General features: G+C 70.1%; 43 protein-coding genes and 1 pseudogene. 22 read left to right on the plus strand and 22 right to left on the minus strand.

Annotated elements, in window-relative coordinates:
- Positions 1-954: 954 nt before the first annotated feature.
- Genes asnB through ENSA5_RS19000 form a run of 5 tightly spaced genes read right to left on the minus strand, consistent with a single transcriptional unit; the run spans position 955 to position 6,155 of the window.
- The gene (gene asnB, locus ENSA5_RS18985) at positions 955-2,931 is read right to left on the minus strand and encodes an asparagine synthase (glutamine-hydrolyzing) (protein ID WP_106393095.1); all 1,977 of its coding nucleotides are present in this window, start codon (positions 2,929-2,931) and stop codon (positions 955-957) included.
- Positions 2,932-2,955: 24 nt separating this feature from the next.
- Positions 2,956-4,041, minus strand: a complete 1,086-nt coding sequence (locus ENSA5_RS18990) for an aspartate/ornithine carbamoyltransferase family protein (RefSeq protein ID WP_106393096.1) — start codon at positions 4,039-4,041, stop codon at positions 2,956-2,958.
- Positions 4,035-4,163: a hypothetical protein gene (locus ENSA5_RS39275; protein WP_258182923.1), complete on the minus strand. Its 129-nt coding sequence runs from the start codon at positions 4,161-4,163 to the stop codon at positions 4,035-4,037. Before ENSA5_RS39275 ends, ENSA5_RS18990 begins: the two co-directional genes overlap by 7 nt.
- On the minus strand, positions 4,160-5,614 hold the full coding sequence (locus ENSA5_RS18995) for a sodium:solute symporter family transporter (protein WP_106393097.1): 1,455 nt from the start codon (positions 5,612-5,614) through the stop codon (positions 4,160-4,162). The genes ENSA5_RS39275 and ENSA5_RS18995 overlap by 4 nt, the downstream gene beginning before the upstream one ends.
- A 7-nt stretch (positions 5,615-5,621) precedes the next feature.
- Positions 5,622-6,155, minus strand: coding sequence for a hypothetical protein (locus ENSA5_RS19000; protein ID WP_181197919.1), 534 nt, complete (start codon positions 6,153-6,155; stop codon positions 5,622-5,624).
- Positions 6,156-6,326: 171 nt separating this feature from the next.
- Here ENSA5_RS19000 and ENSA5_RS19005 point away from each other — a divergent pair, with 171 nt between their 5' ends.
- On the plus strand, positions 6,327-7,586 hold the full coding sequence (locus ENSA5_RS19005) for a Zn-dependent hydrolase (RefSeq protein ID WP_106393099.1): 1,260 nt from the start codon (positions 6,327-6,329) through the stop codon (positions 7,584-7,586).
- Positions 7,587-7,858: 272 nt separating this feature from the next.
- Here the strand turns inward: ENSA5_RS19005 and ENSA5_RS19010 are convergent, their stop codons facing one another.
- Positions 7,859-8,614, minus strand: a complete 756-nt coding sequence (locus tag ENSA5_RS19010) for a tetratricopeptide repeat protein (protein ID WP_106393100.1) — start codon at positions 8,612-8,614, stop codon at positions 7,859-7,861.
- Between the two features lie 159 nt (positions 8,615-8,773).
- On the opposite strand from ENSA5_RS19010, the gene ENSA5_RS19015 reads away from it, so the two are divergent.
- Positions 8,774-9,190 (plus strand): VOC family protein, encoded by a 417-nt coding sequence (locus ENSA5_RS19015; protein WP_219906811.1) that lies wholly within the window; start codon positions 8,774-8,776, stop codon positions 9,188-9,190.
- 44 nt (positions 9,191-9,234) lie between these two features.
- Here ENSA5_RS19015 and ENSA5_RS19020 read toward each other — a convergent pair whose 3' ends face one another.
- A complete protein-coding gene (locus ENSA5_RS19020) occupies positions 9,235-9,627 on the minus strand; it encodes a SpoIIAA family protein (protein ID WP_181197920.1) in 393 nt (130 codons plus the stop codon).
- A gap of 297 nt (positions 9,628-9,924) precedes the next feature.
- Positions 9,925-10,719, minus strand: a complete 795-nt coding sequence (locus ENSA5_RS19025; RefSeq protein WP_181197921.1) for a hypothetical protein — start codon at positions 10,717-10,719, stop codon at positions 9,925-9,927.
- A gap of 127 nt (positions 10,720-10,846) precedes the next feature.
- On the opposite strand from ENSA5_RS19025, the gene ENSA5_RS19030 reads away from it, so the two are divergent.
- The 3 genes from ENSA5_RS19030 to ENSA5_RS19040 all read left to right on the plus strand — a co-directional run bounded on the left by ENSA5_RS19030 (position 10,847) and on the right by ENSA5_RS19040 (position 14,446).
- Positions 10,847-12,073 carry a penicillin-insensitive murein endopeptidase gene (locus tag ENSA5_RS19030; RefSeq protein WP_106393103.1) on the plus strand — a complete coding sequence of 409 codons (1,227 nt, stop codon included), beginning with the start codon at positions 10,847-10,849 and terminating at the stop codon, positions 12,071-12,073.
- 96 nt (positions 12,074-12,169) lie between these two features.
- A complete protein-coding gene (locus tag ENSA5_RS19035) occupies positions 12,170-12,955 on the plus strand; it encodes an NRDE family protein (RefSeq protein ID WP_106393104.1) in 786 nt (261 codons plus the stop codon).
- A gap of 87 nt (positions 12,956-13,042) precedes the next feature.
- Positions 13,043-14,446 (plus strand): NAD(P)/FAD-dependent oxidoreductase, encoded by a 1,404-nt coding sequence (locus ENSA5_RS19040; protein WP_106393105.1) that lies wholly within the window; start codon positions 13,043-13,045, stop codon positions 14,444-14,446.
- Positions 14,447-14,583: 137 nt separating this feature from the next.
- Here the strand turns inward: ENSA5_RS19040 and ENSA5_RS19045 are convergent, their stop codons facing one another.
- Complete coding sequence (locus ENSA5_RS19045; RefSeq protein WP_106393106.1) at positions 14,584-15,021, minus strand: hypothetical protein; 438 nt, start codon at positions 15,019-15,021, stop codon at positions 14,584-14,586.
- Between the two features lie 10 nt (positions 15,022-15,031).
- A complete protein-coding gene (rpoZ, locus tag ENSA5_RS39915; protein ID WP_219906812.1) occupies positions 15,032-15,577 on the minus strand; it encodes a DNA-directed RNA polymerase subunit omega in 546 nt (181 codons plus the stop codon).
- Between the two features lie 205 nt (positions 15,578-15,782).
- On the opposite strand from rpoZ, the gene ENSA5_RS19055 reads away from it, so the two are divergent.
- On the plus strand, positions 15,783-17,321 hold the full coding sequence (locus ENSA5_RS19055) for an alkaline phosphatase family protein (protein ID WP_106393107.1): 1,539 nt from the start codon (positions 15,783-15,785) through the stop codon (positions 17,319-17,321).
- On the opposite strand, the gene ENSA5_RS19060 is transcribed toward ENSA5_RS19055, so the two are convergent.
- Complete coding sequence (locus ENSA5_RS19060) at positions 17,287-18,390, minus strand: hypothetical protein (protein WP_106393108.1); 1,104 nt, start codon at positions 18,388-18,390, stop codon at positions 17,287-17,289. The genes ENSA5_RS19055 and ENSA5_RS19060 overlap by 35 nt on opposite strands.
- A gap of 196 nt (positions 18,391-18,586) precedes the next feature.
- Positions 18,587-19,477 (minus strand): hypothetical protein, encoded by an 891-nt coding sequence (locus ENSA5_RS19065; RefSeq protein WP_106393109.1) that lies wholly within the window; start codon positions 19,475-19,477, stop codon positions 18,587-18,589.
- Positions 19,478-20,145: 668 nt separating this feature from the next.
- Here ENSA5_RS19065 and ENSA5_RS19070 point away from each other — a divergent pair.
- The 3 genes from ENSA5_RS19070 (at position 20,146) to ENSA5_RS19080 (ending at position 23,433) form a co-directional block, all read left to right on the plus strand.
- Positions 20,146-21,966 carry a lysyl oxidase family protein gene (locus ENSA5_RS19070; protein ID WP_146155870.1) on the plus strand — a complete coding sequence of 607 codons (1,821 nt, stop codon included), beginning with the start codon at positions 20,146-20,148 and terminating at the stop codon, positions 21,964-21,966.
- Positions 21,967-22,053: 87 nt separating this feature from the next.
- Positions 22,054-23,082, plus strand: coding sequence for a hypothetical protein (locus ENSA5_RS19075; protein ID WP_106393111.1), 1,029 nt, complete (start codon positions 22,054-22,056; stop codon positions 23,080-23,082).
- Complete coding sequence (locus tag ENSA5_RS19080; protein ID WP_106393112.1) at positions 23,083-23,433, plus strand: hypothetical protein; 351 nt, start codon at positions 23,083-23,085, stop codon at positions 23,431-23,433.
- Positions 23,434-23,477: 44 nt separating this feature from the next.
- Here ENSA5_RS19080 and ENSA5_RS19085 read toward each other — a convergent pair whose 3' ends face one another.
- Together ENSA5_RS19085 and ENSA5_RS19090 are read right to left on the minus strand one after the other, a co-directional pair.
- Positions 23,478-23,909 carry a tellurite resistance TerB family protein gene (locus ENSA5_RS19085; protein WP_106393113.1) on the minus strand — a complete coding sequence of 144 codons (432 nt, stop codon included), beginning with the start codon at positions 23,907-23,909 and terminating at the stop codon, positions 23,478-23,480.
- Between the two features lie 60 nt (positions 23,910-23,969).
- Entirely contained in the window at positions 23,970-25,109 is a 1,140-nt protein-coding gene (locus ENSA5_RS19090; RefSeq protein ID WP_106393114.1) for an OmpA family protein, read from the minus strand.
- A 117-nt stretch (positions 25,110-25,226) separates the two neighbouring features.
- Between ENSA5_RS19090 and ENSA5_RS19095 the strand changes: the two genes are divergently transcribed.
- A complete protein-coding gene (locus ENSA5_RS19095; RefSeq protein ID WP_106393115.1) occupies positions 25,227-26,123 on the plus strand; it encodes a TIGR01777 family oxidoreductase in 897 nt (298 codons plus the stop codon).
- A gap of 283 nt (positions 26,124-26,406) precedes the next feature.
- Here the strand turns inward: ENSA5_RS19095 and add are convergent, their stop codons facing one another.
- Together add and purB are read right to left on the minus strand one after the other, a co-directional pair.
- Positions 26,407-27,531 (minus strand): adenosine deaminase, encoded by a 1,125-nt coding sequence (add, locus tag ENSA5_RS19100; protein WP_106393116.1) that lies wholly within the window; start codon positions 27,529-27,531, stop codon positions 26,407-26,409.
- Positions 27,532-27,623: 92 nt separating this feature from the next.
- Positions 27,624-29,075: an adenylosuccinate lyase gene (gene purB / locus ENSA5_RS19105; protein ID WP_258182924.1), complete on the minus strand. Its 1,452-nt coding sequence runs from the start codon at positions 29,073-29,075 to the stop codon at positions 27,624-27,626.
- A gap of 274 nt (positions 29,076-29,349) precedes the next feature.
- Here purB and ENSA5_RS19110 point away from each other — a divergent pair, with 274 nt between their 5' ends.
- From ENSA5_RS19110 to hflX, 4 genes are all read left to right on the plus strand, one after another.
- The gene (locus ENSA5_RS19110; RefSeq protein WP_258182925.1) at positions 29,350-30,057 is read left to right on the plus strand and encodes a sigma-70 family RNA polymerase sigma factor; all 708 of its coding nucleotides are present in this window, start codon (positions 29,350-29,352) and stop codon (positions 30,055-30,057) included.
- Positions 30,054-31,055 carry an anti-sigma factor family protein gene (locus tag ENSA5_RS19115; RefSeq protein ID WP_146155871.1) on the plus strand — a complete coding sequence of 334 codons (1,002 nt, stop codon included), beginning with the start codon at positions 30,054-30,056 and terminating at the stop codon, positions 31,053-31,055. The genes ENSA5_RS19110 and ENSA5_RS19115 overlap by 4 nt, the downstream gene beginning before the upstream one ends.
- A 481-nt stretch (positions 31,056-31,536) precedes the next feature.
- Positions 31,537-33,513, plus strand: coding sequence for a response regulator (locus tag ENSA5_RS19120; RefSeq protein WP_181197923.1), 1,977 nt, complete (start codon positions 31,537-31,539; stop codon positions 33,511-33,513).
- Positions 33,514-33,603: 90 nt separating this feature from the next.
- Complete coding sequence (gene hflX / locus ENSA5_RS19125; protein WP_106393119.1) at positions 33,604-35,439, plus strand: GTPase HflX; 1,836 nt, start codon at positions 33,604-33,606, stop codon at positions 35,437-35,439.
- On the opposite strand, the gene ENSA5_RS19130 is transcribed toward hflX, so the two are convergent.
- Both ENSA5_RS19130 and ENSA5_RS19135 read right to left on the minus strand, forming a co-directional pair.
- Positions 35,429-35,815: a sirohydrochlorin chelatase gene (locus tag ENSA5_RS19130; RefSeq protein WP_106393120.1), complete on the minus strand. Its 387-nt coding sequence runs from the start codon at positions 35,813-35,815 to the stop codon at positions 35,429-35,431. The genes hflX and ENSA5_RS19130 overlap by 11 nt on opposite strands.
- 5 nt (positions 35,816-35,820) lie before the next feature.
- On the minus strand, positions 35,821-37,026 hold the full coding sequence (locus ENSA5_RS19135; RefSeq protein ID WP_106393121.1) for a phosphoglycerate dehydrogenase: 1,206 nt from the start codon (positions 37,024-37,026) through the stop codon (positions 35,821-35,823).
- 83 nt (positions 37,027-37,109) lie between these two features.
- Here ENSA5_RS19135 and ENSA5_RS19140 point away from each other — a divergent pair, with 83 nt between their 5' ends.
- From ENSA5_RS19140 to ENSA5_RS19150, 3 genes are all read left to right on the plus strand, one after another.
- Positions 37,110-39,341: a hypothetical protein gene (locus tag ENSA5_RS19140; RefSeq protein ID WP_146155872.1), complete on the plus strand. Its 2,232-nt coding sequence runs from the start codon at positions 37,110-37,112 to the stop codon at positions 39,339-39,341.
- A gap of 203 nt (positions 39,342-39,544) precedes the next feature.
- Positions 39,545-39,889, plus strand: a complete 345-nt coding sequence (locus ENSA5_RS19145) for a PilZ domain-containing protein (RefSeq protein ID WP_106393123.1) — start codon at positions 39,545-39,547, stop codon at positions 39,887-39,889.
- An 80-nt stretch (positions 39,890-39,969) separates the two neighbouring features.
- Complete coding sequence (locus ENSA5_RS19150) at positions 39,970-40,731, plus strand: hypothetical protein (RefSeq protein WP_106393124.1); 762 nt, start codon at positions 39,970-39,972, stop codon at positions 40,729-40,731.
- Here the strand turns inward: ENSA5_RS19150 and ENSA5_RS19155 are convergent.
- Entirely contained in the window at positions 40,723-41,826 is a 1,104-nt protein-coding gene (locus ENSA5_RS19155) for a mechanosensitive ion channel family protein (protein WP_106393125.1), read from the minus strand. The two genes, ENSA5_RS19150 and ENSA5_RS19155, sit on opposite strands and share 9 nt — an antisense overlap.
- A gap of 195 nt (positions 41,827-42,021) precedes the next feature.
- Here ENSA5_RS19155 and ENSA5_RS19160 point away from each other — a divergent pair, with 195 nt between their 5' ends.
- On the plus strand, positions 42,022-43,080 hold the full coding sequence (locus ENSA5_RS19160; RefSeq protein WP_106393126.1) for a peptidase MA family metallohydrolase: 1,059 nt from the start codon (positions 42,022-42,024) through the stop codon (positions 43,078-43,080).
- 103 nt (positions 43,081-43,183) lie between these two features.
- Entirely contained in the window at positions 43,184-44,641 is a 1,458-nt protein-coding gene (locus ENSA5_RS19165; protein WP_106393127.1) for a gamma-glutamyltransferase, read from the plus strand.
- 242 nt (positions 44,642-44,883) lie between these two features.
- On the opposite strand, the gene ENSA5_RS37860 is transcribed toward ENSA5_RS19165, so the two are convergent.
- Positions 44,884-45,798 (minus strand): hypothetical protein, encoded by a 915-nt coding sequence (locus tag ENSA5_RS37860; RefSeq protein WP_181197924.1) that lies wholly within the window; start codon positions 45,796-45,798, stop codon positions 44,884-44,886.
- A 79-nt stretch (positions 45,799-45,877) separates the two neighbouring features.
- Between ENSA5_RS37860 and ENSA5_RS19175 the strand changes: the two genes are divergently transcribed.
- Together ENSA5_RS19175 and ENSA5_RS19180 are read left to right on the plus strand one after the other, a co-directional pair.
- Positions 45,878-46,657 carry a crotonase/enoyl-CoA hydratase family protein gene (locus ENSA5_RS19175; RefSeq protein ID WP_106393128.1) on the plus strand — a complete coding sequence of 260 codons (780 nt, stop codon included), beginning with the start codon at positions 45,878-45,880 and terminating at the stop codon, positions 46,655-46,657.
- Positions 46,658-47,141: 484 nt separating this feature from the next.
- Entirely contained in the window at positions 47,142-48,305 is a 1,164-nt protein-coding gene (locus ENSA5_RS19180; protein WP_181197925.1) for a sigma-70 family RNA polymerase sigma factor, read from the plus strand.
- 49 nt (positions 48,306-48,354) lie between these two features.
- On the opposite strand, the gene ENSA5_RS19185 is transcribed toward ENSA5_RS19180, so the two are convergent.
- On the minus strand, positions 48,355-49,353 hold the full coding sequence (locus ENSA5_RS19185; RefSeq protein ID WP_181197926.1) for an alpha/beta hydrolase: 999 nt from the start codon (positions 49,351-49,353) through the stop codon (positions 48,355-48,357).
- A gap of 145 nt (positions 49,354-49,498) precedes the next feature.
- Between ENSA5_RS19185 and ENSA5_RS19190 the strand changes: the two genes are divergently transcribed.
- On the plus strand, positions 49,499-50,176 hold the full coding sequence (locus ENSA5_RS19190) for a redoxin domain-containing protein (protein ID WP_181197927.1): 678 nt from the start codon (positions 49,499-49,501) through the stop codon (positions 50,174-50,176).
- On the opposite strand, the pseudogene ENSA5_RS19195 reads toward ENSA5_RS19190, so the two are convergent.
- A pseudogene (locus ENSA5_RS19195) lies at positions 50,173-50,942 on the minus strand (hypothetical protein); the annotation flags it as partial. The gene ENSA5_RS19190 and the pseudogene ENSA5_RS19195 overlap by 4 nt on opposite strands.

Here is a 50,942-nt window from a genome sequence, read left to right on the forward strand (position 1 = left end):
GGCTGGCTTTGGACGGCGAGGGGGTCGCGAGGTGGGGCTGGTTTTGGGTTGTTGATGGGGCTGAGTCGTGACGTTGGGGTCCGTGCTCTGGGACGGCGAGTGGGTTGGGAGGTCGGGCTGGCTTTGGGTTGTTGATCGGGCTGGGTCGTGACGGTGGAGGTCGAGCGAGTTGTGGTGACCGCGAGCTGGATGTCAGAGGAGCTCGGCGAGAGTCCGGGGACCGTGTCGACGACCGATGAGGCCGGGGGCCGCTTGGCTGCGGGCTTGGCGGTCGGCGAGACCACTCGGGCGACCAGAGCCAATGGCGCTCGCCAGTTCAAAGCGGGGTCGGCCATCGCCAAGAGATGAGCGCACAAAGGACGCAGGAGGTCCGAGCGAGGGCTATCGCCGCCCGAAAAGCACCAGCGAAGGGCATTCGTTCACAACGGGGCAGCAGCACCAAGAGCCTTCTGCACCCCAGATGGAGAGGCGACGGCCCTCGCTCGGACCTCCTGCGGCCCGCGCGGAGGCCTCATCGTCACGACGCCGCCTCATCAACGACTTCGAGGAGCCCAGTCGTCGCTGTCGCGCGAGGCGTAGCGCTCGATCAACGCGTCGACCGCCGCGCGCTTGACCGGGTCGGTGTTGCTCGGCGGAGCCACTCGGGCGACCAGAGCCACTGGCGCTCGCCAGTTCAAAGCGGGGTCGGCCCTCGCCAAGAGATGAGCGCACAAAGGACGCAGGAGGTCCGAGCGAGGGCTATCGCCGCCCGAAAAGCACCAGCGAAGGGCATTCGCTCACAACGGGGGAGCAGCACCAAGAGCCTTCTGCACCCCAGATGGAGAGGCGACGGCCCTCGCTCGGACCTCCTGCGGCCGGCGCGGAGCCTCATCGTCACGACGCCGCCTCATCAACGACGTCGAGGCGCCCGCCTCAGGGCTCGGGCTGCCCGCCTCAGTGCTCGGGCTGCCCGCCTCAGGGCTCGGGCGGGACCCGAGGTTCGTTCGCGACAAACTCCTCGTGGAGGATCTGAAGCCCAAGCACGTGATTGATCAGAATGTCGTCACGCACAGCCTCGGCCCGGTCGTCGCTGTTGCGCGCGAGCAGCTCGGCGACGCGATCGGGATCCAGGATCCCCGCCGCCTCGCACGCATCGCGCGAGGCGTAGCGCTCGACCAACGCGTCGACCGCCGCGCGCTTGACCGGGTCGGTGTTGCTCGGCGGAGCCATGAACGCGAATTTCTCACGCTCGTAGAGCACCTTGGGCAAGATCCCGCGCATGGCCTCACGCAGCACCCACTTCTCGGTCCCGCCGTGGATTCGGTACGAGGGCGGGATCTGGCGGGCGTACTCGGCGAGGTGGTGATCGAGGAAGGCCGGGCGCGACTCCATCGAGTTGGCCATGTCCACGCGGTCGCCACCCCAGGTCAGGATCTGGCCCTCGAGCATGGTCTTGATCCAGCTGTACTGCACGCGGTCGAGCAAGTGCCGACCTTCGAGCTGGCTGCGATCGATGCGCTCGGCGACCGCGGCGATGGGGTCGTAGTCGGCCAGCTCCTCGCGCAGCGCGGGCGCGAGCAGGGGCCGGGCGCGGGCCAGGGTCAGGATCCACGGCTGGATCCACGAGGGCGTGAACCCGATCAGCTCGTTCCAGGCCGGGTGCTCGGCCTGCTGCTCGGCGAGGATCGCCCCCTCGAACACCGCGTTGCTGGCCTGCATCTTGGTTCGCAGGGCCGCGAAGCCCTCGTCGGCGCCGTGCTCGGCGGGCCCGTGGACGAAGAGGTCGCGCTTGAAGAAGGGGTAGCCCGAGAACAGCTCGTCGCTGCCCTCGCCCGTGATCACGCTCTTGTAGCCGGACTCGCGCACGCGCCGGCTCATGTGCCACTTGGCCACGGACAAGGTGTTGTAGAAGGTCCGCTCGGCGTGCCAGACGACGCGCGAGAAGTAGCCGCCGTAGAGCTCGCGGGCGCGCAGGTGCAGGACCTCCTGCTCGGCGCCGGCGGCCCGCGCCATCTCGGCCGCGATCGCGGACTCGTCGTAGTTCGGGTTGTCGAAGCTGATCGTGTAGGCCTTGACCGGCGACTGCTGCATGGTCGAGGCGATGCCGAGGATCGAGCACGAGTCGATGCCGCCGGACAGGTAGCAGCCGACCGGGACGTCGGCCTCGAGCCGGACCCCGACCGCGTCGACGAGGCGATCGCGGACGCCCGTGATCCACTCGCTCGGCCCGCCGTGGCCCTCGCGCTCGGCGGCGCGCGGGAAGTTCATGTCCCAGTAGACGTGGTCCTCGCGCTCGAGCCGACCGTTGGCGCCGCGGCGGAACACCAGCATCTGACCCGGGCGAACGGCCTCGATCTCGGCGAAGGAGGTCGTCCCCGGGACCATGACCTGCATCAGCTGGTTGAGCGCGGCCTTGGGATCGAGGCGACGCGGGACCGTGGGGTGGCGCAGCAGGGCCTTGACCTCCGAGCCCCAGAACAGCTCGCGCTCGCGCTGGTGGATGTACAGCGGCTTGATCCCGAAGCGATCGCGGACCAAAACCAGGCGCTGCTCGACCCCGTCCCACAGCGCGAAGGCGAACTCGCCGCGGAGGTGCTCGACAAAGTCGAGGCCGTGGCGACGGTAGAGGGCCAGGGCGATCTCGGCGTCGCTCTTGCTCGCGAAGCGCTCACCCTCGCAGCTGAGCTTGGCCCGGATCGACTTGAAGTCGTAGAACTCGCTGTTGCTGGTCAGGATGACCTGTCCGTCGGACGTGGTCAGCGGCTGATCGCCCGTGTGCAGATCGATGATCGTCAGCCGGGTGTGGCCCATGGCGAGCCCGAGCTGCGGATCCAGATGCATCCCGCGACCGTCGGGGCCGCGGTGGACGATGAGATCCATCATCGCGTTGAGGTTGGTGCGCGCCTGGTCTTCGAGGCCGTCGAGGCGCCAGTAGCCGACGATTCCACACATGGGGCTGGTCCTTTGGTTGGGCCTTCAGGAGGCCAGGTACTGCACGCCCGCGGGCACGCGATCGATCGCGCCGAGCATGCTGATCAAGAGCGCCTGGCGCAGGTACACGGCCCCGGCCGCCTGGGCGAAGTAGAGGTTGTGGGCCGTGTCGTCGAGGCTGACGTCGAGCTCGGCCTTGCGAGCGAGGGGGTGAAGCACGACGGCGTCCTTGCGAAAGGGGCTGTCGGCGCGGAGGGCGTAGCGTTGATCGAGCTCCTGGTAGCTGCCGCCGAGCAGCGCGATCGAGTTCATGTAGACCGCGTCGAACTCGGGCAGGACCTCGTCGAGGTTGGCGTCGACGAGCTCGAGCGGGACCTCGCTCGCGGCCACGGCCGCTTCGAGGCTGGCGTCGAGCGGCCGCGCGTCCTCGCTGAGCAAGCTGATCTTGGCCACGGCGTGGGGCTGCATCAGCGCGAGCAGCAAGAAGCTCCGGACCGCCCGCATGTTCGCCGGGGTGCCGATGACGCCGAGGTGGAGGCGGCGATCGGGCGCGAGCGCCCCGCTCATGAGCTCGGGCCGCCACTTGAACAGGCAGTACCAGTCGAGCAGCGCCTGCGTCGGGTGCTCGTCGGTGCCGTTGCCGGCGTTGAGCAGCGGCAGGATCAGGTTGCTGCGGATCTCCTCGATCGCGCTGACCCGTGGGTGGCGCATGATCACGATGTCGCCGTAGCTGTTGAACATCTCGCCGATGTCGGCCAGCGACTCACCCTTGGCGACGCCCGTGACCTTGCCGTCGGGCACGCTGAGGACCCGGGCGTCGAGCCGCGCCGCCGCGCTCTCGAACGACAGGCGCGTGCGGGTGCTGGCCTCGAAGAAGGCGGTGATGATCAGCTTGCCGGCCAGCGGGCGATGGCGGGCGATCTGGGTCAGCTCGAGCAGCGCGGCGAACTTGCACACCTGGACGATCGTCTCGTGGTCGAGGTCGCGGATCTGGACCAGGCTCTGCCCGGCGAGGGTCTCGAGCCGGGCAAAGTCGATCTGTTTGTCGCTGGCGCTGAGCAGCTGCCGGGGATCGAGGATCAGGCCCTTGCTGTTGAGCCGAAGCCCGGACGGGGGGAGTGTGTTCACCATGGGTTCCCATTCTTGAGGTCGCGGACCAGCAGCACGATCAAGACCGTGACACCGAGCCCGCTCGCGCCCAGCGCGGCGTAGACCAGCGCCGAGAGCAGCGTGGGGGAGAAGACCCCGCTCATGAGCCTGTCTCCTGCGCGGGCGCGGGCTCGGGCTGCGAGAGCTTGGCCCAGTCGAAGTCGCCCGGGGCCAGGACGCTGCCGAGCACGACCACGAGCATGGACACGGTGGTGCCGACGAGCGCGCCCGTGTACCAGCCCACGAAGACGTAGCAGGCCAGGCCGACCAGGCTGCCGGAGATCATCGCCCACAACACCGCGCGGGAGTTGGCCCGGCGCCAGTAGAGCCCGGCCAGGATCGGCCAGATCGTGCTGCCGACCAGGGGCCCGGCGAAGAACAACACCGTGGCCAGCGTGCCGAGCTTGGGCAGGCACAAGAGCCAGGTCAGGAGGCCGAGGCCGACGAGTGCCCAGGCCGCGTGCCGCCGCTGGCGCTGGTCGTCGCTGCGCCCGCGCAGGAGCATGCCGTGGACGAGATCATGGACGACGAGGTCGCTGGTCGCGGCCAGGAGGCTGTCGATGCTCGACGCCAGCGAGGCGAACACGGCCACGAACACGAGCACCGCGCCGACGCCCCCGAGCAGCTTGGCGGCGAGCAGCGGGCCGACCATGTCGGGGCGGACGATCGGCAGATCCAGGCCCGCCGCGGCCAGGCCCAGGAACCCGGCCAGGATCGGGATCGGCAGCCAGATCAGCGCAGCCAGGGTGTAGGCCCGCTGACCCACGCCCTCGCGCATGGCCAGCGCCCGGCTCCACCACACGTTGCTGTGGAAGATCTCGCCGAGGCCGAACAGGAGGCCGTTGAACACGCCCATGAGCGCGGCCGGGAACAGCACGGTGACCAGCGCCGGGCGCGACGTGGCCAGCGACTCGTGGACGCTGGCGACATCGATCTGGGTGAGGACCGCGATGACCACGACCGCGACGCCGAGGATCACGATCAGGCTCTGGATGAAGTCGGTGCCGATGACCGCGTGGAGCCCCCCGACCACGGTGTAGCCCACGCACACGGCCAGGATCACGCTCATGCCCCAGTGGTAGGGGATGCCCGCGAGCGCCTCGAGCAAGAGCCCGCCAGCCATGCCCATCGAGACCAGCCAGGTCATGGCGTAGAACAGCGAGATGATCAGAAACACGACCCAGGCCGGCCGACCAAAGCGCAGGCGTACGAACTCGGCGCTGGTGTAGCCCGTCGGCATCAGCGCCCGAATGCGCTTGGCCATCGGCGCGAACAAGAGCAGGCCGATCGCGGCCGTCGAGTACGACAGCATGCCCCACACGCCCATCTCGAGGGCCAGCTGCGGGGCGAGCATTGTCGTGTTGGAGGTGACCCAGGTGGCGACCGCGGTCGCGGCCCCGAGCGCCAGCCCGACGTTGCGGTTGGCGAGCATGAAGCCGTCGAGCGAGGCGCCCTTGCGGCCCCACCACAGCCCCAGCGCGAGCCACAGCACCGCGAAGCCGGCGATCAGGATCCAGCCGGTCGTCGGTGAGAGGATGGCGATCTGGCTGTCCATCGCGGCCTCAGCGGGGCGTGCTCGTCGAGCGAGCGGCGAGCAAGACGGTGGCCGCCGTGATCACGAAGACCACCGCGCCGAGGATGAACAGGATCACGGCCAGGCGCAGATCGTGGTGCTCGACGAGCACGGACTGGGCCGCCGACCACTCGGTCCACGGCGCCTCGCCGCCGTCGCTGGCGCCGTTTAGAGGCCGGCTGCGGACGCGAAAATAGCTGCGCCCGTCGAGGCGCCCCGACACGTACCAGCTCGGCAGGGTCCCGCGGTAGCGCGAGCTCGGATCGTCGAAGTTGGCGCTGCTCGACTCTTGCAGCTCGTACTCGAGCTCGCGCTCGGACTCGGCGGGCTCCCACTTCAGCAACACCGCGCCATTGCTCGACTCGAGCTCGGGATCGCCGACCATGGTCGGCGCCGCGGCGCTCGGCGTCGGGCTCGGCTCTGGCGCCGCCCACAGCTCGGGCGCCGCGAACAGCAGCGCAGACGCGAACAGCAGGGCCACCGAGCGGACTCGGCGGCCCCGGACTGGGACCGATGTGGGCATGGAAGAGGGGACGCGCGGCACGAACCGACGAAAGTGGGCGCCACGCACGGCCAGAACCCGGCGGAGCCAGGGCCTTGCACCTCCCATAACATTTCGACGGCGCGCGCTCAAATGTCGGCGAGCACGGTAAAACGCCGTGCGCACGACGAGCGCGGGCTTTAGCATGAGGCTGTGGGTACAGCGAGTCGTTCGACGAGTCTCCTCGACGCACGCGTCAATGCTTCGCGGCTGCGCGCCGATATCGAGGCGCTCTCGGCCATCGGCCGCCAACCCGATCGCAGCATCTCGCGTCTCGCCTTCAGCGAAGCCGACATGGAGGCGCGGGCGTGGCTGCGCGGGCGCATCGAGGACGCAGGCCTGACCGCGCACCAGGACGGGGCCGCCAACCTCCACGCCCGGCTCGGCTGGGACGGCAGCCCGAGCTACATGATCGGCTCGCACATCGACACGGTCCCGAGCGGCGGTCCCCTCGACGGTGCCCTCGGCGTGCTCGTCGGCCTCGAGTGTCTGCGCCGCCTCCACGAGCTCGACCTGCCCCTGCGTCACCCGCTCGAGTGCGTGGCCTTCAGCGACGAGGAGGGGCGCTTCGGCGGCTTGCTGGGCTCTCAGGCGATCGCAGGGCAGCTCAGCCCCGCCGACCTCCACAAGGCTCGGGACCTCGAGGGCGTCAGCCTGATCGACGCCATGGCCAGCCGAGGGCTCGACGCGATGGCGGCCCTCGACGCCCGCCGCAGCGCCGAGTCGCTGCTCGCCTACCTCGAGCTCCACATCGAGCAGGGCCCGGTGCTCGAGGCTCGGGCTGCGACGATCGGCGTGGTCGAGGGCATCACGGGCCTGTTCAAGTGGGAGATCCGAATGATCGGCACGCCCAACCACGCCGGAACCACGCCGATGGATCTTCGCCACGACGCGTTCACCGGCGTGGTCGAGTTCGCCGCCGCGATCCCCCGCCTGCTCGACGAGAACGGCTCGGCCCGGAGCCGCGCGACGATCGGCCGGGTCGAGCTCCAGCCCGGGTCGGCCAACACCGTTCCGGGTCGGGCGATCTGCTCACTCGACGTCCGCGACCCCAACCCCGAGGTCCTCGCCAACCTCGCCGAGGCCATGCGGCGCTCGCTCTCGGCGCTCGCCCGTCGTCACGGCCTGATGTTCGAGTTCGAGATCCTCAGCGAGGTCGAGCCCGTGGCCTGTGACGCGGGCCTGATCGAGCGGATCGATCGGGCCGCCGAGGCGCTCGGCCACGAGCGGATGCGGCTGCCGAGCGGGGCGGTCCACGACGCGCAGGTCATGGCCAAGCTGACCCGGGTCGGCATGATCTTCGTGCCCAGCTTGCAGGGCATGAGCCACTCGGCCGCGGAGTGGACGGCGTGGGAAGACATCGAGGCCGGCGCCAACGTGGCGCTGCGCGTGCTCGGTGAGCTCGTGGGCTAACTTCGCGCCCGAGCAGGTCTCGAGCGCTCTCGAGGGGGGAGCGCCGCGACGACCGAGCGGCCGCTTGCGGCCCTGCGTGGCCGAGTCGCTGACGGCCGCGGGGGTCCTCGCTAGCAGCCCGGGGTGCAATGCCTCGCGCCGCCTCGCTTGGCCTTTTCGCCGAGGGCTTTGTCGCCAAAACTAGCAGTACGCCCGGTACAGCGGCGTTTTGGCTTCGCGCCCTCGGCAAAAAATCCGGCGCGAGGCGACACGATGCATTGCACCCCGGGCTGCTAGCCGTCGGCGGGGAGGTTGCCGGCCTCGTTCTCTTGCTTCTTGAGCGCCGCGAGCTTGGGCTGGGCGACGTCCTTCGAGTAGGTCGAGCAGCAGTCTTGCTGGATGTACTGCGACCACTGGTCGATCGACTTGCTGACGTCGCCCTGGGCCTCGTAGACCATGGCCGCGCCAGCGAAGGCGTCTTGGTCGCCGGCCCACTGGGTCTGGGCCTTCATGAAGGTGCGCAGGGCCTTGTCGAGCTCCTTGGCCTCCAGCTGGACCTTGCCGAGCTCGCGGTACACGTACTTGAGCTTGGGGTTGATCTCGCCGACCTCCGTGAGCACGGTCGCGGCCTCGTCGAGCTTGCCGGTCTCGCGCAGCGCGACGCCATACTCGAGCCCGTACTGCTCGGTGTCCTGGTCGAGCTCCCAGGCCTTGCCGAGGTGCTCGGCGGCCTTGGCCCAGTCTTTGGTTCCGGCGTAGGCGCGGCCGAGGGACGCGCGGGCGCTGGCGTCTTCGCCGTTCGCGGCGACCGCCTTCTCGAGCGGGTCGACCGCGGCGGCGTAGTCCTCGCGCTCGAGCTCGACTTTGCCGAGGCCGGTCAGGGCCGCGACGTTGCCGGGCTCGTTCTCGAGCACCCACTTGTAGCCTTCGGCGGCCTCGTCGCTCTTGTGGTTGCGCAAGTTTGCGTCGGACTCTTTGAGCTTCGCCGCAATTTGCTCCGGGAGGTTGGCGTCTTCCACCTCGGGCTTGCAGGCGGGGACGATCAGCATGGTGGCGAGGGCAAGTCCGAGGGCACGTTTCACGCGAATACTCCTGAAAAGGGGCGCGGGGCCGGGTTATCACGGCTCGGCGCACGCCGTCCAGCGTCGCCTCGCGGACTGAGAGGGGATCGATTTGCGCCGACCCGGGCGAGATCCTACACAGCGAGGGTGACCGAATCCGACGACTCAACGCCGCCGCTGCTGGGCCTGCGCCACCTCGCGCTCCACATCGCCGACGCGCACTACGAGGCGACCCTGCGCTTTTATCGTGAGGGCATGGGAATGGCGATCGACTGGCAGCCCGACGACGCCGCCGCCTACCTCACGAGCGGCCGCGACAACCTCGCGCTGCACCGCGTCGACACGGTCCGCCGCGAGCACTCGGCCCTCGACCACCTCGGCTTCATGGTCGCGGACGCAGCCACCGTCGACGCCTGGCACGCGCGACTGAGCGAGCGCGCCGCAGACCTGGGCATCGAGATCCTGGCCAAACCCAGGCTCCACCGCGACGGCGCGAGCTCGTTCTATCTGCTCGATCCAGCCGGCAACAAGGTCCAGATCGTCCACATCCCGAGTTGTTCTTGACCCCCCCCCGCCCGTTGGCGACTCTGCCACGCACGGCCGCGGTTCTAGTTTTGGGTGTTTAGCCAGCGCAGGGCTTCGGCCTCGCCGAGGAAGCAGCGCAGGTCGAGGTCGAGGTTGCGGGCGAGCATCAAGGCGGCGGTGCGCAGGACCGAGGAGCTTGCGACGAGAGCTACGCGACGGACGCCCGCTCGGTGCGCGCGCATCAGCCACTCGCGGGCCCGCGCTGGGGTTCCTGGTCCGTAGCCGGCGGCGGCTCGTAGATCGCAAAGGACGGCGTCCGAGGTGTGTTGCTCGATACGCTCGATCAGCTCGCCCAATCGACCGTCGAGCATCGGCGTGTCGATGAGCCCCTGGAGGTGGACGCGGACGATGCCGACGTCTCCAGCCCCGGCCTCGACGCTCGACCTGACAGCGCTACGAATTTGGCTGTGATGCATGCGAGGGGGAGGGGGCGAGGGGAGGGGACGAGGGCAGGGATCGGGCTCGAAACCTGGCTCGAAACAAGCTGCCGGAGGTGTCTCGGGCTTTCGCCGGCGAGACATCGCTGCCCTTCTTGTTGTGGCGTGGGGCGTTTTGGGACAACCCTGGCCACGCAGTCCAAGCTTCGGTCCGCACGCGCGCAGACCTAGACCTCTCGACCCTAACCCAAGGTCCGAGCAGGTTCAACCGAAATACCAGCGGCGGATCAGGCCGCTGGCTCGGGCGAAAGATCAGGCGAAAGATCAGGCCAGGGATCAGGCCTGTTCCACGCAGCCGCTCTCGGTGCACTCGACCGTCAGCTGGAGCGGGTAGCCGGCCCCGACCGGCTCGAAGCTGATCGTCGCCGCGCTCCCAACCGAGTTGCCGGAGGCGTCTACGGCCTGGATGCCGACCTCGTCGAGCAACGCGCCGTTGAGCTCGCGATCGGGATCGGGGACGAGGCGGTAGCCCATCGCGTCGCCGGCGAGATCGCAGTCGAGCTCGGTCTCGAGCAACACGACCGTGCCGTTGTTTTGGTAGGCGGTGACCTCGAACCGGTCGATGCCGATCGCTGCGCAGTTGCCGAAGCCGTCGGCGCCGAGGCGCCACCTGAGCTCGAACTGGGCGGGGCGAGCGGTCAGCTCGGCCGCGACGTTGGCCTGGGCGGCCTCGAAGATCTCGACGCGCCGCTCGGTGTCAGGCTGGCCGAGGTTGTCCATCGTCTCGACGCCGTTGTCGTCTTGGGCGCTGACGATCAATGAGTACAGACCAGGCTCGAGCAGGTCGAGGACGATCTCACCGCCGTCCTCGCACGGAATCTCTTCGCTGTACACGACGGTCAGATCCTCGCTCGGACCCTGGACGAGCTCGGCCCGAAGCGAGTCGATGCCGAGCTCGGCGCAGCTTTTTTGGTTGCCGAGCTCGTAGGTGACCGAGAGCGAGCCCGGCCCCTTGTCCGGCGAGCAGCCGGCGAGGGCGGACACGCCCACGACGACCACGAGCGCGGCGGGGAGTCCGAGGGACTCGAACGACAGTAGCGAGCGAGAGCGGGACGTCTGGGAGTGGCGCATGGGCTCGCCCAAGGTAACCGCGGTCCCGGCCCGAGGCGAATTTCGCCGAAAGTTTGGCCTCACGGGCGGGGGATCCTATGGACCGGGATGGTGGGGCGTACCCCACCCTGGGATCGACGGAGGAGCCATGCGTATCTCGTTCATTGCATCGACAGCCGTACTGGGCGCCACCCTCGCCGCTCTGTGCTTTGCCCCAGCGCGGGCCGGGGCGAGCGAGCCCTCGGACGCGAGCGAGCCGTCGAGCGCGCTCGAGCCCTCGGGCGAGGACGAGGGGGAGGGGGATCCCCACCCGGCGAACGAGAGCAAGGCCAAGAGCAAGAGCAAGAGCAAGTCCAAGAGCAAGGCCAAGTCCAAGTCCAAGAGCAAGTCCAAGTCCAAGTCCAAGAGCAAGGGCAAGTCCAAGAGCAGGTCCAAGTCTCGCAACGACGAGGCCTGTCACTACCGCACCCCGATCCACTGGCACGAAGTCGAGGCCGGCGAGCACCTCGGGCTGATCGCGGGGCGCTACGGCGTGCTGAGCACGGATCTGATCGGCCTCAACCCCACGCTGGCCGACAACCCCGACCACATTCGCGTCGGCCAGAAGCTGGCCGTGTGCCCCGAGCTGCCGCCGCGCGAGGTCGTGGAGTTCGACCACGTGGTCGCGCCCGGTGAGACCTTCAACCAGATCGCCTACGCCAACAACCTGTCCCCCGAGGAGCTGCTCGGGATGCAAGACGGGGCCCTGGGCGACACCAACAAGCTGCGCGTCGGCGACAAGCTCCACATCGTGACCGTCGGCGACATCTTGATCGGCTTCGAGCCCGAGCCGCCCCAGCGCGGCCGGCTCACGAGCCCGCGCAAGCTGCCCCAGCACGAGGCCTACACGATCAAGCGCGCGCACAACGTCTACGGGACCGCGCGAACCATCAAGCTCATCGGGCGGGTGGTCGACAACTACCAGCGCCGGGTCCCCGGCGGTCCCAAGCTGCGCATCGGCGACATCTCGGGCCGCCACGGAGGGCCGCTGGCCGGGCACCTGTCCCACCAGGAGGGCCGCGACCTCGACATCGGCTTCGTGCTCCAGGGCAAGCTCGCCGATCGCCTTCACTTCTCGGGCGCGACCAAGGACAACATCGATCTGGAGCGCATGTGGGCGCTGATCGACGAGTTCATCGCGACCGGGGAGGTCCGCTGCATCTTCCTCGACTACAAGTTTCAGAAGCTGATCTACGAGTACGCCAAGGACCAGGGCGTGTCCCAGCGCAAGCTCGATGAGTACTTTCAGTACCCGCGCGGGCGCGGGCGCGGCCACGGCATCATTCGCCACTGGCGCGGCCACGAGAACCACCTCCACGTTCGCTTTCGCGAGTAGGAGCAGCCTGCTCGATTCTCCGCGCAGGGCTCGATTTAGGTCCAGCGCCCCGCCGTGGGTGGCAGAGTCGCTGAGGCCCGCGGGGGGTCATGAAACATGTGCACGATCATCGCCGCAGTTGGCGTCTGGCCCCAGGCGCCCCTGGTCATCGCCACCAACCGTGACGAGGCCCTCGACCGAGCGGCGAGCGGGCCGCAGGTGTGGCCGGCCGGCGAGGTCGCGAGCCGGCGAGTGCTCGCGCCGCGCGACCTCCGAGCCGGCGGGACCTGGCTCGGGCTCAACGAGCGCGGCCTCTTCGTCGGCATCACCAACCGCCGCGCGATCCCGGACCCCTCGCGCCGATCTCGGGGGGAGCTGGTGTTCACCGCGCTCGGGGCCGCGAGCCGCGCGGGGGCGCGCGACCGGGTGCGCGAGCTCGATGCGCGGGACTACAACCCCTTTCACCTCCTGTTCGCCGACCGCGACGGCGCGCTCGTGGTCTGGGCCGACGGCGAGCGCCTCCACGAGGTCGAGCTCGGGCCCGGGGTTCACTGGCTGACCGAGCGCAGCTTCGGCGCAGGCGCCAGCGAGCGCCATCGGACCCTCGACCGGCTCGCCGCCGAGCTCGAGGCCGGGCCGCTGCCCGAGGTCGCGCGCTGGCGCTCGATCCTCGCCGACCACCAACCCCACGCGTCGCCCGGCCAGGCGCCCGCGGCCACAGCGGTCGGCCTCGACGCGATGTGCGTCCACGCCCTGCCCCTCAACTACGGCACCCGCTCGTCGACCCTCGTCGAGCTCGGGCCGGAGCTCGGCAGCGCTCGCTTCCTCCACGCCCTCGGGCGGCCCTGCGAGACGGACTTCGTCGATCACGCTGAGGCCGTGCGCGAGCTTCGTCTGGCCTGAGCGAGCTTGCCGGCAAGCTTTGCGTGCTGGCCCCATGCTGGCCCCATTGTGTGATGGTGCGGCCGCCCCGGCGTAGCTACGATGAGGATGCAAGAAGGCTCGAACACAGGCGTCGCGGCGAAGCCGGAGCTCAACTCTGACGGCGAGGGGGAGCCCGCAGCCGGGACCGAGCTCGCCAAACGAGCCCCAGGGGCCGTCGCCCAGGCCCCACGCCGCCCCCGCGTCGTGATCGTCGGAGGTGGTTTCGCGGGGCTCAACGCGGCCAAGATCCTCGGCCGCCGCGGCGCCGAGATCGAGCTCGTGCTCATCGATCGCCGCAACCATCACCTGTTCCAGCCGCTCCTGTACCAGGTCGCGATGGCGGGCCTGAGCCCGGCCGACATCGCCGCGCCGATCCGCGGGCTCCTGAGCCAGTACCGCAACACCACGGTGATCCAGGGCGAGGTCCGTGGCGTCGACGCCGAGGGCAAGCGCGTCTACGGCGAGTTTGGCGAGCTTCACTACGACTACCTGGTGCTCGCGGCCGGGGCCATGCACGCCTACTTCGGCCACGAGGAGTGGGAGCCCTTCGCGCCCGGGCTCAAGACCGTCGAGCAGGCCACGGAGATCCGGCGTCGCGTGCTCACGGCCTTCGAGAGCGCCGAGACCCACGCCGCCGACACCCGTGAGCGCAAGCGCTTGCTGACCTTCGTGATCGTCGGCGGGGGCCCGACCGGGGTCGAGCTCGCCGGGGCGATCGGCGAGATGAGCCGGACGACCCTGGCCAGGGACTTTCGCAACATCGATCCCAAGCTCACCCGGGTCATCCTGATCGAGGCCGGCTCGCGGATCATGGCCGCGTTTCACGAGGAGCTCGCGAGCCGGGCGACCCGCGACCTCGAGAGCCTCGGCGTTCAGGTCTGGACCAACAGCCGCGTGACCAAGGTCGACGCGCACGGGGTCGAGGTCGGCGACGAGCGGATCGAGGCGGCCACGGTGCTGTGGGCCGCGGGGGTCCGGGCCGCCGAGTTCGAGGCGCTCGACGTCGCGCGCGACGGCCAGAACCGGATCGAGGTCGGAGACGATCTGAGCCTGGCCGCCCACCCCAACATCTTCGTCGCCGGCGATCTCGCCCACGCCGTCGACGGCCACGGTCGGCCCTACCCAGGCCTCGCCCCGGTCGCCATGCAGCAGGGTCGCTTCGTCGCCCGGGCGATCCTCCGCGAGCTCGACGGCGAGGCGCGCGGCCGCTTCAGCTACGTCGACAAGGGCCAGATGGCGACGATCGGGCGCTCGCGGGCGATCGTCGAGGCCGGCAAGCTGCGCTTTGGCGGGGTCCTGGCCTGGTGGACCTGGCTCCTCGTCCACATCTTTTACCTCAGCGGCTTCCGCAACCGGGTCCTGGTGCTGATCCAGTGGGCGTGGTCCTACCTGACCTTCTCCCGCGGCGCCCGCTTGATCGTGGCCAAGAAGTGGCGCTCGTACACCGACTCGAGCCCCGAACGCGAGTGAGCCCCGCGCGTCCGCCCGGGGCCCACGTGGGGCCCAGGTGGGGCCCAGGTGGGGCCCAGGTGGGGCACCGTGCGAGACGGCCGAGGGGAGCGACGCGGAGGCGCGAGCAGACGCCGGTTGCCTGGGTGGCTCCGCGCTCAGCCGCCGTCGGCGGCGGGGCCGGGCGGCGACTCGCCGCTGCTCGAGTCGCCCTCGCCCTGGTCGCCACTGGGTTGACCGCCACTGGGTTGACCGCCACTGGGCGGCGCGTCGAGCTCGGGCGGCGACTCGCCGCTGCTCGAGTGGCCCTCGCCCTGGTCGCTACTGGGTTGATCGCCACTGGGCGGCGCGTCGAGCTCGGCGGCGGGGCCGGGCGGCGACTCGCCGCTGCTCGAGTGGCCCTCGCTCTGATCGCCACTGGGCGGCGCGTCGAGCTCGGCGTCGGGGCCGTGCTCGGGCTGCTCCTCGCGCTCGAGCGGCTCGGCGAGCGCGGGCGGCGGGGGATAGGGGAAGCGCGCGGGCGGAGCCCGGTCTGCGCACCCGAGCGCGCTCGCGCTGAAGCTGACAGCGAGGACAGCGCTGACGAAGACGACCACGCGGCGGCGCTCAGCCGTCGCTTTTGTCGTCGTCGTCGTCGTCGTCGTCGTCCTCGTCGAGGCCACCGAGGACCGAGGCCTCGACGCCGTCGTCGTCGTCGCTGCCGATGTCGTCGCCGTCGCTGATCGAGTCTGGCTCCGTGCCCTCGGGCGTGTCGTCGTCGCCGTCCTCATCGTCGTCGTCGTCGTCGTCGTCCTGCAGCTTGTCGGGATCGGAGGGCAGCTCCTTGACGTCGTCGTCGTCTTCGTCGTCTTCGTCGTCACCGGTGCCGAAGGTCGCCGCGTCGATGAAGGTTGCGTCGGAGTTGGACCCGGCCATGAGCTGGGCCCGCTGCTCCTCGATGAAGCCGCGGATCGTCTCCTCGACGTTCTCGTCGTAGCGGACCAGAGCCTTGGCGATCTCGCGCAGCGCGACGACGCCGACCTTGTTGGAGCTCTTGACCAGCGCGGTGCCCTTGCCCTCGCTGAGCGCTCGTGCCCGACGCGAGCCGAGGACGGTGAGAGCGAAGCGATTGGGGACCTGCTCGAGGCAGTCTTCTACGGTGACGCGTGCCATGAGGAGCGCGGAGTATGGGGGCCCTCGGGCCGATTGTCCACTCGCCGCGTGTTGGCCGCCAACGCCGTCAAAGGTCGCATTTTCGTTGCATGGCTGTGTTCGTGAGGGGGCCGGCCGCGCGCCCAGCGCAAGCGCGCGGGGTGATACTGGGCTCATGACCGCACTGCCGATACGGGTCCGACGCGCTCGAGCACGCCGCCACCGCATGAGCCGTCTGTCGCGGCGCCGAGCGCTGCAGGGTCTGGGCGCGCTGGTCACGGCTGCGACGATCAGCGCGTGTCGAGACGATCCGGACAGCGACGCGGGGGAGGGCGGGACCGGGACCGGGACCGGGAGCGGCGACGGCGACGGCGACGGCGACACGGGCACGGGCAGCGACACGGGCACCGGCACGGACACGGGCACGGACACCGGCACCGAGACGGGGACCGAGACCGGGGACGAGGAGTACGAGGTCTGTGAGGCGAGCGAGCTCAGCCCCGCCGAGCTGCTCTCGGGCATCGACCACATCGTCGTCGTGATGATGGAGAACCGCAGCTTCGACCACTACCTCGGCGGCCTCTCGCTGGCCGAGGGCCGGCCGGTCGATGGGCTCCTCGGCAGCGAGCAAAACCCCACGCTGATGGGCGATCCGGTCTCGGTGTTCAACACCTCCAAGTGGGTCCACGAAGAAGACCCGCCGCACTCGTGGAACGCCTGCCACGCGCAGTTCAACATGGGCGCCAACGACGGCTTCGTGACCGAGCACGAGGGCAAGATCGGCCAGGACTACGCCGAGGTCATGGGCTACTACCTGCGCGAGCAGCTGCCCGTGTACCACGCGCTCGTCGACGAGTACGCCCTGTGTGATCGCTGGTTCGCCTCGGTCATGACCTCGACCTTCCCCAACCGCTTCTATCTGCACTGCGCCGACTCGGACGGGACCCAGGGCAACGACATGATCGAGGGCGTCCCGAGCATCTTCGACCAGCTCGCCGACGCCGGGATCTCGCATCGCTACTACTACGCCAACTTGCCCTTCGTGCTCACCTACGGGGTCCCGGGCAACGCCGAGCACCTCGCCTCGATCGCGGAGTTCTACACCGACGCCGAGAACGGCGAGCTGCCCAGCTTCTGCATCATCGATCCGATCCTGACCGCGGGCCCGACGATCGGCAACGACGACCACCCCCCGGCCGACGTCCGCGAGGGTCAGGCCTTCGTCGCGCTGATCTACGAGGCCCTGGCCGCCAGCCCGCAGTGGGATCGCTGCTTGCTGATCGTGACCTACGACGAGCACGGCGGGTTCTTCGACCACGTGCCCCCGCCGACGACCGTCGACCCCCACCCGGGCTTCGAGCAGCTCGGCTTTCGCGTGCCCAGCATCGTCATCGGGCCCCAGGTCCGGGCGGGCTGCGTCAACGGCACGGTCTTCGATCACGTCTCGGTCGCCGCGACCGTCGCGGCGCGCTGGGGTCTCGACCCGCTCAACGAGCGCGTGGCCGCGACCGCGGATCTGTCGAGCTGCATCGATCCCGATCTGATCGACAACCCGCGCCCGCCGATCTCGCTGCCCAAGGTCACGGTCCCGCTCAGCCCGATCGTCCACGTGCCCGGGGTCAACTTCGGCGGGCAGGTCGAGCTCGCGGCCCTGGTCGCCAAGGGCCAGCGCGGCGGCGATCAGGGCTGGATCCGGGCCTCGCGGGAGACCACCGAGCTGCTGCGCGAGCTCATGGCCAAGCGCTCGGTCGTGCGCTTTTCCTGATCCGGGCCCGGCCCCGGACCCGGACCAGGACCAGGAACACGAGCCCGACGAGGCCGCCGCCGCCCGTGCCGAGCGGCGAGCCGACCGAGCAGCCCCCGCGCTGGCCCTCGCCCTCGCCCTCGCCCTCGCCCTCGGGAGTCGGCTCGACGCAGGTCGGCCCGTCGAGGGGGCAGGGGAGGACGGACACCCGCGCCGTCGCGTGGCCGATCGACTCGCGCCCGCGCGCGTCGGTGATCCGCGCGCGGACGAGGATCTCCGAGTCGGCCGCGGCGATCGGCGCGCGGAGGTCGAGGCTCAGGGGGCCGTCGTCGTCGACCGTGAGGGTGTCGAGGGCCTGCCAGTCGAGCGAGGGCGCGAAGCGGGCCCACTCGAGCTCGACCTGGGCCGGGCCGAGCACGTCGACGCAGGCCTCGACGACGATCGGCGCGCCCGGGTCGAGGGCCTGCTCGTCGACGAGCAGGGCGATCGCCGGGAGGTCTTGCTCGGGGTCGTCGGGGTCGTCGAGGATCTTCACGAAGCCCGGGCGGTCGCGCCACAGGTTCAAGGTCGGCTCGAAGGTGTAGGCGCTGACCGAGTAGACCCCGGGCCCGACCGCGCTCGTGTCCCACTCGACCCCGGCCGCGGCCTGCTCGAAGCTGATCGGGCGGCGGTCGTCGTCGGCGGTGATCCGGGTGAAGCAGTCGGTCCAGATCGTCGACTCGTCGAGGATCTCGCGGTAGCTGACCTCGTCGGCCTCGACCAGGCCGAGCTCGACGCTGCGATCGACGTCGTCGCGGGTGATCCAGGGCGGGAGCAGCTCGGACACCGGGCGCTGGCGGCACAGGGCCACGAACTGGTGGGTGCGGCTGTCGGGGAGCTCGTCGAGGGTCGGCTCGGTGTCCTCGACGGGGATGGTGTAGTCGAAGTGGACGATCGGAGCGTCGACGCTGCGATCGACCACGCGGGCGCACTGCGACGGCCACAGCACGGGCGTGCGCACGTGGGCCTCGTTGGCGGCCGAGGCCGAGGCCGGGGAGGCGAGCGCGGCGCAGACGAGGACGACGATCGGGGCTAGCAGCCCGGGGTGCAATGCATCGTGTCGCCTCGCGCCGGAATTTTCGCGGAGGGCGCGAAGCCAAAACGCGGCTGTACCGGGCGTACTGCAAGTTTTGGCGACAAAGCCCTCGGCGAAAAGGCCAAGCGAGGCGGCGCGAGGGATTGCACCCCGGGCTGCTAGGACGCGTCGCTTCGCCGGTCGCACCGCGCCAGCCTACCAAGACTGGAGCTCACTCGGGCGCGGGCGCGGGCGCGGCCTCGGGCTCGAGCACGGGCATGAGCACGGGCGCGGGGGCGGGCGCGGACAGGTCGAGCTCCGCGAAGTCCTCGAGCTCGGCCTCGAGCTCGGCCTCGTTGGTGTTGCGTGAGAGGCTCTCGCGCAGGGTCAGGATCGACTGCAAGTGCGCGACGACCTGCTCGCCGGTCTCGGGCTGCGCGGGCTGGTAGAGCGACTGAACCGCGTTGACGTAGGCGATCAGGCGCCAGCGCAGCTGATTGCGCAGCTCCCGGTGATCCTGGCCCATGCCTCGTTGCCGGTTCAGGCGATCGTCGATCATGGTCTCGTAGCGAAGCTGGCAGTTGTCGAGGGTTCGCATCAGCTGGGCGCCGACGATGTCCTCGAAGTCCTGGCGCAGGCCCTCTTGCTCGATCATGCGCAGGATCGTCGCCGTCGACTCGGCCTGCTCGACGAAGGTGACCTTGACCAGATCGGACAGGGTCGTCGAGCCAAACACCCGCGTGAGCAGATCGCGGGCGCGCTGGGCCTGCGCGCGCGAGTGGGCGAGCTCGGCCGCGAGGGACTGCTCGTCCGTGAGCATGTCGAGGCCCGAGTGCTCGTAGGCGAGGGCGTCGTCGAGGCGGCGCAGGAGCTGGGCCCAGAGCGCGTCGACGGCTCGATCGAAGCTCATCTCGGTTGCGAGCAGGGCGGGGTTGCTGCCGACGATGCGGGCGATCAGGGCCGCGTTGACGATGTCGACGTAGGCTTGCAGGTTCTCGGCCGCGGCCTCGATCATGCTGTGGGTCTGGGGGAGTTCGCCTCTAAGGATTGTCTTGCACAGACGCAGCAAGATCTTGAGGGAGACATTGGGGATTCGTGCGAGCTCGAGCGCGTAGATGTTCATTGCCCACAACGTTAGTGATGTCTTCGCTTGGCGCCACAATAAATTTCATATTTTTCATCGTTGTGCTGGCCCCTGGTTCGCGCCGCGTGGAGTCGTGCCCAAATTTACAAGCTCATGATTCTTTTTCCGGTCCAGCTGTTGCTCGGCTCGCGCGTCGGCTGAGAACCGGCCGGCGGGATCGTCCGCGCCGGCCTGCGCTGCGGTCGGACTCGCGAGCCCGCCGCGAGCGCGGGGCTGGGCCGCGCAGATGAAGTCGAGGACCCGCGGGCGCCGAGGCTGGGGCGGGCCGAGGCTCCGACTCTTGCTCGGGCCGGGGGTGGTGGCCTCGATTCAGGGTCCCGAGCATGCCCGGAGCCCAGCTTTGTGGATGGCGCGGGCTCGATTGGATGCACGAGGGACCCAATGCGTACCCCCGAGGTGGCCCGCGGGGCGCGTTTGCGCGCCAGGCCGGGCTTGCGCGCTGCACGCGAGCCTTCGCCGACCCCGAGCTCGCGCTCACTCGGGGCTGGCGAGGGCTCGCGGGCCGCGGCGCTCCGGGGCCGGGAGGCTCGGGTTCATCGGCGAGGCGGGTGGTGTGTAGATTCGGCGGGCTCGGAGTCAGTTTGGGGGTGCGATTTTGGGGGTGCGGGGTGCTCGGTGGCCGAGGCGGGTGTGGCAAGGTGGGGGTCGTGAGTGATCCCTGCGCACGCTCGTGGATCGGGCGCCCGTCGTCCGCCTGGGTCGGCCTCGCGCTGGTCTGCCTGGCGCTGAGCTGCCAGGCCCAGCCCGCCGACGAGGGGGGCGGCGCCACCGGCGAGACCACCGAGTCGGCCGCCGACGCGGGCGAGCCCAACCAGGCGCCCGCGGCCCCGAGCCTCGCGAGCCCGGCCGACCAGGCGCTCGAGGTCCCCGTCGTGTCCGAGCTGTGCTGGACCCCGGCCGAAGACCCCAAGGGCGACGAGCTCGGCTACCGCGTGTGGGTTGACGGGGTCGAGCTCGCCAACGGCGAGACCGGCGAGTACGGCTTCACGACCACCTGCACCGGCCCGCTCAACCTCCTCGGCGAGCGCAGCTACAGCTGGCGCGTCCGCGCCTTCGAGCGCGACGACCCGACCGTCGAGTCCCCCGACAGCGAGACCTGGACCTTCACCACGGGCTGGGAGGGCGACACCAAGGTCCTGCTGTTCGACGACTTCTCCGAGGACAGGGGCTGGACCGTCAGCGGCGACGCCCAAAGCGGCGCCTGGGTCCGCGGCGTCCCCCAGCAGGTCTACGATCTCGACGCCGAGCTCGCCCAGCCCGGCGCGTGCCAGGCCGGCCAGTGCTGGTACACCGGAGACAACCCCGGCGGGACCCTCGGCGAGGCCGACGTCGACGGCGGCGCGGTGGTCCTGACCTCGCCGCCTTTCGATCCGAGCGACGCGACCAGCATCAGCGTCTCGCTCGCGCGCTTCTTCTACCGCTCGGATCTGGTCCCGACCGGCGTCAGCCTCGAGCTCGCGCTGCTGGTCCCCGATCCCGACCAGGCCGAGGGCGTGACCGTGCACGTGCTCGACAAGCTCGACGGCGGGGTCGGGGCCTCGCCTCAAAACCTGTGGACCTCGGTCGCGTTCGCGGCCTGCGGGATCGAGCTCGTCCCCGACACGCGCCTGCGCATCACCGCGACCGACCTCGTGGTCCCCGAGGCCGTCTTCGTCGAGGCCGCGATCGACGAGGTCCTGGTCGAGGGCTACCTCGACAGCGACGTCTGCAGCCAGGGCCTGGGCGCGCTGTGTGACCCCGCCGCGCCCGAGGCGGCCTGCGGCGCCGATCTGCTGTGCTGCGCCCAGGGCCCGATCTTCGACGGCGTCTACCGCTGCGACTACCCCGTCGCGGAGCTCGGCGATCTGCCCCCGGTCGAGCAGGGCGGCCCGCTCTTTGGCCCGCTCGGCTGCGACGCCCCCGATCTGACCGTGCTCGACTGGGATCTGGAGGTCTACACCCAGCTGATCTGGGTCGCGCCCGACTCGTGCTCGCTCTACGAGGGCTGCGTCGACGGCGACGGCTGGCGCACGGTCCTGCGCTTCGACACCAAGACCGCCAACGTCGGCTCGCGCGACCTGATCCTCGGGATCCCCGCCAACCATCCCGATCTCTTCACCTACTCGCCCTGCCACGAGCACTACCACTTCGACAACTACGCCACCTACTATCTGCTCGACGGCGACGACGTCGTCGCCGCCGGACACAAGCAGGCCTTTTGTCTGGTCGACTGGGAGAGCTGGGCCTGGGACGGCCTCGGGCCCGAGGACCGGGTCTACACCTGCTTCAACCAGGGCCTGTCGCTGGGCTGGTCCGACACCTACGCCGCCCAGCTCGACTGCCAGTGGATCGACGTGACGGATGTGCCGGCCGGCGACTACACGCTGCGCATGGAGATCAACCTGCCGCCCGAGGGCAAGTCGCACTCGACCCTGGTCGAGCGCCGCTACGACAACAACGTGCTCGAGATCCCTGTGGTCGTCGACTGAGGGGTGGCCCGAATCCGGGCCACCCTCAAAGCTCATATCGACATTGTGAGTGTCTCGCTTGACGCGCTGCCATGCTCGTGACAACGAATGTTCATGTCGGTGACCGCGCTGTTTCTCGACTCGCTGCGCACGTTTCTAATCAAACGTGCGGCTCGACCGATGCTTGACTACACATTAACGATACTCGACGAGGAGCTTCGCAAGCTCGACGATGTCTCGCCACCCCCCGAATGGCAGGGAGGACGTCTCACGCCGGAGCAGCGACAATTCGTCGCCATGCTCCCGGCTCTCCAAGGGGATGTCTCCACCACGTCCCACGTTCGTTCCTGGCTACGACAGGCTCCCAAACGGGGCATCATCTTGCTCGGCCCCTCTGGCGTGGGCAAGTCCCAGATCGACTTACGATTGCGAGGCAAAGCGCCCCGAGAAGATATCTTGTACACCGCAGAGGACGAAGCCCGTCGTCTGGTGCTGCAGGGCCGCCGAGTCCCCCTGCTGGACACGCCCGGCGAGCCTCGCCACGCCATGAGCGGCTACGCGAACGTGCTCGACGTCATGGTCGGCAGCGAGCCACCCGCGATCGCGGTCATCGTCGTTGCGGGCGGATATCTGGCCACGTCGATGCCCGAGCTCCGCGCGACCTTCATTCGCCCGAACTCTCGGGCCAAACCCGTCGCTCACACGACCGATGAGTTCGTCTCGAAGTGTCGAGAAGAAGAGGCGACCTACCTTCGAGAACTCGTCGACCACTGCCGGGCGCACGCGCAAACCAAGGGAATCGAGCCGGTGCCACAGCAGCGTTTGCGATCCGTGATTACTGTCGTCAACAAGCGGGACTTGTGGGGCGCCACGTCGAGCGAACAGGCTGCGACCCTCGCCCGGTACCGTGACCCCGACAGCGCCTTTGGTGTGGCTTTGCAGGAGTTTCGGGATGCCTTCGGGGCCCCAGACCAACACTCCCACGACGTGCTCCCTCTGTTCACCCACGCCAACGGCTTTCACCCCGACCCCACGATCGCGGCGCAGGCGCTCACGCCCTTCCACTCGGCGCTTGATGCGCTGATTCTGAGAACTCTGGTCAGTTACCGCTATACTGGTGGTGGACGGATCCCCTGAGTGCCACGCCCCACCCAAGACCAGCGCGACCAAGTCAGCCGCTACGCCGAGATCCTCCGTGCCCAGCAGGACACTCGGGCAGAGCGCGCTGCGTTGGCCAGTGAGACGGCGTGGGGCGCTGCGACCTCTCTTGTCCTGACCGTCATCATGCTGCTCGTCGCGTTTTGGTTCACATCACCAGGCTCGAGGGCCTTTGGTGTTGCGGTCGGCGTCGCGCTTTGCAGCTCCTTGCTGGGCCCCGTGGTGACGGGGTTGTTCTTGCGGCGCAGTCAGCTCCGCCAACGCCGAGCCGCGGAGCGGCTCGTGAGCCTCCAGCATGAGGACGAGTTCACGTCGGTCGACCGGATCTGACCCCGATCGACTAGCACCCCGGGCTGCTAGAGCTCGGCCCGTGACTACAGCTCCATCAGGAGCTGCTGGCCGCGCTCGCGCAGCTCCAAGCTGTCTTGGACCCACGTGATGAACAGCCGCGCGACGTCGCCATCGAACTCGAAGGCCTCGGCGAGCGTGAGCAGGGCGTCGAGCTCACCGTCGACGAGCACGTTGTCGGCCATCGCGGCGCACACGGCCTGGTAGTACAAGAAGATCCGCGCCTCGCGGTGCTTGACGCCCTTGGCGACCTCGACGATGTCGCGGGGAGCGTCGAACTCGTGGCGCACGCGATCGCGCTCCTCGGGGAGCAGCATCATTTGCCCCATCAGCTCTTCGACGAAGTGACGCTCGCTGTCGGCGACGTCGTCGTCCTTGGACGCCATGATGGCGACGCAGCGGGCGACGGCGACTTGTTCCTCGGGCGTGATCAGCTCGGCAATGGGGAAATCGAACATGGCTCGGCGCGCAGCGTACCCCACGGACCGCGGTACTGACCAGGCCCTTCGCTGACCGCCTCAGAACACCCATCCCAGCCCCGCGCCAGCGTCATATATCCCGGATCCGCCCCCTCCACCGTCGATCCCCGGGATCAGCGAGTAGCTCACGGTCGCCTCGATGAGCAGGAAGAGGTGGGCGGTGAGAGTGATCGCAACGCCAGGGCCGATCCCGAACACGGCCCCGGGGTTCCAGCGCCCCTCGGCGAGGATCGTTGGATCAGCCTGGCCGGGCTCGTCGCGCAGCTGGGCCTCGCGGTGGTGGAGGGCGAGGCCGGCCGAGAGCCGCAGCCAGCCCCACAGCCCACCCCGGGCGCCGCCGAGGCGCAGCTCGGGCACGACGCGCAGGCGGCTGCGCTCGACCTCGGCGCAAAAAGGGGCGCAGCTGTCGGTCTGGGGGAACACGAAGCCGACGTCGACGAGGTGGTCGAAGTCGAGCCCGAGCGCGATTCGAAACTCGTCCTCGGAGCCCCAGAGGTAGCCGGCGCCGAGGCCCCAGCGGCCGTGCTGGCGCAGATACTCGGCCGAGCTGATCGCGTAGCCGCCGAGCCCGAACACGTAGGGCCCCCGAAAATCTTGCCGCTCGCGCGTGGGGGGATCGGTGAGCGCTTCGGGGGTCGCGCTCGGCGGCTCGGGCTTGGGCTCGGGCTCGGGCTCGGGCTCGGGCTCGGGCTCGGGCTCGGGCAGTCGGGCCCACTCGCAGGCCAAGAAGGTGGAGTCGAAGCTCGGCTCGCAGCGGCGCGGATAGTAAAAGCGCAGCTCGACCCGGCGGTTGCGGGCCTTGGCGTCGTCGTCGGAGCCCGGGTCGCTGGCGTCCCACTCGCCCCGGGCCTCGACGTGGACGCGGGCGTCGAGCTGTGCCTCGGTGCCCCCAGCCGCGACGATCCGGGCGCGGACGTGCTCGGCGCGGCGCCGCGAGAGCGCGCGGTTGTAGCCCTCGGTGTTGTCTTCGTCGGCGTGGCCGATGATCAGCAGGTGGAGGTCCGGATCCTCGCGCAGCGCGTGCGCGGCGTCGTCGAGCTCGCGCTGCGATCGAGGGTCGCGCAGCTGGTCGTCGTCGACCGCGAACTGCACGGGGGCGGCGGCCGGCAAGCTCACGCACGCGGCGCTCGTCATCAGCAGCGCAGCGACGCACGCGGCATGCGGCCTGGACCGGATCATCTCGTCTACCCGCTAGCCTACCTCAGCGCGCCGATCCGCGGGGTCTGAGCGCGTCGATTTTGCGAGCGAGGGCCTCGGCGTGGAAACCAGGCAATTGGCAGCCTACCCTGGTCGGCGATGCGCGTGGCGATAACCGGGGCCAGCGGACTGATCGGCGGGGCGCTTAGCGACGCGCTGCGCGAGCGCGGGGATGAGGCCGTCGGCATCTCGCGCAAGCGGGGCGGCTCCACGATCCTCTGGGATCCGCACGCGGGCTTCGAGCACGGCGACGCGCTGTCGGGCTTCGACGCCGTGGTCAACCTCGCGGGCGAGAGCATCGCCGGGCGCTGGACCGCGGCGAAGAAGGCCCGGATCCGTGACAGCCGGGTGCGCGGGACCCAGACGATCATCGAGGCCCTCGCCCAGGCCAGCCCGCGGCCGAAGGTCCTCGTCAACGCCTCGGCGGTCGGGCTCTACGGCGACCGCGGCGACGAGGTCCTGTCCGAGCGCAGCGACCCGGGGCGATCCGACGCGTTCTTGGTCGAGGTCACGCAGGCCTGGGAGGCGACGGCGCGCACGGTCGAGGCCCTCGACGAGCCCGGGGTGCGCCTGTGCCTCGCCCGCTTCGGGGTCGTCCTCGACGGACACGGCGGCGCGCTCGCCAAGATGCTCACCCCCTTTCGCCTCGGCCTCGGCGGCAAGATCGGCAGCGGCGAGCAGTGGATGGCCTGGGTCCACCGCCAGGACGTCGTCGACGCCCTGCTGTTCATGCTCGATCACGACGACGCCCGCGGAGCCTTCAACGTCGTGGCGCCCAACCCGGTCCGCAACGCCGACTTCACCGACTCGCTCGCGCGGGTGCTCCACCGGCCCAGCATCGTGCCGCTGCCCAAGCTGGCCGTGCGCGCGCTGCTCGGCCAGATGGGCGACGCGCTGCTGCTGCAGGGCCAGCGCGTCGCGCCGATGCGCTTGCTCGAGGCCGGCTTCGAGTTCAGCTACCCCGAGCTCGAGCCAGCCCTGCGGGGGCTATTATAGCCCGCGCTCCCAGCCCCGGCGCTGCTTCGCAGCACCGCAACCTCGCTTCGCTCGGCCCCCTGGGCTGGGAACGCGGGGAAAATAGCCCCCGCTCCCAGCCCCGGCGCTGCTTCGCAGCACCGCAACCTCGCTTCGCTCGGCCCCCTGGGCTGGGAACGCGGGGAAAATAGCCCCCGCTCACAGCCCCGGCGCTGCTTCGCAGCACCGCAACCTCGCTTCGCTCGGCCCCCTGGGCTGGGAACGCGGGGAAAATAGCCCCCGCTCACAGCCCCCGCGGGGGGCATCACTCGGCGGTGACGGTGGCGGGCAGGGCCTGCTTGCGGGCGTGGGCCTGCCTCGCGGCCTCGAGCTTGGCCTCGTCGATCGTGCCGTCGGCTGCGAAGGCGTCGAGCTGCTTGCTGACCGAGGCGAGGTAGCGCTGCTTCTCGTGGAAGGGCAAGAACGCGCTCTTGAACCCGTTGATGATGATCTGGTGGATGTCCGAGAAGCTCAGCCCGATCTGGGTGTGGGCCAGCCACAGCTCCTTGGACACCGTGGTGTCGGTGATCAGGCGGTTGTCGGTGTTGATGGTCACGCGCGCGCCGAGGTTCTTGTAGAGGCGCAGCGGGTGGGTCTCGAGCGAGGCGATGGCCCCGGTCTGGACGTTGGACGAGGGGCAGCACTCGAGCGGGATGCGGTGATCGACGACGTAGTGGAGCAGGTCCCCGTCCTCGCGCAGGCGGCAGCCGTGGCCGATCCGGTGGGCGCCGCAGTCGTGCAGCGCCTGGGCGATCGACGGGGGCCCGTAGGCCTCGCCCGCGTGGATCGTGACGTTGATGTTGTTGCGCCGGACCAGCGCGAAGGCCTCTTGGTGGTCCTTGGCCGGGTAGTCGTACTCGGCCCCGGCGAGGTCGAAGCCGACGACGCCGCGGCCCTTGTAGGCGACCACGAGCTCGGCCATCTCGAGGCTGCTCTCGGGCGAGATGTTGCGGATCCCGCACAGGATCAGCTTGCTCTCGATGCCGTGGTCGGTCTCGGCGTCGTGGAGCCCGCGGAGCACGGTCTCGACGACCTCGGTCAGGCGCAGGTCCTCGCGGACGTGGAGCATCGGCGAGTAGCGGACCTCCATGTAGCGCACGTTCTCGGCCGCGGCGTCCTCGGCGAGCTCGTAGGCCACGCGGTACAGGGCGTCCTCGGTCTGGAGCACGCGCAAGGTGATGTCGAAGGCCTCGAGATACTTGACGAGGCTGCCGGTGTTCTCGCCCGCGTGGAGGGCCGAGCGCAGCCCGGGCACGTCGGTGGCCGGGAGCTCGAGGCCCTGCTCGTTGGCGAGCTCCAAGATGGTCTCGACCCGCAGCGACCCGTCGAGATGGACGTGTAGATCGGTCTTGGGCAGGCGTTGGAAAAATGACAGAGGGAGCTCGTTCACCTGCGGCCCACCATAGCGCACCGCGAGGACCCCGTCAGCGGGGCGCCTGTTCAGAAACCTTTGATCGTGCGCTCGCTTGGGCGGCGCGCCGGTCAGACCCGGACCCGGGCCTCGAATCGACCGTCGCGCTCGGCGTGGCGGGCGAGGAGCTCGTCGAGCTGCGCGAGGTAGTCGTCGACCTGCTCGGGCGCCCGCCCGACGTAGTGGTCGGGCGCGAGGCTGTGCTCGCTGACGTGGGGCCCGAGCTCGGGGTCGGCACGCATCCGGGCGACGAGGTCGTTGGCGCGTCCGGCCTTGAGCTCGGCCGCGGCCTCGAGGCTGAGCTCGCGGATGCGCTCGTGCAGGGCCTGGCGATCCCCGCCGGCCTCGACCGCGCGCATGAGCACGTTCTCGGTCGCCATGAAGGGCAGCTCGTCGGCCATGTTCTTGCGCAGCATCGCCGGGTTGACGACGAGCCCGGCGCTGACGTCGACGACCAGGTTGAGGATCGCGTCGGTCGCCAGGAAGGCCTCGGTCAGGACCAGGCGGCGGTTGGCGCTGTCGTCGAGGGTCCGCTCCAACCATTGGTTGGCGTGGGTCTCTCGCGGGCTGGTCGCGAGGGAGTGGACGAAGCGAGCGAGAGAGCAGATCCGTTCGCTGCGCATCGGGTTGCGCTTGTAGGCCATCGCCGACGAGCCGATCTGCTTGGTCCCGAAGGGCTCCTCGAGCTCGCGCTCGTGGGCGAGCAGGCGCATGTCGGTCGCAAACTTGGCCGCCGAGCCCGCGACGTCGGCCAGGGTCGAGACCACCCAGGTGTCGAGCTTGCGGGTGTAGGTCTGGCCCGACACGGGGATCGAGCGCTCGAAGCCCATGGCCTCGCAGACCCGGCGGTCGAGCTCGCGGACCTTGGCGTGGGCGTCGTCGGCGCCCGCGAAGAGCTGGAGGAAGGAGGCCTGGGTGCCCGTGGTGCCCTTGACCCCGCGCAGCGGCAGGCGGCCGACGAGCTGCTCGAGGCTGTCGAGGTCGTAGGCGAAGTCCTGGGCCCACAGGCACGCGCGCTTGCCGACAGTCGTCAGCTGCGCGGGCTGGAAGTGGGTGTAGGCCTGGATCGGCTCGGCCCGCCACTGGGCGGCGAAGGCCCGGAGCTGCTTCAGGGTCGTGTAGAGCCGATCCATGATCAGCTCGAGCCCGGCGCGGAGCATCACGAGCTCGGCGTTGTCGGTCACGAAGCAGCTGGTCGCGCCGAGGTGGATGATCTTGGCGGCCTCGGGCCCGGCGAGCTCGCCGTAGTGGTGGACGTGGGCCATGACGTCGTGGCGCAAGCTGGCCTCGAGCTCGGCCACGCGGCCAAAATCGATCTCGGCGCGGGTCCGCTCGAGCGCCGCGAGCTGCTCGTCGTCGATCCCGACCCCGAGCGCGGCCTCGGCCCGGGCGAGGGCGATCCACAGGTCGCGCCACAGCAGCGCCCGCCGCCGATCGGAGAAATTCGCCAGCATCTCCCGGGTCGCGTAGCGGCTCGACAGGGGGCTGCGGTAGTCCGGATCCGGGTCGTTTGGCGCGCTCACCGAGGCAGGATATCGCCCGCGCCTGGGGCCACAAGCCCGGGGCTGAGTTATGCTCCACGCCGACGCTGCCCCCCGCGAGGTCGACACGATCACCGAACAGGTGAGGGATTTCACGTCATCGCCTCGACCGTCGCTCGGCGCGCCGGGCGAGGGGCCGGCCCCCAACCGGCCTCAGATACCCGAAAGGATGACCCTCAGGGCGCTTTCGGCCCCCGACCCCTCCGGGGGGAATCCCTCAGGAATAGCGATGAGCGAGTCCAGTTCAGACCCCGCAATGGAAGCAGCCGCCAGGCGCGAGTTCGAACAAACCGCCCTCCCTCTCACTGACAACCTCTACGGCGCAGCGATGCGCCTGACCCGTGACCCCGCGGAGGCCGAGGATCTCGTCCAAGATGCGATGGTCCGGGCGTTTCGGTTTTGGGACACCTTCAAGCAGGGCACGAACATCAAGGCCTGGCTGTTCACCATCCTGCGCAACACCTTCATCAACGGCTATCACCGCCGCGGCCGCAAGCGCCGGTTCCAGAACGACGTCAGCGCGCAGGTGCGCTCGCTCGGGCCCGCGGTCGCAACCGGGAACTCGACCAGCCACCCGCCGGGGCCCGAAGAGGCCGTGAACTCGCAGATCACGCGGGCGAGGATCCGCGAGGCCCTCGACTCGCTGCCGCCGGACTACCGCCTCGCCGTGACCCTCGCCGACCTCGAGGGGCTGTCCTACAAAGAGATCGCCGAGGTCATGGACTGCCCGATCGGCACGGTCATGAGCCGCATCTACCGCGGGCGCAAGATCCTCCACAAGCTCCTCTACGACCACGCCGTCGAGATCGGGATGGTCGACGAGGGCGACCCACCGGCCGGACAGCGCGGCTCGAGCCGGGCTCGCAAGGGCTCGAAGCCCGCGCGCGAAGAGACTACCGAGAAGATATCGACCAAGGACGCCGTCGACCTCGCGGCGTATCGGGATCGGAGAAGGAAAGCATGACTTTGGAACCAGTCGACCCGGATCACGCCGAGGTTGTGGCGCTGCTGCAGCCCTTCGTCGATGGCGAGCTGTCGGACGACGAGCACGAGCTCGTGGCCCGACAGATCGCAATCAACCCGGAGTACCAGGCGATCGTGCGCGAGCAGCAAGGCGTCCGCGCGGCCCTGCGATCGCTCGAGCGCGAGCTCGCGCCGGCCGGACTGCGCGAGCGGATCCTCGCCGATCTCGACGCCGTCGAGGCCGAGCAGCGCGCGGCCGAGCAGCGCGGGTGGTTTGCGCCGGTCGTCGGTCGCATCAAGGCCTTCGGGCGCGGCGCGATGCTGATGGTCCCGGCCGCGGCCGCGGCCGCGGTGCTCTTTGTCGTGGCCAACAACGCCGGCTGGCTCGAGGGTGGCCTCGGCGGCGGCGGCGTCGGGCTCGACGGGGCCCTCGTCGAGGGCGGCATGGCCCACTCGATCGAGCTGTCCAAGCGCGGCGGCGGCGACCACGACGACGCGCAGCCCGAGCCCCAGCCGAGCGTCGCCGCGACGCCCCCCGCCGCGACGCCCCCCGCCGCAGCCGCGGGCCGGGTCGCCTCGGGGTCGGAGCTCCCGAGCGCCGCGGACCTGAGCGAGAACCTCGGGTTCGCCGTCCAGGTCGCGCCGCCGCGATCCTTGCCCGCCGACGTGGCGCTGGTCAGCGACTCCGAGCGGGCGCCGGGCTCATCGGCGATGGTTCGCTACCGTGACGGTGGCGGGGCGGTCATGGTCGACCGTCAGCGCCGGGCAGGCGTCGCTCCGCTGCATGGGCTTCGGCAGTCCTTCCGCGGTCACGACTACTACCTCGCCCGCGATGCCCAGGGCCGCGCGCAGCTGGAATTCGAGCTCGGCCGCGTGCATCATGGCTTCATCCTCGAGGGCGGAGACGCGCGAGTCGGCGCGGGCGTCAGCGTCGACGAGCCAGATTTTCATGGCCTCCTGATCGTGGCCGACGCGCTCCGGCGCGCCCACGAGGGCTGAGCTGGCAGGCCACCGAGGTCGGGCTTTGGCCTAGCAGCCCGGGGTGCAATGCCTAGCGCCGCCTCGCTTGGCCTTTTCGCCGAGGGCTTTGTCGCCAAAACTTGCAGTACGCCCGGTACAGCGGCGTTTTGGCTTCGCGCTCTCGGCGCAAATTCCGGCGCGAGGCGACACGATGCATTGCACCCCGGGCTGCTAGCACAGACTCCGGGTGCCAGGTTGCAAATCGCCTGGATGCCCGCTCGGACCGGCCCACCTCGTCAAATTCGAGGTCCGATCGCGGGGCTGGTGAAGGGCTCCCGGGACCTCGCGGAGCACCCCCTCGCGCCGTCCCGTTTGGCCTTTCGCCGAGGGCTGTGTCGCCAAAACTTGCAGTGGTCGGCCCACTTCAAGTTTTGGCGACACAGCCCTCGACGAAAAATCCGGCGCGAGGCGACACGATGGGTTGCGCCACGGGCTCCTAGAGCAGATAATCTCGCTTCCCGTGTTCGCCGCGCTGATTATCGACGCCGACGCCAACGCCCGCACCGTGATCGAGAGCTCGCTGACCCCCTACGGTCTGGAGTTCACGACCTCGCATGAGCCGACCGAGGCGATGACGCTCGCGCGCACCGTCACGCCCGACATCATCTTCTTGCGAGTCGAGCTGCCCGGGGCTTCGGGCTTCTCGGTCTGCAACAAGCTGCGGCGCAACGACGAGACCAAGTACATCCCGCTGATCATGTACGCGTCGGACGTCGCCGATGACGTGTTCGCCCAGCACGGCAAGCTCAAGACTCGCGCCGACGAGTACATGCGCCTGCCGGTCACCGGTGACACCTTGCTCGACACCGTGCGAACCCTGCTGCCGCTGCCCGGCGAGCCGATCACGCCGCCGCCCGGCAGCAACGGCGAGACCGCCGCCGCCGCGACCGCCGCCGCCACGATCGCCGTCGAGGACGACGACGACCTCATCGAGGAGGTCGATCTCGACGCCGACTTCGGGGACATCGACTTCGACGAGAGCGAGGACGAGCCGGTCGCCGAGCTCGCCGCGGAGCCGATCGCCGAGCTCGCGGACGAGCCGGTCGCCGAGCCGGTCGCGGAGCCGGTCGCCGAGCTCGCGGCCGAGCCGGTCATCGATCTCGCGGCCGAGACCGACGCGGCGTTCGACGCCCTGACCTTCGCCGACGACGACGACGACGAGTTCGAGGTCCCGCCAGACGAGGCCATCCAGGCCGGGGACTTCGAGCCGGAGCCGGCACCCGAGCCCGAGCCGGAGTTCGAAGCCGAGCCGGAGTTCGAAGCCGAGCCGGAGCCCGAGCCGGAGCCCGAGCCCGAGCCCGAGCCGGCACCCGAGCGGGACGAGGTCTCGGTCGAGCTCGAGCCGGCCACCTCGGCGGCGCCAGACCGCCGCGAGCGTGAGACCTCGAGCGGCAACCTGTCGGCGCGACGCGAGGTCTTGCGCCTCAAGTCCGAGCTCAACAAAAAAGAGCGCGAGCTCCTGTCCCTGCGCGACGACCTCGAGCACAAGGACCGGGCGATCCTCGACGCCAAGCATCGCAGCCGTCAGCTCGAGGCGCAGGTCAGCGAGGCCGAGGGCCGCGCGCTGCAGCTCGAAGAGCAGATCATCGAGGCCCAGGAGCAGAGCGAGGCCGCGGGCCGCAACGCCGAGACCACGCGCAAGCGCGAGGAGGGGCTCAAGAACCGGCTCGAGGTCGCCCAGAACAAGGTCAAGGATCTCGAGGCCAAGCTCGACGAGGCCGACAAGTCCCGGGCCGAGTTCGAAGGCGCCAAGACCGAGCTCGCGAGCAAGGCCGCGGAGTTCGAGGCCCAGGCGCAGCAGCTCGAGGCCGAGCTCGGCTCGACCCAGGCCGAGCGCGACGCGCTGACGAGCGAGCTCGATGAGCAAAAGACCGCGCTCGCGGAGCTCGGTCAGAAGCTCGAGGCGGCCGAGGCTCAGCTCAGCGAGCAAGCTCAGCAGCTCGAGGCCGCGCAAGCTCAGGCCAACGAGCTGCGCGGGGAACTCGGCGAGAAGCTCGAGGCGGCCGAGGCTCAGCTCGCTGAACGCGACGAGCAGCTCGCCGAGCTCCAGGCCAAGATCGCCAGCCAAACCGAGGAGAGCCGGTCGGAGCTCGAGTTCCTCGAGCAGCGCGCGGATCAGATGCGGATCCAGATGAAGGAGGCCGCCGAGGCCGCCGAGGCCGCAAAGGCGGACGCCGAGGCCGCGAAGGCGGCCGCCGCGAGCGAGAAGCAGGCGCTCGACGAGCAGCTCGCCGAGGGCCAGGCTTCGATCGAGCGCCTCGAGGGCGAGCTGGCCACGGCGCGGTCCGAGGCCCAGGAGCTCGAGTCCACCCTCGGACAGCGCCTCGCCTCGCTCGAGGCCAAGCAAGGCGAGCTCGAGCAACAGCTCGCGGCTCGGACAGACGCAGCCCAGCGCGCCCAGCAGGCCCTGGCCGTGGCCTTGAAGGTACTCGATTGAGCTCCACGAGCTCGGTCATTCCTTTGCGCTTGCGTGCGCGGATGACCGCGGTCACGTTGTGCCCTCAGCTCGAGAGAGCCCCAAACTGACATGAGCGACGTCGTCCACGGCGACACTTCCAACCTCAAGCCGAGTCAAGCTCGGGCGCTCGGGCGCCTCGGTGAGCGGCGGGTGCCAGCCGATCAGGTCGTGACCGGCCCGCTCGCGCGCGACTTGCTGGCGCTCTCGCACGAGCTCAACCGACGCATCGGGCTGTTCATCGATCGCCGCGGGCGCATCAGCCGGGTGATCCTCGGCGACGCCCACAGCCTCGAGCTGCCGGAGTTCGAGCGTGTGCGCGGCGCCGACGGGCGCCTGCGTGGCATTCGTCTGGTCTCGAGTCACCTCGTGCCGGACCCTCTCGACCGCGAGGAGCTCGCCGACCTCGCCAAGCTGCGCCTCGATCTGATCGCGGCGCTGCACGACAGCCCCGGCGGCGTCCAGGTCGATCTCGCCAGCTTGCAGCCGGCCCGCGACGACCAGCGCGGGTTCGAGCTGCGCAGCTTCGCCCGGGCTCCGCTCGCGCTGCTCTCGCCCGACGCTGGCGGCCGCGACCGCGTGGGCCATCCGCGCCCGGAGCTGCCGACGGACTTCACGGCCTTCATCCGAGAGCTCGAGGGCGAGCTCGTCCAGGCCACCGCCCGGACGGTCGCCGCTGGGCACGGGACCCGGGCGATGGTCCTTCAGGTTCACTCCGACGAGATGAACCGCCAAGGCGGGATCGAGGCCCGCCAGGCCGAGCTGCGCGAGCTGTGTCGAACGGCGGGGGTCCAGCTCGTCGAGCTCGTGGTCCAGCGTCGGCGCTACCCCGATCCCAAGACCTTCCTGGGCTCCGGGAAGCTGCGCGAGGTCTTGGTTCGCGCGCTCGAGCAGGACGTCGAGCTGCTGATCTGTGATCCCGAGCTGTCGGCTTCACAGGCCCGCGTGATCTCGACGCAGACCGATCTGATGGTCATCGATCGGACCATGCTGATCCTCGACATCTTCGCCCAGCATGCGCGCAGCAGCGACGGCAAGCTCCAGGTCGAGCTCGCGCAGCTGCGCTATCGGCTGCCGCGCATGGTCGGCAAGGGCACGATGATGTCGCGCCTCGCTGGCGGCATCGGCGGCCGCGGGCCCGGCGAGACCAAGCTCGAGATCGATCGGCGTCGAGCCCAGGCCCGGATCAACGAGCTGGACAAGCGCCTCGTCCACCTCCGCCGCCAGCGTGAGCAGCGACGAGCCCGGCGCCGCCGCAGCGAGGTCCCGGTCGTAGCGATCGTCGGCTACACCAACGCGGGCAAGAGCACCTTGCTCAACACCGTGACCGACTCGGAGGTCCGGGCCGAGGACAAGCTGTTCGCAACCTTGGATCCGACCGTCCGGCGGGTCCGCTTCCCCGAGGAGCGCGAGGTCGTCATGCTCGACACCGTCGGCTTCATCCGCGACTTGCCCCCGGCGTTGATGCAGGCCTTCTCGGCCACGCTCGAGGAGGTCGCCGAGGCTGATCTGCTGCTTCACGTGGTCGACGCGACCGATCCCGACAACACCCAGCAGATCCAGGCCGTGGAGCGGATCCTCGACGAGCTCGGCGCCGCCGATCTCGATCGCTTCATGGTCTTCAACAAGTGTGACCTCCTGCCCGAGAGTCGCCTGATGCCGGAGTCGGAGCTCGCGGTCGGGACCTACCAGGTCAGCGCCCTCGATCGTCGGAGCACGCGCCGGCTGATGGAGGCGATCGAGGATCACCTGTGGGCGCGGGGCAAGGTCGAGGCGCCGGGGCCGGGCCGAGGTCCGCGAGTCGTGCCGGCTGGCGCCGCGACGGCCGTCGAGCCGCCCGAGGCCGAGCCCGACGCGGGCGAGGGCGAGCTCAGCGGCGAGGCCAAACCGCCAGCGCTCAACGAGTAGCCGGATCCAGCCGCGAGAGCGTGGCGGCGGCGAGGGCGTCGATGACCCGCGGGTCGTCGCCGAGGGCTCCGGGCGAGAGCTCGATGCGAAGCTCGGGCGAGCGCGACCGGGCCTCGGCCACGGCCGCGGGGATGTCCTGTTTGACGTGGCGCCCGCCCGGAGAGAGCAGCGCGGCGACGACCAGGATCTCGGTGTGACCGATCGCGGCGAGCTCGGCGACGACCTCGGGGATGCCCGGTGGGTGGGCGAGGTAGGCGAGGGCGACCCGATCGCCGAGCTGCGCGGCGAGCTGGGCGTGGAGCTGCTCGAGCGGCCGCCGCCAGTCGGGATCGGGCGATCCGTGCGCGACCAGGACCAGGGCTCGCTCGTCAGTCATGATCGCTACATAGCCCGGAGATCTGCGCCGAGCACGGCCTCGTGGGCGCGGATGTCGTCGAGGAGCTCGGCGTCGGGCTCGTTCTCGAGCACGATCGTCGCCGACGCGGCCCCGTCGGCGCCCTTGAACACGACGTTGCTCATGGTCTGAACGTTGAGCTGGTGGCGGCGCAGCGCGGCCAGGATCTTGGCGAGCACGCCCACGCGATCGAGGTGGCGGACGACGAGGGTGAAGCGGCCGGTGTGCTCGGCGTCGAGGTTCACGACGTTGGGGACCGAGCCGCGCTCGGTGAACTCGCGGATGATGCGGACGGTCTCGGCGGCGATGGCCTCGCCGGCCTGCTGGGTCGAGGCGCCGATGTGCGGGGTCCCGTAGACGCCCTCGAGCCTGGCCAGCTGGCTGTCGAAGGGCGCCTCGCCCTTGCTGGGCTCGTCTTCGTAGACGTCGAGGCCGGCGCGGATGCGGCCGCTGCTCACGGCCTCGGCGAGCGCGCGATCGTCGACCACGCCGCCGCGCGCGGTGTGGATCAGCAGCGCGCCCTCGGGCATGAGCGCGAGCTCGCGGGCGCCGATCAGGTGGCGGGTGCTCTCGCGATAGGGAACGTGGATGCTGACCACGTCGCTCGACGCGAGCAGCTCGTCGAGGCTCGCCGCGACCTGGACCTTCTCTTGCTCGGCGTGGTCGCGGTCGATGTGGGGAGCGTGAGCGGTGATGCGCATGCCGAAGGCCCGGGCCCGCAGCGCGACCTCGCGGGCGATCGCGCCGTAGCCGACGAGCCCGAGGGTGCGCCCGTACAAGCCCCGGCCCTTGCCGTAGGCCTTCTTGTTCCACACGCCCTTGTCGAGCTCCGCGTTGGCCTCGCAGATCCGGCGGTCGAGGGCCAGGATCAAGCCGAAGGCGAGCTCGGCGACCGCGATCGCGTTTTTGCCCGGGCAGTTGGCGACGAACACCCCGCGCCGACTCGCGGCCTCGAGATCGATCGTGTTGACGCCGGCGCCCGCGCGGACGACCAGCGCGAGCTCGCCGCCGGCGGCGAAGGCCTCTTCGCTGACCTTGGTCGAGCGGACGACCAAGACCTCGGGCCGCCGGTCGGCGAGCGCGGTGGGCAGATCACCGGCGCTGAGGCCGGGCTCCGAGATCACCTCGTGGCCGAGCTCGCGCAGGGCTTCGCATCCGCGGGGGGCAAATTTATCAGCGATCAATATGCGCACGCCGGAACAGGTACCACAGCACCCCGCGTTCGGGTGGGGTGAGCGCCTGGCAATCGGAGCGTCGCGTAGGTATGCATCTGGGCGTGCGAAGCGCTGCGTTTTCGGGGGGTCTGGGGCTGCTGGCCCTGCTGGCCCTGTTGATCTCGAGCGTCGGGTGCCGAGGTGAGCGCGGCTCGACCGACGAGCCGCCGGCGCGGGGCGGCGAGGCAGGTGGCGAGGCAGGCGGGGAGGGCGGTGGCGAGGACGCCGAGGCAGAGCCCGGCCCGCAGCGCGAGCCGCTCGACCAGTTCATGGCCCGCTTCGAGCGCGAGGCTCCGCCGCCGCCCCCGGCGCCCGGGCCCGAGCTCGCGGGGGACTGCCCCAAGCAAAGCGCGCGCGATCGTGACGTCGGCATCGTGGTCTCGCCGCGGGTCCCGGCCAAGGGCGAGGAGGTCCGGGTCATCGCCGCGAGCCTCGACGGCGAGGACGCCCTCGCGCTGCGGGTCGAGCTCGACGGCGAGCTGGTCGAGACGACCCAGGTCCACCGCGTGGGCGTCCCGGCGTCGACCGTGGCCCGCTTCACCCCGCGCGAGGGCGGCCGCTTTCAGGTCATCGTCGGGCGCGAGGGGACCGGCCTGCGCTGCTCGAGGTTCACGGTCCGCCAGTACCACTACAGCGACGACAGTGAGGTCGATCTGTCTCGGGTCTGGGACAACGAGCGGGCCTGGACCGCGGCCGAGGAGGCGCTCTTTAGCGCGTGGATCCGCGAGCTGTTCTCGGGCCCTGCCGATCAGGACCTGGCCTGGAAGGCGCTGTCGGAGGTCACCTCGGACCCCGCGCGCAACTTGCTGCACGATCACCTCGGTCGCGGCGAGGACCACCCGAGCCAGGGCCTGGAGCTGGTCCCCGACTGCGCCGACGCGCCCTACTTCCTGCGCGCCTACTGGGCCTACAAGCGCGGGCTACCCTTTGGGTTCCGCAAGTGCTCGCGGGGCAAGAAGCGCCCGCCAAACTGCTTCGATCTGCGGACCAACCTCGATCCGCCGGATCGGCGCCCGCACTGGATCGATCCAGAGCCGGAGCCGGAGCCGGAGCCGGGCTCTGAACCGGATCCGGAGCTCGGGTCCGCGGCTGCGGTCGCGTCAGCCGCCGAGCCCGAGCCGCCGCCGCCGAACGCCGAGGTCCCGAGCCACAACGACAAGATGGAGTATTTTTTCCAGCGCTCGATCGGCTGGAGCGTGCACACGGGCAACGGACGCTGCGCGTTCGGAGACTCGAAGAGCGATCTGTATCCGGTCGAGCTCGACCGACGGGGCCTCCGCCCGGGGATCGTCTACGCCGACCCCTACGGGCACATCCTGGTCCTCGCCGAGCTCGTCGCCCCGCGCGGCAGCTCGCCGGGGATCCTGTTTGCGATCGACGGCCAGCCCGACGGCTCGATCACGCGCAAGCGCTTCTGGGAGGGCAATTTCCTGTGGAACCAGACCCAGCCCGAGCTCGGCGGCAGCGGCTTCAAGGCCTTCCGTCCGATCATGAACGCGAGCGAGGCTGACAACCCGATGTTCCTGCAGATGGACGACGCCACGATCGCCGCGCTGCGCGACTACGGCGACGTGTCCTCGATGCAGCAGGAGCTGTCGGCGATCGAGTTTTACGACCTCATGGAGCGGCTGATCACGCCCGGCCAGCGCAGCCCCTTCGCGGCCCAGGCCGAGCTCGTCGCGGCCCTCGCCGAGGCCGTGCGCGTGCGCGTGACCTCGGTTCGAAACGGGGTCGAGTACCACGCAAAGCGCCCGGACGAGATCGTGGAGATGCCCTGGGGTTACAGCGTGTTCGAGACCTCGGGCGCGTGGGAGAACTACTCGACCCCGGCTCGCGATCTTCGCCTCCTGATCGCGATGGACGTGGTCCTTGGCTTCGCTGACAAGGTCCGCCGCAACCCCGCCTCCTTCGGGCTCGACCCCGAGGGCGCGCCCGAACAATTCGAGCTGACGATGAGCTACCTCGACGAGCAGCGCGCCCAGCTCCTGGCCGATCCGGCCCACGCGATCACCTATCAGCGCTCGGATGGGTCGGACTGGGAGCTCGGGCTCGACGAGGTGGTCGCCCGGGCCGAAGCCTTCGAGACCTCGTACAACCCCAACGACTGCCCGGAGCTGCGCTGGGCAGCCCCCGAAGGCAGCGACGAGCTCGCTACCTGTACTCGTCGGGCACCCGAGGATCAGCAGATCAAGATGCGCTACTACCGGGTCTGGTTCGCCGAGCGCCGTCGCCCCGCTCGCGGCGACGACGGCCCGGAGATCCCGGAGCTGGCCGAGCAGCAAGCCGCGCTGTGAGTGGCGAAAGCGAGCTCCGGACTGCGCGGTACCCGAGTTCCACCATTACTGCTACTGCCAGGCGCGTTGGAACCGTCCCTTGGATCGCCGGGCGTCCCTACGACCGAGGGTCGACCCCGCCTGCGGCCGACGGGCCCGTGCGTTGGGATGGACAACCCTCACTTGGTGAGTTGCGGGCCCTAGTTCTGGTGTAAACTGCGGCCATGTCGACGATCCAGGGCGCCGGCGATCCCAGCGAGCGCCGCGATAATCAGCGCTTCGAGGTAGCGGTCGTCGTCCGTGTGTACATGGGTGACCGGGCCGTCGATTGGCCGAGCGAAGACATCAGCGCCGGCGGCATGCGTCTGACCGTTGATGGTGAGGCGCCGAAGATCGGCGAGCACCTCAAGGTCAGCTTCAAGCTTCCGTTGCTCGCCGCGCCGATCGAGGCCGAGGGCGAAGTTCGCTGGGTAGATCGCGGAACACCGACCCTGTGCGGCATCCAGTTCAGCACTGGGTTGCGCGCGCGCGAGGTCTGGGCGATCAACCGTCTGCACACGAGGCGGTGAGGCGTACACGAACGACTACTCGACGCGCTGGCACGAGGCTGGCCGGTCGAGCGCGGGGCCGAGGCCTCGCTTCGCTGGGTGTGAGCGTCACGCTCGCGCTCGCCGAGCTCGTGGTCAGCCCGGTCCTCGCAGCGCCGCCCGCGACCGAGGGTCCGGCGCTGCCCTCGGTCGAGGATGAGCCCGGCGAAGATCCGCTCCCCGACCTCGCGCCGTCCGAGTCCGAGCCCGAGCCGGAGCCCGAGCCCGGCGGCTCCGGCCAAGAGCAGACCGAGCCCGCCGCGCTCGACACTCCGAGCAAAGAGCCCAGCGCGGTTGTCGAGCCGCCCGCGCCGAACCTGGAGGCGCCGAAGGTCGTGCGCGTGGCCGTCGGGCTGTCGGGCGAGCTCGACGGCAGCAAGGATGAGCGGGCGCTGCTCGATCGCCTCGAGGCCTCGGTCGCCGCCTCGCCGCGGCCGCCGTCCGACGTTCGACGGCTACGGGTCGGTTCTTCGGAGCCCCCCAAAATTTGCCGCGAGGGCCGCGACGACCTCGTGATCAGCATCGGCTACCTGCCAGATCGCAGCGAGCCGGTCCTGTTCACCCGCGACTGTCGAATCGACGAGAACCTCGGCGTTCGCTCGTCGGCCGCGGCCGCCGACCCCGATCTGCTCGGGGTGTTGTGGGCCGAGCACGACGAGCGCATCGCCAACGGCGCCCGCGAGCGTCGACGCGCTCGGATCTCGCCCAAGGTTCGGACAGGCTTGATCGCGAGCGCGGCGGTGGCCGTGATCGGCGTCGCCGTGGGCTTGCTGATCGCGGGCGCGGTCCGCCGCGACACCGTGGTCCTCGTCGTCTCACCCTGAGCGGGTGGGGTGGTCGTCCCGAGACCTCGGGCTGAGCTGGGCGAGGAGCTCCGGCGCGAGGCCGCGGATGTAGATGTCGTGCTTGGCGTAGGGAATCTCGATGCCAGCGGCGCCGAGGGACTTGTAGATCCGACTGGTCATCTCATCGATGACGAGCTCGCGCGCCCACGGCTTGTCGATCCAGACCCTCAGCTCGAACTCGAGGCCCGATTCGCCGAGCAGGTTGAATTTGGTGTTGGGCGCGGGCTCGTCGAGGACGTGCTCGGCGTCCTCGGTGCACGCGAGCAGGATCTCGCGCACCTGATCGATGTCGCTGCCGTAGGCGACCGACAGCGGGATGCGGACGCGCTGGCGCAGGTGGGGGCCGCCGGTCTCGTTGAGCAGCTGGGCGTTGCCGATGACCGCGTTGGGCACGGTGATCTCGACGTCGTCGGGGGTCAGGATCCGGGTCGAGCGGATGCCGATGTGGGTGACCTCGCCGCGGAGATCGTCGTCGAGGACGATCCAGTCGCGGACCTTGTAGGGCCCGTCGGCGAGGATGAAGATGCCCGAGAACAAGTTGGCGAGGGTGTCTTTGGCCGCGAAGCCGAAGGCGATGCCGAGGATGCCGGCCGAGGCCATCCACGCGGTCAGGTCGATGTTCCAGGCCAGGAACATGAAGTACAGCCCGGTCCCGACCACGAAGATCCGCATCAGGATGTCGAACACTGGCAGCGTGCGCGGCTGCAGCATCGAGCGCTGGCGCTCCTTGGCCGCGAAGGACTTGAGCAGGACCGAGCCGATGCGCGTGGACGCGATCGCCCAGATGAGGATCGACAGGGTCTGGAGCAGCGACTCGACCGGACCGGCGAAGCGCTCGGGCAAGATCAGGACGTCGGCGGCCCAGTCCAGACCCCACAGCAGCACGCTGAGGAACACCGGGCGTCGGATGATCTCGATGATCTTGTCGTCGAGGTCGGTCTTGGTCCGCTCGGCGGCCTTGGCCAGGGTCTTGCTGATCAGCAGCTCGACCAGCCACGCGGCGAGGATCGACCCGACGATGATGCCCGCGGCCTGAACTAGCGGGTCGTCAAGCAATTCGCGGACGGCGTCCATGAGCGCTCGATTTGACCTGGGACCGCGCGCCGATGCAAGTGAAGCGAGCACCCCGGGCTGCTAGGCCCCGATCTGACCGCTGGATGTGGTGGGATCGGCGCCGGAGCCCGCCCGGATCGGTGGAACAGGTCGGTGCTACGCTCGTAGTGCTCGTCGACCTTGCGCGACGCGAGGTCGTGAGCACCTTCCCTCGTCATGGTCCAGCCAACCCCAGCCCCGCACCTGAGTGAGCGCGCGCGCCGAGCCTCGTTGCTGCGGACCGCGCTCGGGGCTCGGCTGTTGGCCGTGGCCCTCGCGTCGCTGATGGCTCTGCTGACCTTCGCGGCTCCGCGTGAGGCGCGAGCCGAGCACGGCGAGCCGATCAGCTGGTCGCTCGACGACGCCAGCTCGCGCCTCCACGTTGGCCGCGCGGTCATCCGCTACGAGCCCGGCCTCGACGACGCCGCGCTCGAGCTCGCCGAGGAGCTCCCGGGTTGGTGGTCGGAGATCGAGGAGGCGCTCGGTCGCGACCTCGACGATGAGCTCACGATCCACCTCGTCAGTCACGCGGGCATGGTCGCGCGGGCGACGGGCATGCCGGTCTGGGTCTCGGGCGTCGCCCACCCGCCGCGCGGTGAGATCGCAATCTCGATGCACGACCCCGACGGCTCGCGCAGCGATCTCGACACCTTGCTGCGTCACGAGCTGGTCCACGTCGCGCTGTTTCGCGCGACCGGGGGCGCCGAGCTGCCGCGCTGGTTTCACGAGGGCGCCGCCGAGAGCTTCGCCAACGAGGTCAGCCTGATGCGGGCCGAGACCCTCGCGGGGGCGGTGTTTGGATCGGGCGTCCCGGACCTCGAGCGGCTCGAGTCGGAGTTCCGCGGCGACGCCCGTCAGGCTTCGGTCGCCTACGCGGCGGCGCGCGACTTCGTGACCTGGCTGCGCTACCACGACGCCAACGAGGCCCAGTTTCGCCAGCTGCTGAGCCAGCTCAACAAGGGTCGCGGCTTCGAGCAGTCCTTCGAGGACGCCTACGGTGCGCCGCTCGCGGAGCTCGACTCGGACTGGCGCGCCGGGCTGCTCGGTCGCTTCGTGTGGTTCCCGCTGCTCGGCTCGGGCAGCCTGCCCTTCCTGCTCGTCGGCCCGGTCGTGGTGTTCGCGTGGATCCGTCGTCGTCGTCGTCTGGCCGAGGACTGGGCCCGCCTCGACGCCGAGGAAGCAGCCGAGCGCGCCGCGAGGCTCGAGCAGCTGACCGTGGCCGCTGGCGCCTGGTGACCTCCAGCGCCGGGGCGAGGTTGCGGTGCTGCGCAGCAGCGCCGGGGCTAGCAGCCCGGGGTGCTAGCCCCGGCGCAAAGATAAACTAGGTAGACTGCCGGCGATGCGAGGGGTCGTTGCTGCAGGCAGTGTTACGACGGCGAAGGCCGGGGCCCGAGCGCTGCGCGAGGGGGGCAACGCCGTCGACGCGGCGGTCGCCGCCACGCTTGCGACCTTCGCCGCCGAGCCGCTGCTGACCTCGGCGGGGGGCGCCGGGATCCTGGTCGTGCATCGTCCGGGGACCGAGCCGATCGCTGTCGACTTCTTCTCGCCTTTCCCGGGCGCGGGCGGGCGGCCGGAGGTCGTCGACTTCCACGCGATCGAGGTCGACTTTGGCTCCGCGCGGCAGGTGTTCCATATTGGCCGAGCTTCGGCCGCCGTCCCCCTGGTGCTCGACGGGCTCGCGCTCGCGGCCCGGCGGTTCGGATCATTGCCGCTCGCGCAGCTGGCCGCGCCGGGGATCGAGCTCGCGGGCGAGGGCGTGATCGTCGACGCGCTGACCTCTCGGACCTTCGAGTTGCTGTGGCCGATCTTGCGTAGGGACCCGGGATGTCTGGCCGAGATCGCCGAGGGGGTGGCCCACGATCGCCCGCCGGCCGTGGGCGAGCGCCTGCGCAACACCAAGCTCGCGGCCACGCTCGAGACCTTCGCAGCCACCGGGGCCACGCCGCCGGCCCTGCGTCGGGGCCTGGTCGAGGAGTTTGGCCCCGCGCGCGGCGGCCTGATCAGCGCGGCCGACCTCGACGCCGCCACGCCCATCGTCACGAGCCCGCACCGCTTTGCGATCGGCGAGTGGACCGTCGTGACCTCGCCGCGCCTCGGCGGCCGCCTCGTCGGGATGATCAGCGAAGAGCTGGCCGCGAGCTCGGTCGGCGCCGACGAGGCCGCCGAGGTCTTGCGCCGGGCCAACGCCTCGCTCGCGGGCCACCGGGCCCGCCTCGCGCTGCCGGCCCCGGACCCGCGCGGGAGCACGACCCACGTCTCGGTCGTCGACGAGCACGGCGGCGCGGCCTCGGTCACGCTCACCGCCGGCGAGGGCTGCGGGCACGTGGTCACGGGCACGGGCGTCCACATCAATAATTTTCTCGGTGAAGAAGATCTAAACCCCGCGGGCTTTCACCTCCATCGACCGGGCGACGCGCTGCCGACGATGATCGCCCCCACGATCGCCACGCACCCCGACGGCCGCGTGGTCGCGGTCGGGAGCGGGGGCGCCAACCGCATCCGCAGCGCCGTGTCCCAGGTCCTGCATGGCTTCGCGGTCCGGGGGCTGTCGCTGCGCGAGGCGGTCGAGGCCCCGCGCGTTCACGGCGAGGACGGGGCGACCTGGGTCGAGCTCGACGGGCGCTCCGACCCGGCGGCGGTCGAGGCTCGGCTCGGGAGCGCGTTCGAGGCCGTGCACGGCTTCGCGGCTCGGGACTTCTTCTTTGGCGGCGTTCACGTGGCCGCGGTCGAAGAGGGGGGCAGGCTCGAGGGCGTGGGCGATCTGCGCCGCTGCGGCGCGGTGGAGCGCGTCGGCTAGCCATGAGCCCCACAGACGTCGATTTTATTTTTTTCGAGTTTGCCGCGATCGATTCGGCCCCCCCGCGCTACTTCCAGTCTGGTGCCCCGCGAGGGCATTAACTCGGTCCCGGACCGGTCCGCCCGTCACGCGGGCATCGTCAGGGGGCTTCGGGGGAGGACTCTGAGGGGTCCGGTCCGGTACTGAGTTTATTTTTGACCCCCTGGGCACCTTGCCGCTGACTTGGGGGCGCTCGAGCGGGGTCAGAATTTCAGCTGGGCTGTGAGGGCGGCGCCGCCGGGGATGAAGGTGGGGGCGATGCCGCTCAGCTGGGCGCGGGTGTTGGCGCGCTTGCGCTTGATGACGTGGACGGCGACCAGGGCGGCCCCGCTTGCGATCAGGATGGCGCCGACGGCGAAGCCTGCAATTGCGATCCGCTTCTCGCCCTCGAACTGGTCCTCGAGATCGGGCGGGCAGGGGGCTGTGGTGGTCTTGCAGCTGTAGTAGCCGGCGGCGTAGCCGGTCACGCCGTCGGGGGACTCGCCGCCGAGGCCCTCGAGCTCGTCGCTGGTTCCCCCGGCCAACCCGGCCGCGGCGCCGCCGACGGACAGGCCGCCGACCCCGAGGGTGAGCAACACGGCGCCGCCGAACAGCAGGCCCGTGTCGGACTTGGCCGCGTCGTCGCTGTCCTCGGGGGTGCTGGTAGCGAAGGGATCTTCGTTGTCGACCGGGTTGCCCGCGGCGTCGACCTTCATGTCGCTCTTGTCACTCGCGCAGCCGCTCTCGTCGATCTCCTCGAGCATGCGCTGGGCCTCGTCGAGCTGGTCTCGGTGCCTGTCGCGGTCGCCGTAGCTGAGGAAGTGGATGAGGTAGGCCTGGGCGCGGTCGCAGTCGCCAGCCGCGTAGGCGGCGATCGCAACCTTGTAGGCGAAGCCGTGCTTGGCGGGCACGAGGTAGTAGGCCTGCTCGTAGAGGTCCGCGGCCTGACTCCACTCGCCCTCGGCGGCGAGCTCCTCGGCCTCGACGTAGAGCTTCTTGGCCTTGCGTAGCTTGCCGCGCTCGCTGAGCTGCTCGTCGCCAGCTGGGGCGAGCGCGGCCGCCAGCGGGGGACGTGCGAGCCCGACGGAGGGCCGCGCCAGGCAGACCAGCGACGCGATCGAGAGACGCAGCACGGACATGAGGAGGCGGGCGCGGCGAGGAGTCTCGCCCAGGGGCGGCTGGATGAAAAGGCGGAGACCGGCGCCTATAAGTGCAGGCATGAACGACAACCCCGAGGGTCGAGTCACAGCCGAGGTCCACGGCCACGTCCTGACGATCACGATTGATCGACCGGCAAAGTACAACGGCTTCACGCCGACGATGCTGCGCGAGTTGGCCGCCGCCTACAGCCGCCTCGAGCGCGAGGATGAGCTGTGGTGCGGGCTGGTGCAGGCCGAGGGCGAGCACTTCACGGCGGGGCTCGAGCTGTCGAAGTTCGACATCACCGATCCGCTGATCGAGCCGGGGCAGGTCGATCCGCTCGATCTGAAGGGCGCGCGCCGGACAAAGCCAGTCGTCGTCGCGGTCCAGGGGATCTGCTTCACGATCGGGATCGAGCTGATGCTCGCGGCCGATGTCGTCGTCGCCGAGCGCGGCGTCCGGTTCGCGCAGCTCGAGGTCCAGCGCGGACTGATGGCATACGGTGGCGCGACGATCCGCATGGTCGAGCGGGCCGGCTGGGGCAACGCGATGCGCTACCTGCTGACCGGTGACGAGTTCGACGGCGAGACCGCGCTGCGCCTCGGCTTCGTCCAGGAGCTCGTCGACGCAGGGCAGGGCAGGGCGCGGGCGCGGGCGATCGCCGAGCGGATCGTCGAGCAGGCGCCGCTCGCCGTGCGCGCCTGCCGGAGCTCGGCCCAGCTCGCCGCCGAGCGCGGGCCGGCGGCCGCGATCGCTGCGTTCCCCGAGCAGCTGGCCAAGCTGGCCGCGAGCGAGGACTTCGCCGAGGGCGTCCGCTCGTTCCAGGAGCGCCGTCCGGGTCGCTACCGCGGGCGCTGAGTCGCTCCGGCGCTGCGACGTGTCGGTCAAATCGGTCACGCGCCCGGTCCTGCGATCCGGGCGCGGCGGTCAGCTGTGGCGTGTTGCCGCCAGGGTGATGATAGGTTGTACAATGTTAGTTCAATGTTTGAGCATGCGCACATGCATGGATCGGGGTGGTGTCCACAGAGCGCCAGCAGAACAATGATCTTGCGATTTGTACGGTGAATTGACGACTGGGTGAAGTTCGGCGCCATGCCCGCGGAAGGAGAGGTGGCGTTTTTTTGGTCGGGACCCTTGTTCAATCCATGTTCAAGGTTATACAAACATGCTGCAAGGTCAGCCCGACTCGCCAGTAAACCCCGCCAGAGCTCCAAAATAGGTCGTCATCATGCAAGCAAGGTTTGTTCACAATCAGCCAAACGTTCCTCCTGCCCTCCGCGTTCGCGCGAGTCGCGTAAGTCCTGCCAAGGCAGACGGCGCAGACTCCTCGCTCGGCGCGTACATGAAGTCGATGGGCGCGTGCGCGGTCTTCACCGAGCACGAGGAGCTCAGCAAGGCGATCGAGCTTCACCAGGCCCGCTGCGCGCACTGGGCCGCGCTGCTGCACTATGCCCCGCTGTGTCCGAGCATCTGCGCTCTGGCGCAGGCACGGCTCGAGCTCGATCGAGCGCTCGAGCTCGCGCTCGCGGAGCTCATCGTCGCCGCCGGTCAGTTCCGTCAACGCCGCTCGCTCGCTGAGGAGGCGCGCTTTCACAAGCTGTGCGAGGAGGTCGGCGCCAAGCTCGTCGAGGTCGATGTCGACCGCAAGCTGGCGAGGTTGCTGACCGCCGACGTCGAGCGCATCGCCAAGGGGCAGCGCGAGGGCCTGGTCGTCGAGATCGCGCGGATGCCCGGAGACAGCCGCCCCTTTCGCAACTATCGGCGGGGCTGCGCGCAGGCGGATCGTCGGGTGCAGAGGCTGACCGAGCGCTTCGCCAACGCGAACCTCCGCCTGGTCGTGAGCCTCGCCCGGCGTCTGGGCCGTGGTCGTCTGCCGCTCGAAGATCTGATCCAGGAGGGCAACATCGGCCTGCTCAAGGCGGTCGAGCGCTTCGACCATCGGCGCGGCTTTCGCTTCTCGACCTTCGCGAGCTGGTGGATCCGGCACTCGATCTCCCGCGCGATCTACAACAAGAGCCGGCTCGTGCGGCTGCCGGTCCACGTCCACGACGCGCTGCACAAGATCACTCGGGCGCGACGCTCGTATCGCGCCAACCAGGGCAAGGAGCCGACGGTCGAGCAGCTCGCGCAGGAGACCGGTCTCGGGCCAGCGAAGATCGAGCGCATCCTCGAGCTCACGCTCGGCTCGGTCACCAGCCTCGACGCGCCCGGTTCACGCGGCGACGATCGTCCCGTCGTCGACATGCTCGAGGACGAGCAGGAGCCGGCCCCGGGCGAGGCGCTCGAGGCCGATGAGCTCCACGCCGGGCTCAGCGACGTGCTCGATGGTCTGCGACCGATGGAGGCCGACATCCTGGGTCGTCGCTTCGGCCTCGGCGGGCTCGAGCCCGAGACCCTGCGGGAGGTCGGCGAGCGCCACGCGCTGTCCCGCGAGCGCATTCGTCAGCTCCAGGAGCGCGCGCTCGAGCGGATTCGGAGCGAGTTCGCCGATCGGGAGCTGCTGTGATCCGCGAGCTCGGCACCGTCGCGCGAGCTCTGGGCTGTGCCGGCGTTTTTTAGGCGCGATCGAGGAAGGCCAGGAGCGCGGTCATGAAGCGCTCGGGCTGCTCGAGGTGGGCGGCGTGGTCGGCGTTGGGGATCACGACCCACCAGCGATCCTCGACCTGCATCCGCGTGAACAGCTTGGCCTGCCACAGCTGCCTGGCGATCGGATCGTGGACGCCGTAGATAACCAGGGTCGGGATCGTGATCTTCTCGGCGTCGAGGGCGTTGAATTGATCCATCGCGCGCCAGTCGACGCGGATCGGATCGGCGGCCAGCGAGGCGCGCGCGTAGGCAGACACGGCCTCGTCGCTGATCGTGCCCTCGGTGATGAAGTCGCTGCGCGCGGCGGCGTCGGTGTTGGGCTGGCTCGGGGGATCGCCGTCGCTGTCGACCTTCGGTCCGCGGGTGTCGAGGTCGCGCGGGTAGCCGTAGAGCACGAGCGAGCGGGCGGCCTCGGGGTGGTTTTGCGCGCTGAGCTGGGCGACGAGGGCTCCGAGCGACCAACCGAGGAGGTCGGGGGCCTCGCCCTCCTTGTCCTTGACGAAGGCGAGCGCGGCCGCGAGATCCTCGGCCGCGCGATCGGGCTCGGCCCAGCCGCTGGCGTCGCGCTTGGTTCCGCCGTAGCCGCGCAGATCGAGGGCGTAGGCGGCGATGCCCCGGCTCGCGAGGGCGTGCATGAGCGAGAGCGAAGGATCGTCGTCGACGCGGAGGTCGAAGTCGGGCAGGCCGCTCCAGGTCCGCCCGTGGACCAACACGATCGCGCGGCGCTCGGGATCCTCGACGGGAGGCGTCAGCGCCCACAGGCGCAGCTCGTGGCCGTCGTCGGCGGTGACGGTCAAGGCTTCGGGGGCGCTCGGCAGCTCGGGCTCGGGCTCGGGCTCGGGCTCGGGCTCGGGCTCGGGTTCGGGGGCCTCGACCTCGGTCTGCGGGGGCGGGCACTCGGTTGTCGACGGGCGCGAGCAGGCGGTCAGCGCACACAGCACCAGCACGAGTCGGGGCGAGGCAGACACGGCTCACGTTCGCGCCAATTTTGAGTGGCGGCAAGTCTGGTCTGTGTGCGCCAATTGTGGACCGCGGGCTGCGGGGGATTTGCTAACATCCGTCGCCGCGATGCCCTCCGATCGACCGAGACGGCGCGGCCGAGACGTCTCGGTGATGCGCCGCCTGCTGCTCGCGCCGAGCCTGCTTCTGGTCCTCGGCCAGGCCTGCCAGCGTCCACCCACGGTCGCCACGGTCGAGCCTGGGCCCACGCGGCTGCCGATCCTCACGCCCGAGTACGGCGCGCACCCGGATCACCCGGCCGCGCTCGGGCCCGGCGATCGCCTCGCCGCGCTCAGCCTGCCGCTCGCGGATGGCGGTCAATTCGAGCTCGCCAACGCCCGCGGGGCCGGGCCCGTGATCCTCGCGTGGATCGGCGGGGCCGAGCACGAGGCGCTCACGACCTGGGCCCGGAGCCTCGATCGTGGCCTGGCCGAGCTCGACGGGCGCGGGGCCACCTTGGTGTTCGTGCGTCCGCTCGGAGCCGAGGCCGCGCTGCGCTGGGCGGTCGAGGTGGGCTTGCAGACCTCGGTCGCGGGGGATCCCGAGGCTGAGCTCCTCGGGGCCCTCGAGCTCGTGGGGGCGGACGAGGCCGTCGAGCCCGAGCTCGACTTCGCCGTCGTCGTCATCGGGCCCGATGGCGCCGTGGCCTATCGCAAGTTCGGCGGCCGCCGACCCGAGCTCGACGAGCTACTCGCGGTCCTCGACGGCGCGGCCGAAAACCTGCGCTGTTGCCCGGACGTGTGTGTGGGCGAGCCGTGCGAGGGCCGGTTTGAAAGGCCCCCGGGCTGCTAGAACCGGAGGTTCGCGGTCGCGCCCACGCTGCCGCCCGCGGCCCCGGGGACGACTGACCAGCGCAGGCGCTGCTGATACTTGGTGACGTTGCTGCGGTAGTTGCTGGCCCAGGAGAACAGCCCGAGGCCGGTGTTGAGCATCAGCGCGCCGCCGTCGGACGCCGCGATCCACAGCGCGCGGCGCTGGACGTTGCACTCCCACGAGGTGCAGGGGTTGTTGGCGTCGGTGTAGACCAGCGCGTAGTGGGCCGCGATCGAGGCCAGGCCGAGGCCCGTGAAGATCGCCCCGAACACGTAGCGGGTGTTGGGGTTGCGGACGCGGCCGTCCCCGTGGACCGTCTGCCAGGCCTTGTGCTGCGCGAGCGCGCCCGAGCCGATCATGGTGAGGACCATCGACGAGCCATAGGCGGCGCCGACGAACAGATCGTTGGCGTCGACGCCGGGCGAATCGTAGCGGTCGAAGCACCCGGTGAGGCTGTTGAACGCGTGGCCGTTGGCGGACAAACGCTGCCAGTCGTCACAGTTGCGGATCGCGGTGTCGACCTGATCGAGGCGAGCGCCAAGGCCGACGCCGAAGGCCACGCCGGCGCCGACGAACAGGCCGATGCCCATCATCGGCGCGCGTGGGGTGCGGACGACGGGCGCCAGCGGGGCGGCCGGGGCCGGCCGCGAGACCGTTACGTCTGCGTTCGCGCTCCAGTCGGGGACGGGCGGCGGCGGTGCGGGAGCGGGCGGCGGCTCCCGCACCGCCGCCGCCCGTCCCCGAC

The organism is Enhygromyxa salina (assembly GCF_002994615.1).
Taxonomy (GTDB): domain Bacteria; phylum Myxococcota_A; class Polyangia; order Nannocystales; family Nannocystaceae; genus Plesiocystis; species Plesiocystis salina_A.

Coding starts and splice junctions, on each gene's coding strand:
- asnB (WP_106393095.1), bottom strand. CDS start 2,931: ATGTGTGGAATCGTCGGCTACTGGCGCCTCGACGGCCTCGAAGACCAG.
- ENSA5_RS18990 (WP_106393096.1), bottom strand. CDS start 4,041: ATGGTGAACACACTCCCCCCGTCCGGGCTTCGGCTCAACAGCAAGGGC.
- ENSA5_RS39275 (WP_258182923.1), bottom strand. CDS start 4,163: ATGAGCGGGGTCTTCTCCCCCACGCTGCTCTCGGCGCTGGTCTACGCC.
- ENSA5_RS18995 (WP_106393097.1), bottom strand. CDS start 5,614: ATGGACAGCCAGATCGCCATCCTCTCACCGACGACCGGCTGGATCCTG.
- ENSA5_RS19000 (WP_181197919.1), bottom strand. CDS start 6,155: ATGCCCACATCGGTCCCAGTCCGGGGCCGCCGAGTCCGCTCGGTGGCC.
- ENSA5_RS19010 (WP_106393100.1), bottom strand. CDS start 8,614: ATGCTGATCGTCCCCGCCTGCAAGCCCGAGGTGGAAGACGCCAACCTC.
- ENSA5_RS19020 (WP_181197920.1), bottom strand. CDS start 9,627: ATGCATCACAGCCAAATTCGTAGCGCTGTCAGGTCGAGCGTCGAGGCC.
- ENSA5_RS19025 (WP_181197921.1), bottom strand. CDS start 10,719: ATGCGCCACTCCCAGACGTCCCGCTCTCGCTCGCTACTGTCGTTCGAG.
- ENSA5_RS19030 (WP_106393103.1), top strand. CDS start 10,847: ATGCGTATCTCGTTCATTGCATCGACAGCCGTACTGGGCGCCACCCTC.
- ENSA5_RS19035 (WP_106393104.1), top strand. CDS start 12,170: ATGTGCACGATCATCGCCGCAGTTGGCGTCTGGCCCCAGGCGCCCCTG.
- ENSA5_RS19040 (WP_106393105.1), top strand. CDS start 13,043: ATGCAAGAAGGCTCGAACACAGGCGTCGCGGCGAAGCCGGAGCTCAAC.
- rpoZ (WP_219906812.1), bottom strand. CDS start 15,577: ATGGCACGCGTCACCGTAGAAGACTGCCTCGAGCAGGTCCCCAATCGC.
- ENSA5_RS19055 (WP_106393107.1), top strand. CDS start 15,783: ATGAGCCGTCTGTCGCGGCGCCGAGCGCTGCAGGGTCTGGGCGCGCTG.
- ENSA5_RS19065 (WP_106393109.1), bottom strand. CDS start 19,477: ATGAACATCTACGCGCTCGAGCTCGCACGAATCCCCAATGTCTCCCTC.
- ENSA5_RS19075 (WP_106393111.1), top strand. CDS start 22,054: ATGTTCATGTCGGTGACCGCGCTGTTTCTCGACTCGCTGCGCACGTTT.
- ENSA5_RS19085 (WP_106393113.1), bottom strand. CDS start 23,909: ATGTTCGATTTCCCCATTGCCGAGCTGATCACGCCCGAGGAACAAGTC.
- ENSA5_RS19090 (WP_106393114.1), bottom strand. CDS start 25,109: ATGATCCGGTCCAGGCCGCATGCCGCGTGCGTCGCTGCGCTGCTGATG.
- ENSA5_RS19095 (WP_106393115.1), top strand. CDS start 25,227: ATGCGCGTGGCGATAACCGGGGCCAGCGGACTGATCGGCGGGGCGCTT.
- ENSA5_RS19110 (WP_258182925.1), top strand. CDS start 29,350: ATGGAAGCAGCCGCCAGGCGCGAGTTCGAACAAACCGCCCTCCCTCTC.
- ENSA5_RS19115 (WP_146155871.1), top strand. CDS start 30,054: ATGACTTTGGAACCAGTCGACCCGGATCACGCCGAGGTTGTGGCGCTG.
- hflX (WP_106393119.1), top strand. CDS start 33,604: ATGAGCGACGTCGTCCACGGCGACACTTCCAACCTCAAGCCGAGTCAA.
- ENSA5_RS19130 (WP_106393120.1), bottom strand. CDS start 35,815: ATGACTGACGAGCGAGCCCTGGTCCTGGTCGCGCACGGATCGCCCGAT.
- ENSA5_RS19145 (WP_106393123.1), top strand. CDS start 39,545: ATGTCGACGATCCAGGGCGCCGGCGATCCCAGCGAGCGCCGCGATAAT.
- ENSA5_RS19155 (WP_106393125.1), bottom strand. CDS start 41,826: ATGGACGCCGTCCGCGAATTGCTTGACGACCCGCTAGTTCAGGCCGCG.
- ENSA5_RS19160 (WP_106393126.1), top strand. CDS start 42,022: ATGGTCCAGCCAACCCCAGCCCCGCACCTGAGTGAGCGCGCGCGCCGA.
- ENSA5_RS19165 (WP_106393127.1), top strand. CDS start 43,184: ATGCGAGGGGTCGTTGCTGCAGGCAGTGTTACGACGGCGAAGGCCGGG.
- ENSA5_RS37860 (WP_181197924.1), bottom strand. CDS start 45,798: ATGTCCGTGCTGCGTCTCTCGATCGCGTCGCTGGTCTGCCTGGCGCGG.
- ENSA5_RS19175 (WP_106393128.1), top strand. CDS start 45,878: ATGAACGACAACCCCGAGGGTCGAGTCACAGCCGAGGTCCACGGCCAC.
- ENSA5_RS19180 (WP_181197925.1), top strand. CDS start 47,142: ATGAAGTCGATGGGCGCGTGCGCGGTCTTCACCGAGCACGAGGAGCTC.
- ENSA5_RS19190 (WP_181197927.1), top strand. CDS start 49,499: ATGCGCCGCCTGCTGCTCGCGCCGAGCCTGCTTCTGGTCCTCGGCCAG.